Raw genomic sequence first — 57,464 nt, 5'->3', positions numbered from 1 at the left:
GTGAAGATCACTCCGCTTTGGCTTCAACAAACGCGGCTATCAGCCCATCGCGCTTTCGCGCAACCGGGATTTCAGCTTGTTATATTCGTCGATCACATACTGCTCGGCGGCGCGCTGATCGGCGATCGGCTCGATGCGCACGGCGCAGTATTTGTACTCCGGCGTTTTGGTTATCGGGCTTAGGTTCTCCGTCACCAGCTCGTTACAGGCGCCAATCCACCACTGGTAGGTCATATACACCGCACCTTTGTTCGGGCGTTCGCTGACCTGCGCGCGGGTGATGATTTTGCCTTTACGTGAGTTAACCCACACCAGCGCTTCATCCTCAATGCCCAGCCTTGCGGCGTCGGCAGCGTTGATTTGCGCATAGCCTGGTTCATCCGCCAGCGCGGCCAGCGCCGCACAGTTGCCGGTCATTGAACGGCAAGAGTAGTGGCCCACTTCACGCACGGTGGAGAGCACCATCGGATACTCGTCGGTGAGTTTATCCATCGGCGCGACCCAGTCGCAGGTGAAGAATTTCGCCAGCCCGTTCGGCGTGTCGAACTTCTCTTTAAAGAGATAAGAGGTGCCCTGATCGGCCTCCGACGTATCGCGACACGGCCACTGGATGTAGCCCAGCTCACCCATTTTTTCGTAGGTGGCGCCGTAGAAATCGGGGCATAAATGACGCAATTCGTCCCAGATCTCCTGCGTGTTGTTGTAATGCATCGGATAACCCATACGGGTGGCGATTTCACTGATGATTTGCCAGTCCGTTTTCAGATCCCACTTCGGTTCAACCGCTTTAAAGAAGCGCTGGAAACCGCGATCCGCTGCGGTATAAACACCTTCGTGCTCGCCCCAGGAGGTGGAAGGCAGGATGACATCCGCCGCGGCGGCGGTTTTGGTCATGAAAATATCCTGCACAATCACCAGTTCAAGCCCTTCAAATGCCTTACGAACTGCCGACAGTTCGGCATCCGTTTGCAGCGGATCTTCACCCATAATGTACGCGGCGCGCACTTCGCCATGCTCAACGCGATGCGGCAGTTCGCTGATGCGATAACCGGTATGCGCTGGCAGGCTTTCCACGCCCCACGCTTTGGCGAATTTCTCGCGGTGCGCCTCTTCTTTCACATACTGATAGCCGGGGTAGGTATCCGGCAGCGCGCCCATATCGCACGCGCCCTGCACGTTGTTCTGACCGCGTACCGGGTTGACCCCAACATGCGGTTTACCCAGGTTGCCGGTCAGCATGGCAAGGCTGGTGAGCGAACGTACCGTTTCCACGCCCTGATAGAACTGGGTCACGCCCATGCCCCACAGAATGGCTGCGGTTTTCGCCCCGGCGTACATACGGGCGGCCTGGCGGATCTCCTGCGCACTGACGCCGGTGATCTCCTCGACCGATTCCGGAGTGTAGCCTTCGACAATCTTCCGGTACTCTTCAAACCCTTCCGTCCGGTTGGCGACAAACGCCTGGTCGTAGAGGTTCTCTTCAATGATCACATGGCCCATGGCGTTAAGCAGGGCGATGTTGGATCCGTTTTTCAGTGCGACGTGCATGTCGGCAATGCGCGCGGTTTCAATTTTGCGCGGATCGCAGACGATGATTTTCGCCCCATTCTGTTTCGCCCGAATCACATGATTGGCGACGATAGGGTGAGAATCCGCCGGGTTGTAACCAAAGATAAACACTAAATCCGTGTTATCGATTTCATTAATGGCATTACTCATCGCGCCATTGCCGACCGATTGGTGCAGACCTGCAACCGAAGGGCCGTGTCAGACACGAGCGCAGCAGTCGACGTTATTGGTACCAATAACGGCGCGCGCGAATTTTTGCATTATGTAGTTGGTTTCATTACCCGTACCGCGGGAAGAACCGGTGGTCTGAATGGCATCCGGGCCGTACTTCTCTTTAATGGCGCGCAAACGGCTGGCGACATAATCGAGCGCTTCATCCCAGGAGACCGACTCCAGTTTGCCGCCGCGCTGGCGACGGATCATCGGGCTTTTGAGCCGGGGCGTCAGGATCTGGGTATCGTTGATAAAATCCCAGCCGTAATAACCTTTCAGGCAGAGAGTGCCCTGATTGGTTTTGCCCTGTGCGGCTTCCGCCCGAACGATTTTGCCGTTATCGACCACCAGATGGATTTTGCATCCCGAGGCGCAATACGGGCAAACCGTGACGACTTTTTTCATCACTTTCGCTCCAGTTAACAGTGTCGCCCCCACTATGCATCTTCTATGCCATAACAACATTGGGGGTATTTACCGATATTACGCGGTAAATTTGGTCAAAATACTGACGAAAAACAGGCCATCGTCAAAAGTGACGTGACGAAGAGCGAGGGGGATGTGACCACGGTTAAAAATTCGGCATTTAGTCGCTGCATTTATAAATGACCGCCAACAGAATGAATCAGACTTACCCAAACGAGCCTGGCGGAAGCGGACAATGAAACCTGCAATTCTGGTGGTGGATGACGATAGCGCGGTGTGCGAACTGTTAAAAGAGGTGCTGAGCGAGCACGTCTTTACGGTTTACGTCTGCCATAACGGGCAGGATGCGCTGACGCTCAGCGCGCAGCATGCGGATATCGCGCTGGTGCTGCTTGATATGATGCTGCCGGATATCAACGGCTTGCGGGTGCTGCAGCAGTTGCAAAAACAGCGCCCGTCGCTGCCGGTGGTGATGCTCACCGGGCTTGGCAGCGAGTCGGATGTGGTGGTCGGCCTGGAGATGGGCGCGGACGACTATATTGGCAAACCGTTTAACGCCCGCGTGCTGGTGGCGCGCGTCAACGCGGTACTGCGGCGCAGCGGCGTGCTGGCGGCAGAAATCTCAATGGAAAAGCAGCCCGGTTTTACCTTTAACGGCTGGCATCTCGATCCTGAACGCTGCGAGCTGTTTAACCCGCAGCGTCAGGTGGTTGGCCTGACGCAAGGCGAGTACAGCTTGTTGCTGGCGCTGGTGCAAAATGCGCGGCGGGTGCTGAACCGCGAACAGTTGCTGACCTTAACGCACAGCGAAAGCGTGGAAGTGTTTGATCGCACCATTGATGTGTTAATCATGCGCTTACGCCGCAAAATCGAAGCCAATCCCCACCAACCGGCGCTGATCAAAACCTTGCGCGGCCTCGGCTATGTCTTTGCCGCCGACGTTGCGCACAGCGATAAAGCGGCGTAGCCGTCATCCGGTAAAATGCCAGGTAATCAACAGGTTATCTGGCGCTGGCCGTATCGTCTCTTGTTCCTGCAAACTCCTACAGTGAATCGTCAATCTCCTGCTGCAACGCTTCCAGCGTTTTCGCGCCGTCGATTGCATTGGCGCACAGCAGGCTGGCGCGCGCGCAGGCATGCGCCAGTTGAATGCTCTTTTGCAGCGGCCACTCTTCGTGGCAGCCGTATAAAAAACCAGCACAAAAAGCATCGCCTGCGCCGACACTGCCGATAATCTCCGACTGGCTTAACATGCGCGATGGGATCCACGCCCCGGCCCGATCTGCCGCTTCGCCCCATGCGCCTTCCGGGCAGTGGATCACCACCCGCTGGCGTACCCCGGCGGCCAGCAGTTGCGCGGCGGCGGCAGCGATATGCTCAATATGCGGTTCATCGGTTTCGGTGCGCATCGGCAGCCCGCTAAATTCCCCGGCTTCCAGCTCGTTAATCACCAGAAAATCAAGATGCTTCAGACACGGCAGCACCAGCGGCTGGTAACGCGGATCGCCCTTGCGCGACACCAAATCCAGCGAGGTGAGAAAACCCTGCTCGCGCATTTGTGCCAGCAGCCGTGCGCTGCGTGTTCCGTACTCTTCATCCGGCAAATCAAGGCTATCAAGTAATAAGAGGTAGCCGAGATGGAAAATCTTCATGCTGCCGTCCAACTGCTCAAATGCCGGTAAATCCAGCAGACGGTTCGCGCCGGGCGAGTGGAAAAAGGTGCGCTGCCCGGAGGGATCGGTCATCACCTGCGACATTGAGGTAGGCGCAGAAGGCGTGCGCTGCACCGCCTGGCGATTGACGTGGTACTGATCGAGCATCGCCATAATGTAATCGCCGTCGCTGTCTTCGCCCACTAATCCCACCGCCTGCAACGGCATGCCCACGTGCAGCTTTGCCAGCGTCAGCAGCACATTCAGCGGCGCGCCGCCCGTTGAGCGCTCGCTCTGGGTGATTTCCGCCAGCCAGCCGCGCTCCGGCCACTGCACGATCTGGTGAACATGATCGACCAGCATATTGCCGGCGGCGATAACGCCGTTGCGCGCCATCAGAGTTGCCCCGCGCTGCCGAAAATGCGCATCTGTGTGGCGACAGTATCGGTGATGGCTTCTTCGACGCTCAGCAGTAACTGGGCGAACTCATCGTACAGCGGCTGGCGATCCGCCATGCGCTGCTCAATGGCGCCGAGCGCAGCCTGTGACATGCCGGTGTAGAAATTGATTTTATGGATACCCAGCGAAATGGCGCGGCGGAAATCCGCATCGCTGATGCCGGAACCGCCATGCAGCACCAGCGGCAGCCCGGTCTGCTGGCGAATGGCGTCCAGGCGCTCAAAATCCAGCTTCGGTTCGCCTTTGTATTTGCCGTGCGCATTGCCGATAGCCACCGCCAGCGTGTCGATGCCGGTACGGTCGACAAAATCCCGCGCCCGCGCCGGGTCGGTAAAACAGGCTTCGTCGGCATGGCCATACAGCGCGCCGCCTTCATCGCCGCCAACCGCGCCCAGCTCCGCTTCCACCGAAACGCCGACTGCATGGCACATCTTCACCACTTCCCGCGTCTGGCGAATATTTTCTTCATACTCCAGCACGGAACCGTCAAACATCACCGAGCTGAAACCGAGGCGCAGCGCGCGCACGACCGATTCAAAATGCAGCCCGTGATCGAGGTTCAGCACCACCGGAATGTCGTGACGCGCGGCTTCGAACTTCACCGCTTCGACCAGCGACTCCAGTGAGACATATTTAAAATGGACTTCGGCGATGTTGATGATAAAGGGCGAGCGCTCCTGCTTTGCGGCGGCAAACAGCGCGCGTAAAAAGTGCGAGTCGAGCACGTTAAACGCGCCCAGCGCATAGTGGTGTTCACGGGCGTGCGCCAGTCCTTCGGCAAGTGTAATCAAAGGCATAGCATCCTCCTTTAGCTGAGAAACAGACGATATTCGTTACACAGCGCCAGCAGTGCCGGTTCGTCTTCCTCAATAGCGTTAAAGCGATCGACGGGATGCAGGAAGTGGTTGTCGTGATCATCGTCATTCACCGACGACACTTCGCCAACCAGCACATCGCCAAAGCCCGGTTCGCCCCAGAAGCTGTGATACAGCCCCGGCGTCAGGCAAATACTTTCCCCTGGTGAGAGGCGCAACTGGCTGCCTGCCGCATGAGTCTGGATACAGCCATCAATGACCACGGTAACGTCGGAGGCAACCGTCTCTTCATGCGTACCGGCGTTCCACAGTTCAATAATCAGATTACCGCCGCCGCGATTAATGATGTCCTCGCGCTTGCGCCAGTGAAAATGCATCGGCGTAAGCTGGCCATCGCGCACGTGCATGATCTTTTCCGCATAACATTTTTCATATGGCGTGCCGTTGGGCGAGCCGTTACGCAGAGTGAACAGCGTCAATCCCTGGGCATAGAAATTGTCGCCGCCAAACGCGGTGACATCCCATCCCAGTTTCAGATCGAACACTTCACGCCACGCCGCGCGATCGAGCTGTTGCCATTTGGTTGGCGGAAAGCTGGCGAAAGGCGGCAAATGGACATCGTGCATTGAGAAAAACTGCCGCGTGTGGCCGAGAATTTCATTAATGGCGGAGCGTTTCATTTCACCTCCAGAGAAGATCCCCCGCCGAATAAAGCGGGGGAAAATGCTATTTCACCGTCCAGCCTTTGTAGCTGCCGACGTTCTGTTTATCGATCATCGTCACCGGGATCAGCACTGGCGCTTTTGGCGCAGGTTTGCCTTGCAGGATGTCGTAGCCAATCTCCACCGCGCGGGCGGCCATCACTTGCGGATCCTGCGCCGGAGTGGCGACAAACAGCGAGTTTTTACGTTTCAGCGCCTCTTCGCCATCGGGGCTGCCATCGACGCCTACAATAAAGAACTCGTGACGCTGTGCCTGTTTGGCGGCCAGATCGGCACCGATCGCTGTCGGATCGTTAATCGCAAAGACACCGTCGATTTTCGGGTTGGCGGCGAGCAGCGAGGTCATCACTTCCAGCCCACCTTCGCGGCTGCCTTTCGCGTTCTGGTTATCAGAAAGCACTTTGATATCCGGGTGGCGCTTAAACTCGGTCTGGCAGCCTTCGACACGGTTTTGCACCGCAGAGACCGGCGGCCCGTTGATGATCACCACATTGCCTTTACCTTTCAGACGGTCGGTAATGTACTTACAGGCCATTTCTCCTGCCTGGGTGTTATCGGAGGTGATGGTGGCGTCAGCGCCTTCTGCTGCCACGTCAACCGCCACCACCACAATCCCGGCCTCTTTTGCCCGTTTCACCGCCGGGCCGATGCCTTTGGAATCCGCGGCGTTGAGGATGATCATGTCCACTTTGGCGGCAATAAAGTTATCGATCTGCGCGACCTGCTGGCCCAGATCGTAACCGCTGGAGACCAGCGTCACTTTGACGTTATCGCCCGCCAGTTTGCGCGCTTCCAGCTCCGCGCCTTTTGTGATCTGCACGAAGAAGGGGTTCGCCAGATCGCCCACCGTAACGCCAATGGACTTCAGATCTTTGGCCTGCGCAAACGGCGCGCTGGTCAGCAGAGCAGCGGCGCAGAGCGCCGTGACAAGAGGTTTAAGACGCATGCTGTAATCCTCACTTATGTTGCTGTTTTGTAGGGTATTGTTATGCTGCCTGATGATGCCGGGTACGGTATTTGTCGATCAGCACCGCTATGATGATCACCGCCCCTTTGATCACCAATTGCCAGAAGTAGGAGACGCCCATCAGCGTCATGCCGTTGTTAAGGGTGGCGATAATCAGCGCACCAACCAGCGTGCCGGTAATGGTGCCGATTCCGCCGACAAAACTGGTGCCGCCAAGGATCACCGCGGCGATGGCGTCCAGCTCATAGCCGGTGCCGAGGTTGCCGTTGGCGCTGTACAGCCGCGAGGCGCTCATCACCCCGCCAAGGCCGGAGAGCAAGCCGCTCATGCCGTAGACGAACAGCAGCACCAGCCACACTTTGATACCGGTCAGGCGCGCCGCCTGCATATTGCCGCCCACCGCGTAGATATGAACGCCCAGCGTCGTGCGGCGCAGAATAAACCAGCACAGCACAATCACCGCCAGCGCAATCACCACCAGCCACGGCACCGGGCCAAGATAGTTATTGCCGACCCACTCAAAACTGATATCGGAGTTAATCACCGTGGTGCCATCCGCCAGCAGATACGCCACGCCGCGCAGCGCGGTATAGGTGCCGAGTGTGACAATAAACGGCGGCAAACCGGCAAACGCCACCAGCGCGCCATTAAACAGGCCGAGCACCAGGCCGAGCATCAGCGCCGCCGGGACGGAGAGCATGGCCAGTTCGGGCATTAGCGAAACCACCATCGCCGCGACCGCCGTGGTGCCGAGAATCGAACCCACAGAGAGATCGATACCGCCGGTCAGAATGATGAAGGTCATGCCCGCCGCCAGCACGATGTTGATTGACGCCTGGCGGGTGATATTCAGCAGGTTGCTTTCGGTAAAAAAGTTTGGCGCGATAAAGCCAAAAACCGCGACGATCAGGATGAGAATCGGCAAAATGCCGACAGTTTGCATCAGATCGCCCATCAACATCTTTTTGGCGGAAGGGCTTTTCGCTGCGTTCTCTTTGGCATCAGTCATGGTGTACCGCCTGGTGGTGGGATTCGTTAACGCCGGTGGCCAGCGTCATAATGTTTTCCTGAGTAATCTCATGCTGTTGCAACTCGCCGACAATGTTGCCTTCGCGCATTACATACACGCGATCGCTCATGCCGACCACTTCCGGCAGCTCGCTGGAGATCATCAGGATCGCCACGCCCTGGCGCGCCATCTGGTTCATGATCCGGTAGATCTCGCTTTTGGCACCGACATCCACGCCGCGTGTTGGCTCATCAAGGATCAGAATGCGCGGGCCGATCGCCACCCAGCGAGAGATCAAGAGCTTTTGCTGATTACCGCCGGATAAGCCGCCCGCCCGCACCTGCGCGTGCGGCACGCGAATATTCAATAATTTGATGGCGTCATCGGAGATTGACTGTGCTTTTTTGCGGTCGAGCATGCCCCAGGCCGCGTCGCGCTCCAGCGTTGCCATGGTGATGTTTTCCTGTGCCGCCAGTTCGAGAAACAGGCCTTGCTCTTTGCGGTTTTCGGTCAGAAAACCGATGCCCAAATCGATGGCGGCGCGCGGCGAGTGGATCACCACCGGTTCGCCGTCCACTTCGATCATGCCGCCAGTGGCTTTGCGGACACCGAAGATCAGCTGCGCCAGTTCGGAGCGCCCGGCACCAACCAGCCCGGCAAGGCCGACGATCTCCCCGGCACGCACCTGCAAGCTGACTGGCTGGATTTTCTCGCCGTCCGTCAGGTGATGAACGCTCAGACGCGGGTTGCCGAGCGGGATATCGCGCTCTTTGTTAAACAGGTCGCTCAATGGCCGCCCGACCATCATGCGCACCAGTTCAGAGGCATTGAGTTTGTCGCGCGTCAGGCTGCCGACATACTGGCCGTCGCGCAGGACGCTGACGCGATCGGAGAGTTCATACACTTCCGCCATGCGGTGGCTGATATAGATAATCGCCATCCCTTCATCGCGCAGGCGCAGGATCAATTCGAACAGACGATGTGTTTCGCGTGAGGAGAGGGCAGCGGTGGGTTCATCCATCACCAGAATGCGGCTGTTGCGGTGTAAAGCGCGGGCGATCTCCACCTGTTGCTGCTCGGCGATCGTCAGCTTCATCACCCGATCGGTGGCGGTGAAATTCGCGCCAAGGCGATCAATCACCGCCTGCGCCTGGGTCACCATCTCTTTGCGCTGCACCAGCCCGCCGCGCGCGATTTCGCTGCCAAGAAAGATGTTTTCCGCCACGGTCAGGTTCGGCGCTAACTGCATCTCCTGGTAAATCAGCGTGATACCGGCGGCGAGCGCATCTTTGGGGCTTTTGATGGCGTAAGGCTGGCCGTCAATCAGGATCTCGCCGCTGGTGGCGCTATACGCCCCGGCGAGGATCTTCATCAGCGTGCTTTTTCCCGCGCCGTTTTCCCCCATCAGCGCATGGATCTCGCCGGGCCAGACCGTCAGATCGACCCCTTTGAGGGCGTAAAATTTGCCAAAAGCTTTGGCAATGTTGCGCATCTCCAGTACGGGCGTGTTGCTCATCAGCGGGCTTCCTTGGAGGAACGATATCCGCACTTCATCACACGTTAGTAAATGCACAATGTCAGGTTCTGTTCATATTTGTCATATACCCGTCGCACTTCACGTTGCATATGCACCAGGTGAAGGGAACCAGAAATATTGCCACTAAATATAATCCTTAGTACTATAGTTCTCGTTATTGGTGGAAAGGATATCCACTCTTAAACAAGATGGAAATTAAGCATGGCTATTTATGTTTTAAAGGCGTTCGATAAGAACACCAAAGGCGATGGAATTGATGACGCAGCACTATGTAAAGCAGCACAGGAAGTCATTAGCGGAAAGTATGAGGCCAGCCTGGGTGGGGGTGTTTTTAAGAAGCGTATTCCACTTCCAGGCACTGGGAAAAGTGGTGGCGCGCGAGCTGTTATCGCGTTCAAAATGGGAAAGCATTTATTCTTTTTAAACGGCTATGCCAAGTCTGCCACTAGCAGTAATGGCAAAGAGATCCCGGATGATGTATTGAAGGCTTACCGTAAATTTGCTGCCGATTTATTCGGTATGACGCAAGCGCAGATAGATGCTCAAGTCCAGGCAGAAACGATGCGAGAGGTAAAATGCGATGGTTGACCATCTGAAAGATTTGCAGGAAATGGCGCACGATATGTTTCCCCATGGTGGTATTTCTGAAGACACCGTTAACTACATTGACGCTCGCGTAAAACTGCGTGAGTTGCGTGCACGTTTGCCTGCTATCGTTGAAATGGATGGCGAGGCAATCCGCGCCCTTCGTGGGCGCTATAACCTCAGCCAGGCTATGCTGGCTGAATATGTGAACATGTCAGTCGTGACCATTTCAAAATGGGAGAGAGGAGAAAAAAAACCGAACGGTGCAGCTCTCCGGGTGCTTAACACTCTTTCTGATAAAGGGCCGGAAATCTTTATCTGATAAAGATAAAAAGCCCTGTAAACGGGCTTTTTTATTGGAGTAAGCTCCTGGAATTCCGTGTATCGCCACACGATTCGGCCAGTTGTCCTATCCCTTTCGAGACTAGCGCAAGCGATGTTCAAAACGGTAAAGCGTTTTGTCCTGCACCGGATTATTTTGGGTATAGTGATGTTACGCATCTGCGTTGTACCTCATCCGGAGCCACTATGTCGTATCGCGCGAACCCGTTTTTCACCAGCGCTCGCGGGCGTCTGCTGTTCTTCAATTTACTGGTGGTGGCGGTCACTTTAATGGTCTGCGGCGTCGCGGTGCTGGGATTTCGCCACGCCAGCCAGATTCAGGAACTGGCGCAGCAGCAGACGCTGGACGACATGACCGGCAGCATGAATCTGGCGCGCGATACCGCCAGCGTCGCCACGGCGGCCGTGCGGTTGTCGCAAGTGGTGGGAGCGCTGGAGTATCAGGGCGAAGCCGAACGCCTGAAAGCAACGCAGAGTGCGCTGCAACGCTCGCTCAGCCAGCTTGCCCGCGCGCCGCTGGCGCAGCAGGAGCCACAACTGGTGGCGCAAATCACCCGCCGCAGCCACGAATTGCAGCAAAGCGTCACCGTGATGCTGCAACGCGGACAACAGCGGCATCTGGAGCGTAATGCGCTGCTCAGTTCGCTGTACCAGAACCAAAGTTATTTGCGCCATTTGCAGGCGATCACCGCCCGGGAAGCGAGCAACATCCCAGATAACCGCCTGCTCGCCGAGATGGACCGGCTGATCATCGCCGCCATTCAGACGCCGTCTCCCCGGCCGACAATCAAACAGATCTCCGACATCATGGGGCAATTGCCGCTGCGCGCCGCCAGCCCGACGGTGGATTTTATCCTGCCGGATTTCAGCGCCGAGCTGCGCAAGCTGGGGCCGCTGTCGCTCCGGCTGGAAGAGAGCGATCTGGCGATTAGCTGGTCGATGTTTCATATCAAAGCGCTGGTGGCGCTGCTTAATAGCGACATCAACCAGTACGTTGCGCAGGTGGCGCAGGCGTCGGAACTGCGCACGGCTCAAAGCCATGAGGAGATGCGCTCGATCATTCTGTTTATCAGCGTATTCGCTCTGCTGGCGCTGGTAATCACCGGTTTTGCCGGATGGTATATCTACCGCAATCTGGGCTCGAATCTGACGGCCATTTCGCGCGCCATGTCGCGGCTGGCGCGCGGCGAGCAGGAGGTGTCGGTTCCGGCGCTACAACGGCGCGATGAGCTGGGCGAACTGGCGCGCGCATTTAACGTGTTTGCCCGCAATACCGCTTCGCTGGAACACACCTCTAAATTGTTGAAAGAGAAAAGCACGCAGCTGGAAACTACCTTCCACGCGATGCGCGACGGCTTTGCGCTGTTCGATAATCGGGGTTGTCTGGTGGTGTGGAACCCGCAATATCCGTTGCTGCTGGGGCTGATGGCAGAAGCATTGCAGCGCGGCCAGCACTACCAGAGCCTGTTACAACAGGTGAGCGATCTCCCCGGTCACGTGCAGGAGAACCTGGCTCGTCCGTTGCCCAAACCGCAGGAGTTGCGGCTGGCGGATAATCGCACCATTGAGCTGCGTTTTAGCCCGGTGCCGGGGCGCGGCATGGTTAACGTGGTGCTGGATCGCACGGAGCGTAAAGGGCTGGAAGAGGCGCTGCTGCACAGCCAGAAGATGAAAGCCGTCGGCCAGCTGACCGGCGGGCTGGCGCACGATTTCAATAACCTGCTGGCGGTGATTATCGGCAGCCTTGAGCTGGTGACACCCGGCTCGCCGGATGCGCCGCGCATCTCGCGGGCGCTGAAAGCCGCCGAGCGCGGCGCGCTGCTGACCCAGCGGCTGCTGGCCTTTTCCCGCAAGCAGTCGCTGCATCCTCATGCCGTGGAGATGCAGCCGCTACTGGAGAATCTCGGCGAGCTTATGCGCCATTCGTTACCCGGCACACTGACGCTGGAGATCGAAGCGCAAAGCCCGGCATGGCCCGCGTGGATCGATGTTGGACAACTGGAAAATGCCATCATCAATCTGGTGATGAATGCCCGCGATGCGATGGAAGGCGAGAGCGGCACCATTAAAATCCGCACCTGGAACCAGCGCGTCACCCGCAGCGATGGACGCCGTCAGGATATGGTGGCGCTGGAGGTGATCGATCGCGGCTGCGGTATGTCGCAGGAGGTCAAAGCGCAGGTATTCGAACCCTTTTTCACCACCAAACAGACCGGCAGCGGCAGCGGGCTGGGCCTGTCGATGGTATATGGTTTTGTTCGCCAGTCCGGTGGGCGGGTAGAGATTGAGAGTGCGCCGGGGCAGGGCACTACTGTACGTCTGCAACTGCCGCGCGCGGCGGTGCAGGCGGTGGAAAGCCGCGAGCCGGTTGCCGCGCAGGCGCGCGATAGCAGCGACACGCTGATTCTGGTGCTGGAAGATGAGGCCGATGTGCGCCAGACATTGTGCGAACAGTTGCACGAGCTGGGCTATCTGACGCTGGAAGCGGAAACCGGTGAGCAGGCATTGCAGTTGCTGGCTGCTTCGACGGAGATTGGCGCACTGGTCAGCGATTTAATGCTACCCGGCGCGCTCAGCGGCGCAGAAGTGGTTCACCAGGCGCGCCAGCGTCATCCGCATCTGCCGATGCTGCTCATCAGCGGCCAGGATCTGCGCCCGGCGCACAACCCAGCGCTGCCGGACGTGGAACTGCTGCGTAAACCTTTTACCCGTGCAGAGCTTGCGCAGGCGCTGCGACGGATTGCGGCGTAAAACGGCTACGGGCCAGTGTTGCCGCGCCCTGTGCGCCGTTAAACGCCGATGATGAGGCAGCCAGAAAACGCACCGCTTCCCACGGCAACGGTTTGCGCAGCCAGCTGCGGATCGCTGCGATCAACGCGTCACGCGGAAATGCGGGCATATCCATGACGCCGCCGCCGAGGATCACCGCATCGGGATCGAACAGGTTAATGCTGGTGGCGATGGCGCGCGCGGCGTGATCCAGCAGATCGACGACAAAAGGCTCCTGTGCCGCATGGATAAACAGGTCGCCAAGCTCGTAATCCCGCGGCTGCTGTTCATACCAGCGGCGCAGCGCAAGGCCAGAACACACCGTTTCCAGACAACCCGCATTGCCGCAGCCGCAGCGCAGTTGCCTGTCGCCCTGCGGAATATGCCCCAGTTCGCCCGCCACGCCGTGCGCGCCTGTCCACGGCGCACCGTTCAGCCAGATGGCGAAACCCATGCCGGTGCCGAGATAGGCCGCCAACACCTGCTGCTGCGTGAGGTTATGCTCCTGCACGTCAAAAGAGAGTTGCAGATTCACATCACGGGAAAACTCCACCGGGCAGCCCAGCGCATTTTCCAGTTGCCCGGCCAGACCGCTCAGTTCACCAGGTGCCAGCGGTAAATTGGGCGTGGAGATAATGGTGCGCTTATCCTTGCCGACCAGCGCAGGGAAGCCCATTACCAGCCCGTAACAGTGGGCATTACGTGCGTCGAGCTGCGCCTGGATAAGCGCAGTAATGCCGTTTACCACGCCGTGCGCAATGACTTCCGCGGTACGCTGCTTTTCACAATGCAGCACCTCGCCTGCGGCGGTTTGCAGGCAGAAGCGAATATGAGTCGCACCCATATCAACGCCTGCCACCAGTTGATTATGCGGTTCGTGCATGAGGCAGTACCTCGTTTTTGGCCGCCAGAATCTGTTCGGTCATGACCGTCCAGGCGTCATCGATGTTTTCCGCATGGTTGAATAACCCGGAGGTGCCGACGATAAAGACATCCGCGCCTGCGGCCATCAAACGCTGATAAGTGGCCTGGTTGCAGGAGCCGTCGATTTCGATTTCATAACTCAGCCCTTCGCGCTCGCGCCAGGCTTTCAGCTCGGCGACCTTGTCGAGCATTTCCGGAATGAACGGCTGCCCGGCAAAGCCTGGATCGACCGTCATCACCGTCACTTTGTCCGCCTTATGAATATAGTATTTCATCGTTTCGACGGAGGTTTCCGGGTTGAGGATCAACCCGACTTTCATGCCGTGGCGGCGGATCTCATCGATCAGGCGAAACGCCTGGCCGTTGATCGTTTCCGGATGCAGGGTGATAAAGTCTGCGCCTGCGCGCGCCAGTTGGCCGATATAATCCTGCGGGCGCGTCACCATCAGATGGCAATCCAGCGGTTTGCTGGCCAGCTTCTTCACCTGGCTGACAAAGAATGGCGACAGCGTCAGGTTCGGCACAAAGTGGCCGTCCATAATGTCGATATGGAAATAGTCCGCGTGGCTGTCGATAAACTCGATCTGTTCTTTAAACTTGAGCAGATCCATACACATCAGGGAGGGGGAGATTTTCATCATTCATTCCTTACTTGCTGATAAGCCGGTCAAGCGCAACAGCGGCAATAATCAGCCCGCCCATTACCACCAGCTGGTAATACGTTTGAACTTGCAGGATATTCAGGCCGTTATTGATGGTGCCGATAATCAACCCGCCAATCACCACCGAGAAAATACGCCCCTTACCGCCGAAGAAGCTGGTGCCGCCGATAATGGCGCTGGCGATGGCGTAGGTTTCAAACCCCATTCCCGCCAGCGGCTCCGCCGCACCGAGACGCGCAGTGGAGACCACGCCCGCCAGCCCGGCGCAAACACCGGAGATAATGAACACCACCAGCACGTGAAACTTCACATCGATACCGGAGTAGAAGGCGGAGTTTTTATTGCCGCCCAGCGCGTAAATATTGCGCCCCAGCCGCATGCGTGTAGTGAGGAACCAGAGCAGCAGCGCCACCAGCAGCGAGAAGATCACCGGCACCGGAATGCCTGCCACGCTGGCGGCAAAGAAATTCACAAAGTCGAAGGAGAAGCCATACACCGAGTTGGCGTCGGAAATAACCAGCGTAATGCCGCGAAAAATCGCGTTGGTGCCAAGGGTAATAATGAACGGGTGCAGGCCGGTCCAGTTGACCAGGCAGCCGTTAATCGCCCCCAGCACGCCGCCCACCAATACGCCACCGATCAGTGCCGCCAGCACGGGATCGACGCCCGCCAGCATCAGTTTGGCGGTTACCATGCCGGAGAGCGCAAGGATCGCACCGACGGAGAGATCAATCCCGGCGATCAGAATGGCAAAGAACTCACCCATGCCGATCAACACCGTTACTGAACTCTGAACGAAAATCTGCGTGATGTTATTGGTGTTGAGAAAGTATTCCGGCGACATCGTGCCGAAGATGGCGACGATGATCGCGAGGATAAAAAAGGTGCCGTATTTATCCCAGAACAGCGCGAAGTTGAAGGGCTTTTTCTCGCTCATTTCGCTTTTTACTCGTGTGGTAATGCCCATGCCATAATCTCCTCTTCGCTCATGTCGTCGCGATTGGTCAGGATTTGCGTCAGCCGCCCTTCGCAGAACACGGCGATGCGGTCGCAGACGGCAATAATTTCGGGAAGCTCGGATGACACCATCAGGATGACTTTTCCGTCATCCGATAGCTGGCGCATCACTTTGTAGATCTCGGCCTTCGCGCCGACGTCGATGCCGCGGGTCGGTTCATCGAAAATGATCACCTCGGGCTCGCAGCACAGCCATTTGGAGATCAGTACTTTCTGTTGGTTACCACCGGAAAGCTCGGTGATGCTCTGCTCCAGCGAGTGGCACTTCAGCGCCAGCAGCTCGCGCTGCGCTTCAGCAATCCGTCGCTCTTCGTGTTCGTTAAACAGCCCCATTGCGCCTTTGTAACCGCCGTGCTTGAGGCTTTTGCTGAGCGCCATGTTTTGCGCAATCGAGAAGTTAGGGAAGAAGCCGTTGTCGCGGCGGCTTTCGGTGATATACGCCATACCTTTTTTCAGCGCATCCAGCGGTGAGCGGGGTGAAATAGCATGACCATTGAGGCGAATTTCACCGCTGCTGCGCTTATCGACGCCGAACAGGCAGTTCATCAGTTCGGTGCGGCCGGAGCCGACCAGCCCGGCGAAACCGAGGATCTCGCCGCGGTTCACGCTAAAAGAGATATCACGGACTTTTTTCTTGTCGCGGCTGGTGACGTTTTTCACCTCAAATACCGTATCGCGCTCGATATTGCCGGTGCTCTCTTTCATCGCATTAAAGCGGTTTTGCAGCTCGCGTCCGACCATCAGCCGCACGATGTCGTCATTGGTGACGTCGCTGACCATGCCGCTGCAGACGCTGCTGCCGTCTTTCATCACCGTATAGCGATCGCAGATCCGGCGAATTTCCGCCAGCTTATGCGAGATATAAACAATGGCGGTGCCTTCTTTACGTAGCTGATTCATGATCAGGAAAAGATAATCCACCTCTTTATTCGTCAGCGAAGAGGTGGGCTCGTCCATAATAATGACTTTGGCATCCAGCATTAATGTTTTGGCAATTTCCAGCATCTGCTTGTGGCTAATCGATAAATTCGCCACTTTAGTATCGAGATCGACTTTTAAACCGACGCGCAATAACATCATTGCCGCCCGTACACGCATTTCTCGCCAGTCGATAATATTGACGCCGCACACCTTTTTGGTGATATGGCGGCCAATATATAAATTCTCCAGCACGGTTAATTCATCAATAACGCTGAGTTCCTGATAAATAATGCCGATACCAAGTTTTGCCGCCAGTTTATGATCGAGTTTGTCGTAATTAACGTTATTAATGGTGATGGTGCCTTTGGTCGGGGCGTGAATCCCCGAGAGAACTTTCATTAACGTTGATTTACCGGCACCATTCTCTCCTAATAACGCATGAATTTCATAAGGATAAATAGTTAAATCAACGGACTTTAATGCGTGGACCGGGCCAAAGGATTTGCCGATACCCGCCATTGAGATATATGGCGTGACCATAAGTAACCTCTTTGCACACTTTTCAGGCCGGGTGCGCGCAAAGCGTCACCCGGCATTGATGGCTTACTTAGTGACCAGAATTGAATCGACCAGCTTGAATTCAGGAGCTTTATCCAGCGGAATAACTTTGCCGGTTTTTGCCGCATCAACCATCATTTTCAGACCCGAAGCGCCAATATCCGCCGGGTTTTGCGCAACGGTGGCGGTCATCTGCCCGGCTTCCACCATTTTGCGCGCTTCCGGAATGCCGTCGGTGCCGACGACCAGCACTTTGCCGGTTTTACCGGCGTTCGCCACCGCCTGGGCAACGCCCATCGCCATGGTGTCATTGGCGCAGTAGAAGGCTTTCAGGTTCGGGTTGCGTTGCAGCACGTTGGTGGCGACATCCAGCGCCTTAATGCGATCCCAGTCAGCGGGCTGGCTGGCAACGAGTTTGATCTGGCTGGCTTTCTTAAACGCTTCGCTGGCGCCGTTGCGGCGCGCTTCACCCGAGGCGTTGCCTGCTTTACCTTCGATAATCGCCACTTCGCCGCCCTGTGCGCCAAGCTGTTCAATGATAAAGTTTGCGCCTTTAGCGCCGACTGCAACGTTATCGGTGGTAATAAAACCTTCGACATTCCCGCCGGCTTTTTTCAGGTTATCCATATCGATTTTTTCATCGAGGTTCACCAGATAAATGCCTTTTTTCCAGGCGCGGGCGACCGGCATCACCAGGTTAACGGAAGAGAGTGGGGCAAAGGCGATGCCTTTATAATTTTTATTGCTCAGATCTTCGAATAATTGTAATTGCGACTGAAAATCACCTTCCGACGGCGAGGCAAAAATATCCACACTGACACCCAGTGTTTTTGCTTCGTCTTCGATACCTTTTTTCATATCCACCCAGAACGGGTTGGATAATGTTTTTAAGACGACGGCGTATTCGGCAGCGGCAAATACGCTGGTGCTCATCATCAGGCCGATAGCAGCTCCGCTGAATAATTTCAGATATTTATTCATAGTGGTCTTCTCATTGTAGGGTAATTTTACTCATCCCGTTGCGGCGGGATGAGTATTTGTTTTTACTTCAATGCGCCCGGTGAGAAAAAATCAACGATGGCACCGGTTTTTTGCATATTCTGTGTGGCCAGTTCAATGTTCTGTTGTGCAACCGAAACAAAAAAAGCATCAAGTAATGTTAATTGTAATATTCGTGCTGAGGCATTTCGCCCTAATAAAGGGGTCTCTGGTGCTGGCGAGCAAATAATAAAGTCGGCCATTTTGGCAATCGGCGAATGGTAGCTGTGAGTAATACAAATAATTTTTGCCCCATTTTTTTTCGCCAGCTCAACGGCCGCTTTTAAATCACTGGTGCGTCCGGAATGCGATACCACCAGTACGACATCGCCCTCTTTAAGCAGCGATGCGGACATCATCATAATGTGCGCGTCCTGGTAAGCGTGGCAGCGAACCCCGATGCGCAACAGCTTGTGTTCAATATCGGCGCAGATGGCGTTAGAGCCGCCAACGCCGTAGAGATCGCGCTGTTTGGCCTGATAGAAGAAGCGCGCCGCGCGGTGGATTTCATCCACGTTAACGATCGACTGGCCTTCCATAATGGTGCGCAGCGTAATATTGAACACTTTGTTCACCACATCCTGCGGCGCTTCGTCAAACGACAGCTCGGCGGGCAGCACCTGCTGCGAGTGAGAGAAGTACTCCACCAGTGCGCTGCGCAGATTGCGGAAACCGCTAAAACCCAGCAGTTTCGACACTTTCACGATCATGGCTTCCGACACCGTCAGCATCTCCGCGACATCTTTAATGGCGGAGGCATCGCTGATATTGCCCGGTGTTAATAGCCAATCCACGATGCGGCTTTCGTTCTCCGTCATCCCTTCCTGCTTCATGCGCAGGTAAGGGGCGAGGCCGATGCCGTTGGGAAGACCGTGGTCGAATTCTGTCTGACTCATCGCTTTCTCTTGTCCTTGAAATGAAGACGACACTATATCACCACATCCGGAACCATAAATATGCTGACAACTTCACAGAATTAATTAATTCATAAAGTTTTGTGTGTTGTGAAGTTATCTGTAATGTTTTGGTTGGTGTTTTCCTTATTTTTACTTTAAAAACAATAAATTATATTGATTTATGAAATGTGGAACGTCTGAGGTGTAGGGGTTTCCATGCACATAAGGCTATTGATTTGTGAATTCATGCCGTGTAGAACAGGCGCTGTTCCCGGTGATTTTGCGGTTTTATTCAGCAGTTAACCGGTCAAAAATCACAAAACTCACCGGGTCCGTAAAGTTTGCACACTAACCAGGCGGATATATGAAGAAGATTGCGTTCGGCTGCGATCATGTCGGGTTTATCCTGAAGGCGGATATCCTGGCGCATCTGTCAGCAAAAGGTATTGAAATCATTGATAAAGGCACATGGTCGACGACACGCACTGATTATCCCCGCTTCGCCAGCGAGGTAGCACAGGCGGTACTGAATGGCGAGGCAGACGGCGGTATTTTGATTTGCGGTACCGGTGTGGGCATTTCTATCGCCGCCAATAAATTCCCCGGTATCCGTGCGGTGGTATGTAGCGAACCTTACTCCGCACAGCTTTCGCGCCAGCATAACGACACCAATGTACTGGCGTTCGGTTCGCGCGTGGTCGGGCTTGAGCTGGCGAAAATGATTGTCGATAGCTGGCTGGGCGCAGAGTTTGAAGGCGGTCGCCATCAGCTACGCGTGGATGCGATTGCGCAAATTGAGAAGCAGCCACCTTCCGCCCGCAATTGAGATTCCTCCGCTACCCGCTAAGGCAGGCTCTGCTCTAACGTACAGCCAGTCCCCCCTTTGAGACTGGCTTTATGAAACGTTACGCGACCGCGCTGTTATTCGGCGCTCTTTCACTCAGTAGTCAGATGGCGCACGCCGATATTATCGACGACGCTATTGGCAATATTCAGCGGGCAATCGGCGACGCGTACAGCTCTGACGGCAGTCGCGACGATGAAAGCAGCCGCCGCAGCGACGAGCAGTACCGGAATTATGACAACCGCTACCGGCAGCTTGAAGACAGGCGACGCCAGCTTGATGAACGCCAGCGTCAGCTCGATCGGGAGCGACGCCAGCTGGATGACGAAGAACGCAGGCTGGAAGAGGACGACGACCGCTAACGCGCCAGCGCCGGGACGCGCAAACCCAGGCGTTCCGGAACGATATCCTCAAGCAGCGTGATTAATTGCGGGTCCATAAAATGGTATTGATCCGGAATATCAAGCACATAAACAGGTTTATGCTGCACCAGGCGGCTAAAGTCGGCAAGGATGCTGTTTTTGTGTTTTTCTTCCATCACGCAGATGACGTCTGCCCAGGAGAGAATGGCGGGCGAGACGGTTTTTCTCGCATGGCGTTGTGTGCCAGCAGAGCGAGCATTTACCCCGGGGTAGCGACGAAACACTTGCTCAGCGGTTGGGCTGCGCCATTGGTTGCGGCTACAAATAAAAAGCACATTCATGGCAAGTCATACTCTGTAAGCCGCGATGTGCTAATTATTTATTGGTCACACGCGGGTATTTAAGACCCGGTTGCGTTATCCACAACCCTATCGGTGCGAGTCTGTACGCTTTGTCCCTCAAACGACCTCTTTACAGGCTGCGTCTGCTTAACCCATGCAGGTAAGCAACGGGACGAATATATCCATATTGTGCGGTCTAATCCAGTACAATCCGCATGCCATCAAAACCCGCCTCAAACCCCGCCGGCAGCGTGTTATTCATCAACCAGACATCAAAGCGGTGCCCGATATGGGTTAGCACAACGCGCGGGCAGCCAATCACCTCATTCAGGGCAATAACGGTACGTAGATCGTTATGATTTTTCGGTGTCTCTGCGCAGGGCGGTTCACTGCAATCGATGATCACCACCTGCGGGCGATTATTAAGTAAAAACTTAAGCGTTTTATCCGGCAGACCGGCAGTATCCGAAAGCCAGGCAACCCGGCTGTGCGCCGATTCCAGCAGATAACCAAAAGTGAGTTTCGAGTGGTTCAGCGGCAGCGGCGTGACCTGCAATCCTTGCAGATCGAACACCACAAACGGCTCAACGGTATGGCTAAAATCAAGCAGGCCGGGATGTTTAAACAGATCGTCGCAGCCCTGTTCATCCGGCGGGCCGTAAACCGGGATTTTCGCGCCTAAGCCCCAGCGCAGCGGAAACAGCCCTTGCACATGATCCATATGGTAATGCGTCAACAGAATCTGCTGAAACTGACCCGCCGGGAAACGCTCTATTAAATCGGCAAGCCCGGCATCCAGCAGCGTCACCGTGTCGTTAAACTGCACCATGCCGCTGCAAGGCTGGCGGCGATATTGCGACTGCTGGCGCGCGCGTAAGCAGGCTGCGCAATCGCAACCGAATACCGGAACCAGTTGTGCACCGCCGGTGCCGGTCAGAGTGAGAGTCAGGCTCATAGCGCCTCGCTTTAACGGTTGAGTTAACGTAAACGGCGCACGCTGCATGCGCCGGCAGCATTACGCACTTTTCCCTTGTTGTGCACGTATCAACGAGATCAATCCTTCCACTGACTGTAGCAGACTCCCGTCGTTGTTCAGCGTCAGGCAGTCTCCCGGCGAGTAACGGGCCGCGCGTTCCAGCCGGGCGGTAATTTCCGCGCTGCTTTCGCGGCCGCGTTTTTCCAGGCGCAGGCGCAAAATCTCTGGCGATACCTGTACATACACCGGCATCAGCACCTCGCCGTATTGCGTCTGCGCCTGCGGCAGATGGCCGCGCGAGCCGTTGACCACCACATCAAACCCCGCCTGCAACCAGAGATCGACCTCGACGCCGATACCGTAGTAGAGATCGTTGGCGTGCCAGCTCAGGGTAAACAGATGCTGCTCGGCGCGGGTAAAAAACTCCTTTTCGCTCAGCTCGATATGGTTCTCGCTGCCGGAACCTGCCGGGCGCGTGATATAGCGGTGCGCCACCAGCAACTGGGGATGCTCGCGGCTGCGCAGCGCGGCCAGCAGCGTATCTTTTCCGGCGCCGGATGGCCCCATCAACCAGATCAGTCTGCCCATCAGAACACCCGTTTCCCCTCGCGCCAGACGTGATCGACGCGGACATGGTCGCCTTTATTGTGCACCAGCACCAGATCGGCCCGTTTTCCTTCGCCGAGCGTTCCGCGATCGTCAAGCTTGAGCGCCTGCGCCGGGTTTTTCGTTACCAGGTGAATAGCGCGCGGCAGGGTGAAATCATTCTGCTCATCCGCCGCAACGCGGAAGGCGGCGTCCAGCAGGCTGGCGGGATAATAATCCGATGAGAGAATATCCAGCATGCCGAGCTGCGCCAGTTTATGCGCCGCCACATTGCCGGAGTGCGAGCCGCCGCGCACGATGTTTGGCGCGCCCATCAGTACGCTCAGGCCGTGCTCGCGCGAGGCTTCCGCAGCGGCAAAGGTGGTGGGGAATTCTGCGATCACGCTGCCTAACTGGTGGGATTCCACCACATGTTCGCGCGTGGCGTCATCGTGGCTGGCCAGCGGCAGGTTACGCGCCCGGCAGAGCGCGGCAATTGCCATCCGGTTAGGCTGCGACCACTCGGCGGCCAGCGCCAGTTGCTCCTGTTCAAACGCATCCATTTGTTCGTTGGTCAGGTGATATTTGCCCTGATAGTAATCGCGATACTTTTCGTAGCTGGCGTACTGGCGCTGGCCTGGCGAGTGATCCATCAGCGATACCAGCGTCACCGGCTCGCGGCCGACCAGCTTTTCAAACAGCGGCAGCGTGGTGTGGTGCGGCAATTCGCAGCGTAAATGCAGGCGATGTTCCGCGCGGTTCAGCCCGCGTTTTTGCGAATCTTCCACCGCGTTGATCATCTTCTCCAGATTTTCCAGCCGATCGCCGCCGTCGCGCACATCGCCAATGGCGACCGCATCCAGCACCGTAGTGATGCCGTTGGCGACCATCAGCGCGTCGTGGCTGCTCATTGCGGAGTGGGCGGGCCAGTCCACTTTGGGGCGCGGGGTGAAGAATTTGTCGAGGTTGTCCGTATGCAGTTCGATAAGCCCCGGCAGCAACCAGCCGCCGTCGCCATCATGAGCGCCTGGCTGGCGGCTTTGGGTTTCGGCGAAGGCGCGGATCACGCCGTCGCGCACTTCCAGTGAACCGTCGACCACTTCGTCTTCAAGGATCAGTTTGACATTATTGATAATCATGCGGAGATTCCCATCGGAAACAGACAGTCGGCGACGCTTTCGCGCACGGCCTCGTCATGGAAGATGCCGACAATCGCTGCGCCGCGCGCTTTGGCCTGCGCGATCAGTTCAACGACGGCGGCGCTGTTTTTCGCATCCAGCGAGGCGGTCGGTTCATCAAGCAGTAGAATCGGGTAGTCAACAATAAAGCCGCGGGCTATGTTGACGCGCTGCTGCTCGCCGCCGGAGAACGTTGCCGGTGCAAGGTGCCACAAGCGTTCCGGCACATTTAACCGCGTCAGCAACTGGCTGGCTTTACCGATGCAGACATCGCGGGGAAGCCCCAGCTCCAGCAGCGGCTGCATCACCACGTCGAGTGCGCTGACGCGTGGAATGACGCGTAAAAACTGGCTGACCCAGCCGATAGTATGACGACGCACGTCCAGTACTTTTCGCGCCGGAGCCTGTACCAAATCGACCCATTCATCGCCATGTTTGACATGAATATGCCCGGCGTCCGGCAAATAGTTGGCATACAGCGATCGCAGCAGCGTCGATTTTCCACTGCCGGAGTGGCCGTGCAGCACCACGCATTCCCCGGCGTTCACCTCCAGCGAGGTGTCGCGCAGCACCGGCAGTCGCACGCCGTTCTGATGGTGCAGGACAAAGGTTTTGCTGACATTTTCCACACGCAAAACAGACATCGCAGACTCCTTAATTTTGCAATACCGAGGAAACCAGCAACTGGGTATAGGGGTGATGCGGATCGTCGAGCACGCGATCGGTTAACCCACTTTCCACCACCTGACCCTGTTTCATGACCAGCAGACGATTTGCCAGCAGGCGCGCGACGCCCAAATCATGGGTCACCATCACCACGGCAAGGTTCATCTCCACCACCAGGCTGCGCAGCAGATCCAGCAAACGTGCCTGTACCGACACATCCAGCCCGCCGGTGGGTTCATCCATAAACACCAGTTTTGGCTGCGTCACGAGATTGCGGGCGATTTGCAGTCGCTGCTGCATCCCGCCGGAAAAGGTGGTGGGCAAATCGTCAATGCGTGACGGTGGGATCTCGACATCCGTCAGCCACTGTTGCGCACAGGCGCGGATATCACCGTAATGCCGCGCGCCAGTCGCCATCAGCCGTTCGCCGATATTGCCCCCGGCGGAGACCTGGCGGCGCAGGCCATCCAGCGGATGCTGGTGTACCACGCCCCATTCGGTTCGCAGCAGACGGCGGCGCTCGGCTTCGCTGATGGCGTACAGATCGCGGTCGTTATAGATAACCTGCCCCTGCTGTGGCGCCAGCCGTGCTGAAATGGCATTCAGCAGGGTGGTTTTACCGGAGCCGGATTCGCCGACAATGCCCAGCACTTCACCCGGCCACAGATCGAACGAGACGTCCTGAAACCCTTTGCCTGGCGCGTAGAGATGGGAGAGTTGATTCACCGAAAGCAGCGGTTGGGTCATTTGCGTAAAGCCTCGCTCTGTTGGCGGCAGTAGTCGGTATCGGAGCAGACGAACATGCGCGTGCCGGTATCATCCAGCACCACTTCATCCAGATAACTGTGGGTGGAACCGCAAATGGCGCATGGCTGATCCCACTTTTGCGGCGCAAAGGGGTAATCCTCAAAGTCGAGACTCTCGACCTGGGTATACGGCGGAACGGCGTAAATGCGTTTTTCACGCCCGGCGCCGAACAGTTGCAGCGCGGGCATGAAGTGCATTTTCGGGTTATCAAACGCCGGGATTGGCGACGGGTCCATCACGTAGCGGCCATTCACTTTCACCGGCCAGGCGTAGCGGGTGGTGAAGTTGCCGAAGCGCGCAATGTCTTCATACAGCTTCACCTGCATCACGCCGTACTCTTCCAGCGCGTGCATGGTACGGGTTTCGGTTTCGCGCGGTTCGATAAAGCGCAGCGGCTCCGGGATCGGCACCTGGTAGATCAGGATCTGATCTTCAACCAGCGGCGTTTCAGGAATGCGGTGGCGAGTCTGAATCAGCGTCGCGTCGGCAGTGCGTTCGGTGGTTTCCACGCCGGTCACGCGGGTGAAGAACTGGCGGATCGAGACGGCGTTGGTGGTGTCATCCGCGCCCTGATCGATCACTTTCAGCACATCGTCTTCGCCAATGACGCTGGCGGTTAACTGAATACCGCCGGTACCCCAGCCGTAGGGCATCGGCATTTCGCGCCCGCCAAACGGCACCTGGTAACCGGGAATGGCAACCGCTTTCAGCAGCGCCCGGCGGATCATGCGTTTGGTTTGCTCATCAAGAAAGGCAAAGTTGTAACCGGTCAGCGCGTTAGCCACGGGAGCTCTCCTGTTGTAGCTGTCTGAGCAAGTCCAGTTCGGCCTGGAAATCGACGTAGTGGGGAAGTTTGAGGTGCGAGACAAAACCCGCCGCCTCGACGTTATCAGCATGCGCCAGCACAAACTCTTCATCCTGCGCCGGGCTTTTAACCATTTCGCCGTAGTCGGCGGCTTGCAGGGCGCGATCCATCAGCGCCATCGCCATCGCTTTGCGTTCGCCCATGCCGAACACCAGCCCGTAGCCACGGGTAAAGTGCGGCGCCTCCTCTTGCGGGGCGATAAAGCCGTTGACCATTTCACATTCGGTGATCAGCAATTCGCCGACGTTCACTGCAAAACCCAGCTCTTCGGGCACAATTTCCACGTCGATATAACCGCTGCGGATCTCCCCGGCGAAGGGATGATTGCGTCCGTAACCGCGCTGGGTGGAGTAGGCCAACGCCAGCAGATAACCTTCGTCGCCGCGCGCCAGTTGTTGCAGACGCGCAGAGCGGGAGCAGGGGTAAACCGGCGGCTGGCGGGTGATATCGTCCGGCACGGCGCCGCTCTCCTGTTCGGCTTTCGCCAGCCCCTCTTGTTCCAGAAGAGAAAAGACGTGCGGCGTGGTTTCCGGCTGTACTTCGCGTTTCGGCAATGAGGCCGTTTCGCCCTCAGCCAGCAGCGCAAAATCGAGTAAACGGTGGGTGTAATCGTAAGTCGGGCCAAGCAACTGGCCGCCGGGAATGTCTTTGTACACCGCCGAAATGCGGCGCTCTAAACGCATCTTCGCGCTGTCAATGGGTTCGCTGACGGCCAGGCGCGGCAGCGTTGTGCGGTAGGCGCGCAGCAGAAAGATGGCTTCGACGTTATCGCCGCTTGCCTGTTTCAGCGCCAGCGCCGCCAGTTCCCGATCGGCAATACCGCCTTCGGTCATCACGCGATCGACGGCCAGATGCATCTGTTCAGCAATTTGTGCAACGCTCAGCTCCGCAAGCTCGCTGTCGCCGCGACGCTTATGTTCTTGTAGCGCGTGGGCTGCGGCTATTGCCTTTTCGCCCCCCTTGACAGCAACGTACATCAGAACACCTCCACCTGTGTGGTTCGTGGTATCGCCAGCGCGCGTTCGCCGCAGGTCAGGATCACATCGATGCCTGTGGGGAACGAATGCGGACGGTCAGTAAATTCGTCGGTGATGCACTCCGGCAGCAGCGGCGCAATCATGCGCTCCTCCAGAATGCCGGGGCCGGTCAGGCGCAGCATGCGACCACCGCTCAGTGACGGCAGTTGTAAAATCAAGGTGGCGCTGGTTTCCGGGCTGATATCCGTGCCGCAGGGCAGGGCGCTGAGCTGTTCGGCGCTCAGGGTGTGATCGGCGACGGCAAACAGCGACTGCTGCGGCTGGTCAACCAGCGGCGCATTAGTGTGAAAACGCAGGTTCTGGCGTACCAGGTCGTTGTCAACGACAGCAGAGAGCCAGATCGGCGTGTCGTTATCGGCCAGCGTCAGTAATACGCTGGTGGATGCCGGGTTAAGGGGCGGCCAGCCGTGTTTCAGATGCGGCAACGAGACGATGACGCCCGGCTCGCTCATGGCTTTTAACAGACGGCGAAAACAGTGTTGAGCATCGTGAACCGCCGATGCGAAAGCGGGTTGTAAGGTCATGCGTTATCTCCGCGAACCAGGGTGAAAAAGTCGACCCGGCTGGCGTTGACTTCGGCCAGACGCGCTGCAATGCGCGCGGCGCGGTCCGCTTCCAGCGGGGTAATGAGGGTTTCCATCAACGTCTGGAAATGGGTTGGCTCCTGCAATAACGCGTCGCACACAGCGCAGCGTTCGGCATGGCCTTTGTCGCGTCCGAGCACCCAGCTAAAGCCGATCTGGCCGCTGCTCAGACGCACAACGGCGCGGGTCAGCGTGGTGTCGCCGGGGAAGAAGCGATCGCCGGTACCGCCCATGCGCGCCTGCACCTGTACCAGCCCGGTTTGTGGCTCGCGGACATGCTCATAGTCGGGCGCCAGGCCCAGCGTACGCATCCGCGCCCGCAGCATCTCCGGGGTGGACTGGGCAAGCGCTGCCATCCAGCGTTGACGAGTAGGGGTATCAAAGTGCATCTCAGTGCTCCATGGTGAATTCGATCATGTCGGCGCGGGTCAGGCTGACGGAGTACTCCGTCGCGTTGACGTCGCCTTCGCGATGGTTAAGGGTGCGCACGCAGAGCAGAGGTGCCATATTGGGAATCTCCAGCCAGCGGCTCTCTTTCACCTGCGCACGACGTGCGCTGATGCGCGTCTGGGTGCGTTTCAGGCTGATCCCCGCGCGTTCACGCAAAAAGTCATGCAGCGAACCGTGGTCGAACTGTTGCAGCAGCGGCCACAGCGTGAGATCGGCGAAGTAGTGATCAATAAGACAGAGGGCGACGCCATTCACCCGGCGGCGGGTACGTAAATGCACCACGTTGTCGCCTTCGCTGATGCCTAACGCATCGGCGATATGCTCGGAGGCCGGGCGCAGTACCGCCAGCAGGCGTTCGCTGGTGGGATGGCTGCCCTGATCGAGCAGGTTCTGGCTAAAGCGCGCCTGGGCATTGAGTGGGTAATCAAACGGTCGCATCAGCACCAGCACGCCGATGCCCTGGCGGCGCTGCACCCAGCCTTTCTCCACCAGTTGATCGATAGCGCGGCGTAAAGTGTGGCGATTCACCTCAAAGCGTGCGGCCAGTTGCTGTTCCGCTGGCAGCCAGTCGCCGCAGCGATAGTTATTTCGCAACTCCTGCTCCAGCCTTGCGGCAATCTCCTGATAGCGTGTGGGATAGCTGGTCGGATGTCTGGACAAGTGCATGGTCATCTGAACCTCACGGGTAAAAAACGGCTACCTTATGGCAGTCATCACAGCGTGAGTCCATGCTGGCGGACTAATGTTTCATTTGGGTTATGCAATCGTTGCTGGGAGATGAATAGTGATCCGCAATGGGCAAAAAAAAGGAGCCGCTGACGGCTCCCGTTGGGGAATGTGCTGCGAATCAGGCTTGCTGCGGTTTGGCGACGTTGACCATCCACGGGATGCCGAATTTATCCGTCACCATGCCAAAACCCTGCGCCCAGAAGGTTTCCTGCCAGGGCATCGTGATATGGCCTTCGGCGGCAAGAGCGTCAAACCAGGCTTTGCCCTGTGCGATATCCTGGGTGGCGAGGCTTAAGGTAAAACCGGCGTACGCTGCAGCGCCTTGTTTGCCGTCGCTCATCATGATCTCACTACCGGCGATGTGCAGGCTGGCGTGAGCAATATCGCTTTCGGCAAACGCGTACCCGGCGGCACAGCCATCATCATTCGTTTCCGGGGGATTGGGCATTTCGCCGAAGGTGATTTTATAGAGTAATTCGGCCTGCAAAGCCTGCTGGTAGAACTGAATGGCGTCGTTGCACTGGCCTGAAAAAGAGATGTAGGGACTGAGCGGCATAATCATTACCTCTGGTAACGAAATCTGCCATTGAGTGTAGCGGGGGAAAGTGAAAGAAAGCCAGGCGGGAAGAATGAACTTCCCGCCGAATCATCAGTTCTTTTTAACGAATTCTGATTTCAGTTTCATCGGACCGAAGCCGTCGATTTTACAATCGATATTATGATCGCCTTCGACCAGACGAATATTTTTAACTTTGGTGCCAATCTTCAACATTGAAGAACTGCCTTTTACTTTCAAATCTTTAATTACCGTTACGCTATCGCCGTCGGCCAGCAGATTGCCATTGGCATCCTTGACGATTAATTCATCGGCGTCGTGTGCCGGTTCAGCATTGTTCCACTCGTGAGCGCATTCCGGGCAAATGAACATGCCATTATCTTCATAGGTGTATTCGGAATTACATTTTGGACAGTGGGGGAGTTGCATAGGGATTTCCTCAAAAGAACATACAACGCTGGCGGTGGCCAGCACAAAAGGCACAATGCCTGAAAGACTGCAATTATACAGCAAAACCGCACAATTGCCGTTGTTATTATTTTCCAGGCGTGAGGATAAAAAAAGTGTAGCTGGTGACATAACCTGTCATTCGCTTAAGCGATGCTTATCGCAGAAAGGCCGGAAGCAAACTTCCTGAGATAATATTTAGAATATTTTATGGCGGAAATTGCCACCATTTAGTAATTCAGATATGGTGGCGTGTAGTATACGGTGCCATTAGATAACTAAACTGTCATGCCTACTATGTCTGTCTCAACGACAGATAATTTCCTATCAAATCGGGTGGGTAAATAATGACGATATATCCTGTTTGTTCCTGAAAATGAGCTACGCTCTAACTCTCTGGTCTTTAAAAGCCGGAGGTGTGACGCTGCCATTTTTTGAGAGAAAAAATTATATTTTCCTGATTATCATCAGGTGTTTATCTTTTCGAAGATATTTTCCACACGTAATTATAAAAGCCGAAACTTCACTAATAAAACATTCCGGCTAAATAAAAGTAAGAAAATTTGCGTTAAGGAAAGACTTTTGTCATGCACACACAAACAATTTTTGAATTAAGCCAGGAAGCAGAAAGGTTGTTACAACTTTCACTGCATAATCTCCAGGCACTGAAAAAAATGCCGACAGCGACGTTTGATGAGACGAACGCGGTCGGTAAGGCAGAAAATGCCAATGTGCTGCCTTTGCATTTCAGCGCCCGCGGCGTAGAGGCGCAACAGGCGACGCTGCATAACGAATTACGGAAAATCACCCGGTTGGAGATGGTGCTGGCGATCGTCGGTACTATGAAGGCCGGCAAATCCACCACGATTAATGCGATCGTGGGTACGGAAGTATTGCCCAACCGCAACCGGCCGATGACCGCGTTGCCGACGCTTATTCGCCATACGCCGGGTCAGAAAGAGCCGATCCTGCATTTCTCCCATGTCGGCCCGATTGACGCGCTTGCGCAACAACTGCAAACCCGGCTGTTCAACTATGACCGGGAAAAGCTGGCGCAGCAGCTCGAGATCGATAAAGACATGGCTGCGCTGCTGGATCGTATTGCGCAAGGCGATGCATTTGATAAGCACTATCTCGGTGCACAACCTATTTTCCACTGCTTAAAAAGCCTCAACGACCTGGTGCGCCTGTCGAAAGCGCTGGATGTGGATTTTCCCTTCTCTGCTTACGCGGCGATTGAACATATTCCGGTGATTGAAGTGGAGTTCGTGCATCTGGCCGGGCTGGAGAACCAACTCGGCCAGCTCACGTTGCTGGATACTCCCGGGCCGAATGAAGCCGGTCAGCCGCATCTGCAAAAAATGCTCAACGAACAGTTGGCGCGCGCCTCCGCCGTGCTGGCGGTAATGGATTACACCCAGCTTAAATCTATCTCCGATGAAGAGGTACGCCGCGCGATTTCTGCGGTGGGGCGTTCGGTGCCGCTGTACGCGTTAGTGAATAAATTCGATCAGAAAGATCGTAACAGCGATGACGAAGAGCAGGTGCGGGCGCTGATTTCCGGAACGTTAATGAAAGGCAATATCAACCCGACGCAGATCTTTCCGGTCTCTTCCATGTGGGGATATCTGGCTAACCGCGCGCGCCATGAGTTAAAACATCGCGGTCAGTTGCCGGATCCGCAAGAGCAGCGCTGGGTGCAGGATTTTGCCGAAGCGGCGCTGGGCCGCCGCTGGCGCACCGCCGATCTGGACGATATTGAGCATATTCATCACGCAGCAGAGCTGCTGTGGGAAGATTCGCTGTTTGAGAAGCCGATCCGTAAGTTACTGCACGCCGCGCATGCCAATGCCTCGCTGTACGCGCTGCGTTCTGCATCGCATAAGCTGCTCAATTACACCCAGAGTGCGCGCGAATATCTCGATTTTCGCTATCAGGGGCTGACGGTGGCTTACGAGCAACTGGAGCAAAATATTACCCGGCTGGAAGAGGATATGACGCTGCTGCGCACCAGCCAGGCGTCCGTTAGCGACGAGATAGAACATGAAGTCGAAGAGGCGCTGGCGGCCGCGGAGATCTTTATCCACGGCCAGCAGTTCGAAATTGTTGAAGCCATTGATGCCTGGTTTCACGATGGGCAGATGATGGAGGCGTTGGGCGACGGTAAGGCTGATTTGCGTCTTGATGAAGGGTATAACCCCGATCAACTGGTGCTGGAAAACGAAGGCCAGGCGCAAATTGCCCTCAGCAAGATCCGTTCGGCCTGTGAAACCATTCTGCTGGCGGCGCAGGAGCGCATCAGCCGTGAACTGGCGCTGCGTTTTGATGAGCTGGAAAATACGCTGACGCGTTCGCTGAACGATGCCATGCGCCCGATTGAAACGCGTATTAAAGAAGAGCTTAACCATGCCGGTTTCCGCGCGCGTATCAGTTTCCCGGCGTTCCAGCCCAGCGCGCTTAACTTTAATACCCGTTCCCTGTTTACCAATGTGATCGCCCCGGAAGATACGCCTGCCGGGCAGGCGCCGCGTTCCGGCAGTATGCGGGAAACGGTGTCGCGCTGGTTAAATAACCCCGGTTGGGGTTGGGATGATTATGTCGCTACCCGCACCCGTTACGTGATTGATATTGCCGCGCTGCATAAAAAGCTGATCGGCCATGTGGCTCATTTTTGTGAACAAATTCGTAAAGCTTTGGCAGCGCAGGTCGATGTTTCTGTTACGGCAGGGATGGCGACATTTTTCGCCGAATTCTCGTTAAGTCTTGCGGGACTACAGGAAAGTTTGCGTGACAGCCTGGCGATACGTCAGCAAAACGAATCATCAGTGCTAATGTTGCGTCAGCAACTGCAACAGAGCATCAGGACGGCTAACTGGATCCATGAAGATGCCCGGCTGTTACGCGACGATATACAAACCTTATTCGCAGCAGAGCAGCCATGAAAAATCAACTTCTGGATGGCCCCGGACGGGTGCTTGAGTGTATTCATCCAAAATTTATCGTTGATCTGGTACAGGGCGCAGACGCTGCGCGCCAGTCGCCAATTGTGCCTCAGCAGCAGTTATTTCGTGAACGCCTGACGCAAGAGATCATGGCGCAAACTCAACTGCGGCCGTGGGCGATGTCCGGCGTATTAAATGAAAACGATACCTTACGTTTAGGGCTGGCGGAGAAGCTGGCGAGCATGCTCGACCCCGGTCATCTGGCACTTACGCGCATTACCCAGCGGCTTAGCGCCTTGCAGCAGGCGGAACGGCGCCCGGCAAACCCCGGCAGCGCACAACAGTATGAAGAGTTGTTGAACCACTTCAGCCAGCGCGCCGCCTGGAAAGAGAAAGCGCTGACGCAACGTGGGCTGGCGGTACAGGCCGGACATCACAGCGAACAGGTTTTTGCCCACTGGCGCGCCGGAAACTACAACGGCTGGTCGATGGCCGGGCGCTGTTATGTGGCGCTGGAGGAGCTGCGTTGGGGCGCTTTCGGCGATGCCTGTCGTCTGGGCAATGAAGATGTGGCGCAAATGCTGAAAGACAATTTATGCGCCATGGCCGCCGATTTTCTGGCGCAGGGGATCAATGCCTCACCGGCGACCCGCCATTTTTATCATCAATGGCTGGCAACACCTTCCACGCCGGGGCTGATGGATTATAAGGATTTACTCGGCTGGCTTGGCGACTGGTGCGATGCCGAACGTCATCCTATTTGCTGGTCGGTCACGCAGAGCTGGCAGACCGTAGCCCTCGGCATGCCGCGTCTCTGTTCGGCGTCTCGTATCGCTACGGCGATGGTGGAAGAGATCTTCGGCGAGTAAACGGTGTGCCCTGCAATTGTCTGGCCGGTCGGGCTGGTAATCGCAGGACATAGCGAACAGCAAAAAGCCCCGCAAGGGGCTTTTTTTATGCACTATTAATGCCCGGTGGATTCGACCGGTTTCTCTGCGCGGTCTGCGGCTTGCGCTGGATTGCCAAAGCGTTTGGCATACAGGGCGGTGATAATCGGCACCAGAATCGCCGTCACAATCACACTCGCGGCAACTAACGCCGTTGCGGAGGCGGCAACCGGTTCAAACGCCGGGTTGATCTGCGCAATAATCACCGGGTTCGCCACTGCCGCACCGGCGGCTGAAGAGGCGGCAACGCCGGCCGTACCGTTACCGCCGCCGATCACGCGGTCGGCAATAATCAGCGGAATACCGGTAATGATGATGACTGCAACGCCGAGGAAAATGCCCAGCAGACCGGTCTGCATAATCACGCTCAGGTTGATGGTGTTACCCAGCGCGAAGCCGAAGAACGGGATCAGTACCGGCGTTGCTTTGCTGAAGAAAGCCCGCAGATCGTGATCGAGGTTACCCAGCGCAAAACCAATCAGGAACGGCAGAACCGCGCCAACAAAGTGGTGGGGTTCAAAAGAAGCGAGGCCAGCGGAACCGAGGATCACCATGGTCATCAGCGGGCCGGACTCCAGCGACATCAGAACGAAAGCGCCCGATTCTTCTTTGCTGCCGTACTGGTTCATCAGGCTGGCATACAGACCGCCGTTGGTCATATCCATGGCGGAAACCAGCGCCAGCACCGAAAGTCCGGCAAAGAAACCAGTCTGAATTCCGCTGTCCGGAATAAATGACGCGGCGATCATCGCCACGAGCCAGGCCACGGCGATTTTGGTCAGTACCAGCGTGCCTGATTTACGTAATACGGTGCCGGTTGCACGCAAATCAATGGAGGCGCCAATACAGAAGAACCAGACTGCAAGAATCGGCACCGTACCGCTAATCATGCCCTTGGTGAATGAGCCGAAATAAGCCCCGGTATCCGGTGCCAGTGTATTCAGAATTGCCCCCAGCAACAGCGGAACCAGCATCATCCCGCCAGGGATACGTTCAATCGTGGCCTTAATTTTCATAAAGAGTCCTCACTGCTCGTCATTATCATGAACGAGGAAAACTGGAAGTTAATAGCTTTCAATTCAGCTGGTTAAATAGCGTTGCTCGTTAAATGTTCACTACCGACTTGCGCGGAACGCGCTAAAATTGGCGGACAATCCTTGCAAGACATTTCTTAGCTCCGCTTTTTATGGGCGTATCATGCTTTCTATGGAATATTGATTCAATAAGAATAAAACAATGTTTTAGTTATATTGATCACATATTCCGTATAAAAGCTTGTTGGTGTTATTTCTGTTATTGGAGATGTAATTAGGTTGTGACGAAAATAGAGCAGAAAGGACACTAGCAAAGTAATAATTACGACCGTGATAAATCCTGGGGTTTGCGTGGATATAAGCCGCGTTGTGCTGTGGAAAAAGGCACGCAGGGGATGAAAAGGAGAGGCTGAATATCAGTGGGTAAAACTGTGTGAATTTGATCACACTTTTAAACCCTGTTAGGGTAAATAAGTCATTCATTGCCCAACAGGCGTCAACAGGTTCGGTTGTACGGCGGAAAAAGCCAGTGTAAGTAAACCTGCTACGCTTGAACAGGAAGGCTGAAAAGCTGTAAAAACGCCCGGCAGGGATACGCGTCGGGTGGTTCAGGGCGCAAGCTAAAGAGGAAAATATGCATGTTAAAAAGGAAAAAAGTTAAACCCATTACATTGCGCGATGTGACCATCATTGACGATGCGAAATTGCGCAAAGCGATTACCGCCGCTTCACTCGGTAATGCGATGGAGTGGTTTGATTTCGGCGTCTATGGCTTTGTCGCCTACGCCCTTGGTAAGGTGTTCTTCCCCGATGCAAACCCCAGCGTACAGATGATTGCTGCGCTCGGGACATTCTCCGTTCCCTTCTTGATTCGCCCGCTGGGCGGTCTGTTCTTCGGTATGTTGGGTGATAAGTACGGGCGACAGAAAATCCTCGCCATCACCATTGTCATCATGTCGATCAGTACCTTCTGTATCGGGCTGATTCCCTCTTACGCCACGATAGGCATCTGGGCGCCGATTCTGCTGCTGCTGTGTAAGATGGCGCAGGGTTTCTCCGTCGGCGGCGAGTATACCGGCGCGTCGATCTTTGTTGCGGAGTACTCCCCGGATCGCAAACGCGGTTTTATGGGAAGCTGGCTGGACTTTGGTTCGATTGCCGGTTTTGTGCTTGGCGCGGGCGTGGTCGTGCTGCTCTCCACCGTGGTGGGCGAAGAGAACTTCCTGGACTGGGGCTGGCGTATTCCGTTCTTCCTGGCGCTGCCGCTCGGCATTATCGGCCTCTATCTGCGCCACGCGCTGGAAGAGACCCCGGCGTTCCAGCAGCATGTCGATAAGCTGGAGCAGGGCGATCGTCAGGGGCTGCAAGAGGGGCCGAAAGTTTCGTTTAAAGAGATTGCCACCAAACACTGGCGCTCGCTGTTGACCTGTATTGGCCTGGTGATTTCCACCAACGTCACTTACTACATGCTGCTGACCTATATGCCGAGCTACCTGTCGCATAACCTGCACTACTCGGAAGATCACGGCGTGTTGATCATCATCGCTATCATGATTGGTATGCTGTTTGTCCAGCCGGTGATGGGGCTGCTGAGTGACCGCTTTGGCCGCCGCCCGTTCGTGCTGCTGGGCAGCGTGGCGCTGTTTGCCCTCGCCGTTCCGTGCTTTATTCTGATTAACAGCAATGTGATTGGCTTGATTTTCGCGGGCCTGCTGCTGCTGGCGGTGATCCTCAACTGCTTTACCGGCGTGATGGCTTCTACGCTGCCCGCCATGTTCCCGACGCATATTCGCTACAGTGCGCTGGCGAGCGCTTTTAACATTTCGATTCTGATTGCCGGTCTGACGCCGACCCTGACGGCCTGGCTGGTAGAAAGCTCAGAGAATCTGTTAATGCCCGCTTACTACCTGATGATTGTGGCGGTGATTGGCCTGATTACCGGCCTGACGATGAAAGAGACCGCGAACCGCCCGCTGAAAGGCGCGACGCCCGCTGCATCGGATATTCAGGAAGCGAAAGAGATCCTGCGCGAGCACCACGACAATATCGAACAGAAAATCGAAGATATCGACGCGGAGATCGCCGAGTTGCAGGCGAAGCGTGCGCGTCTGGTGGATCAACATCCGCGCATCAACGAGTAAGCATTATTGCCAGACAAAAAAGACCCGTCAGGGTCTTTTTTTTGGCGCAGCATAAAGGTGCTGCTTAACAACCTGCGGCAATAAAATCGCCGTTCGCGCTGACCGGGATCACCGTCAGGAACAGCACCACGGCAAACAGTATCAGCGCCACGCCACCGGCCATTTTGAGCACGGGTACCAGCCAGCGCATCTGGCTTGTGTCGTCGCCAAAAAAGGTGGCTGTCCGGTTGCGCGCATAGCGCACGGCCAGCGACAGGCCGAGAATTGACAGCGCGGTGCCAATCGCCATGGTCATCACCGCCGCAATCCCCCAGCTCACAATGCCGAGCGCGTTCGAGAACAGTAAAATCATGATTGCCCCGCTGCACGGCCGCGCGCCAATGGCGAGGATCACGCCGAGGCGGGTTTTCCAGTCGCCCTGCGTGCTGGCACCGACGCCATGATGGCCGCAGCCGCAATCGGCGTCATGTTGATGTAGCGGGGTAAACGCGTTGAATTTCAGGGTGCGTGGCCGCAGGCTTTTCGCGGCATTCCACGCCACATACGCACCGAAGCCGCCAATCATTACGGCGCTGACTTTCTCCACGTACCAGCGGCTTTCACTGAGATCGCCGGAGGCGAGGTTAAAGCCGACCGCCAGCACGAAGACAAACAGAATGGCGCTGACGCCCTGCATCAGGCTACCCAGTACCGGGATGACGCGCGCGGCGGTCTGGCTTTCGTTATTCGTGCTGAGATAGGTTGTCACGATAAATTTGCCGTGGCCTGGCCCGACAGCATGCAGTACGCCATAAAAAAACGCGCCGACCAGCAGCCATACTCCGCCGCTATATTGGTGGTTATTGAGCTGAAGCAGATACATGACCAGGTAACGGTGCAGGGTGATTTGCGTTGCCAGGCACCATTGCAGAAATGCCGCCCAGTGGGTGTGCAGCGTGAACAAAGCCGCTACCGCTACCGCCAGCACAGCGAAGGCGACCGGCCATCGCCAGTCGCGGGTCAGAATTTGCGTGGTCATAGAATTCAGGGGATTGGGAATGATTTCCGCAGTATAGGCGGCGAAGATATCCGCCTCCACCCTCATCGCACGTTTTACTTTTTAAGCAAGTGTGTATGCCAGCGCCCCAGCAGCAATACGGTGGTCAGCGAACCGAGCAGGGCGCAGAACATATCCGACTGCGTATCCCAGGGATCGCCCTGCGTACCGAGAAACTCATCGGCGCCCTGGCCCATCGCCAGCGCCGCCCACCACTCGATCAGTTCATAGGTGGCGCTGATGGCCAGCGCGATGCAGCAGACAATAAAGTCGAGCATCTTGCCGCCGCGCACGTACTGCCCACGCAGCAGGATCTCCCGCGCCGCAAGCGCAGGCACCAGCCCCTGAAAGAAGTGGCCGAGCTTATCGTAGGGGTTGCGGCTCAGGCCGAATAAGTGCTGCACATCAAAACCAATGGGCACTTTAGCGTAGGTGTACATACCGCCAACCATCAGGATGATGGCATGGAAGAAAATCAGCACATAGAGCAGCGAAGTGAGCGGATAGCGCCGCCAGGTGGCGAGCAGCAGCGGCACCACGATCAGCACGGGAACCACTTCCATCAGCCAGGTGGTACGATCTTTGGCACAGAGACCGGTATAGAGAAGGATCAACAGCAGCAGAAACGCTGCCGTGTTCAGCGCAGTGCGATTCACAGGCTTCATCAGCGAAATGTCCGTTTCGGCAAAAAGGTCACTATCGTCGCAAAAGCGTTAGAAAACAATAAGGCTCATCCTTCGCGCGGCGTTTCTATCCAGGCCTGCAAGGCGCTGGCGGTGTTCTCCAGCGTGGTTGCCCAGTCGTCAATGGCGGGCTGGCGGAACAGTCGCATGCCGGGATACCACGGTGAGTCGTCCCGCTGCATCAACCAGCGCCAGTCCGGAATAAATGGCAGCAGCGTCCAGCAGGGGCGCTGCAACGCACCGGCCAGATGTACCGGCGAGGAGTCCACGGAGATCAGAAGGTCCGCCAGCGACAGAATGGCCGCCGTGTCATCGAAATCCTCAATTTCCGCGCTGAGCGCTTCAGCCCGCATCCCTTCCGGCGGTGTTTGCTGGCTGGCGTCGCCTTTCTGGATCAACAGAAAAGTGGCATCCGTACGGACGAACGGCGCAAATTGCGCCAGGGACAGCGAGCGGCGGCGGTCATTGACGTGCGTCGGGCGACCGGCCCATACCAGCGCCACCCACGGGCGCGGCAACCCGGCAAGACGCGCCTGCCAGTGCGCCAGCCGCTGCGGATCGGCATGCAGATAACCGGTCGCGGCCGGTAAATCCGCCAGTTGAATATTTAACAAGCCGGGCAGATCCATCAGTTCGCAATAGGCGTCAAATGCCGGGGGCAATTCGCCGCGGCCGAGCACCTGTTCATCGGGAAAGGCGCGGCGTATCAGCGCCAGCAACTGCGGATGCACATCCAGCACGATGCGCGCCAGGCTCTGGCGCTTTGCCTGCTGTACAAAGCGGATGAATTGCAGCGTATCGCCGAACCCTTGTTCATCGAAAATCAGCAGCGTTTTGCCGGGCAGCGGCTGGCCTTGCCAGCGCGGTGCCTGCTGTACCCGCCGCGACATGTCACGGGTATGCGGCATCTGATAGCGGTGGCGGTATTCACGCCAGCCGTTTGGCAGATCGCCGGTCAGCAGCAGGGTTTCGGCCAGATCAAAACGCGCTACCGCATCGCCGGGCAGATGATCAACCAGCATTTTCTGGATCGCCAGCGTCTCTTCCAGCTTGCCTTGCGCCCGCAGCGCCAGCGCCAGCCGTTGCCAGATGGCCAGCGGCCCATTACCGCTGCTGACAAACGGGCGCAGCAGCGTTTCGGCGGCAAGATAGCGGCCTTCATCAAGTAACGGCTGAACCTGTTGCAACACGCCGCTGAAGTCGGCCGGGGCGGCCTGGCGATTACGCCCCTGCAACTGCCGTAACTGCGCCTGTTTTTGCTGGGTTGCCGGGTGCTGCGGCGCCAGCCCCTGCAAACGCACCAGCGCCTGCTCTGCGGCCGTAAGATCGCCGCGCGCAAGGTAAATGTTGACCAGAGTCATCCAGCCGCCGACCAGCCTAGGCTCCTGTTGTAACGCACGCTGGCAGTGGGCCAACGCCTGTTCCGTATTTCCGCTATCAAGCAGCAGCCCGGCAACATTGTTATGGATTGACGGCTCATCCGGCGCGAGCGCCAGCGCGCGTTGATAATGGGCCAGCGCATCATCAACGCGGCCGAGACGACGCAAAGTGTTGGCCAGGTTCCCGTGCGCCTGCGCAGCACCCGGCGTCAGCGCCACGACTTTTTCCAGGCACAGCACGCTCTCAACCAGCTTTTCCTGCTCCTGCAACAAAATACCAAGGTTGTTCCAGCCGTTGACCAGCGTGGGATCGAGGCTGATGGCTTTTCGTGCCCAATGTTCACCTTCGGCGCGCTCGCCCTTTTGCCGGTACATTTCCGCCAGATTGCTGGCGTAGAGCGCGGAGAATTGCGGGGCTGAACAGGCTTCGCGCAGATGGGCGATGGCGCGATCAAGATGACCGCAGGCGTGGGCGATAAGCCCGAGCAGATGCAGCGCATCCGGCTGGCCAGCGTGTTGTGCGAGGATCTGGCGGCAGTAGTGTTCGGCCTGCGGCGCTTGTCCTGCATTCCAGTGTTGCCACGCAAGGCGGAGCGCTTCCTGCAATGTCATCTGTGTTGTCATAGAGAAACCATCAAAGCAAAAACGGGAGCCGCTGCGGCAGGTTAGGGTTGTGCAGAATATATTTATCAGCACGGGCTGTAAGTCTGCGCTGATAGCGCTCGCCCGACCAATCGCATCTTACACATACTTTATCAGGGCTGACGATGCTGACATAACGGACGCAGAAGTGAAGCTCTGTTCTGATGGTGCCGATAGTATTACGAGAATCAACGGCGCCAGGCCTGCTGGTCGCACTCGTTTCATTGCCGCCTGATTGCACATGGTATAACCGACGTACGCTGATTAAGTGAAAAACGCATGATCAATATCTGTAAAAATTTGCGCCCCGGAATGCTGATAATGCTGGTTTTTCTGGCCTGCGGATGCGCCGATCGGGATGCGCGAATTTCTGCCAGCGCGTTAGCGCAACGAGCAGGTATGAGCAGCGAAAATGTGCAAACAAGCCGCTTTCTGCTGCGGACTTTCAGTAAAACGACACCGTCAGCAAAGGTGTTGCGTGTCTATATCGAAGGAGATGGTTTTGCCTGGGTAAGCCGGACGCAGCCGTCAAGCGATCCCACGCCACGCAACCCGGTCGGATTAGAACTGGCTGCGGCGGATAATTCGCCTGATGTGCTCTATCTGGCGCGCCCGTGCCAGTATATTGGCCCACCGTTACCCGCAGAATGCACCGTGGAGTGGTGGACGGACAAACGCTTCGCGCCGCAAGTGATTGCCGCCATGGATGAAGCGCTGAGCCGCTTTGTCAGCCGCATGCCGGGTGTGCAACTGGAACTGATTGGCTACTCCGGCGGCGCAACCATTGCGGCGCAGCTGGCGGCACGTCGGCACGACGTACGATCGTTACGAACAGTGGCCGGGAACCTCGATGTGGCGATGGTGAACCAGATCCATCATGTTTCGGCCATGCCGGATGCCGCCAGCGCGATAGATGTCGCGCCGCAGCTTTCCGCGTTGCCGCAGATCCATTTCAGCGGCACGGAAGATAGCACGGTGCCGCTGTCGGTGACGCAGCGTTTCCAGCAGGCGACAGGGACGCGCTGTGCGCAGGTGATACCGGTTCCAGGCATGCGCCACGGCAGTGACTGGGCGGCTCAGTGGCCGGATTTGCTGACCAGGCTGCCAACGTGCCGCGATTGAGGCAGAACGTGAAAATCGGCTGCCGGTTATTTTTGTATTATGTCCCAGCGTGAAGGTTAACTTCCTTCAGGCCACCATTGATGCGGAAAGCGACGCGTTGCGGATGATTAACCGAGACCAGATACTCAATCGGCTGATGCTGGCTATCGTATATCACACCACGGTAGACCAGCGCCGGGCTCTCTGGCTTTGCCTGCAACAGTTGATGCTCCTCTTCACTCATCGCCGCTGCCCGGATGGTCCCTTCATCGTAAACATCATGAATAGCGTAACGCTCAGCCAACAGGCGATAAAGAGAGCCTTCTTTTTCTAACATATCAGCGCTCAAACCCGCGACGCGGGCTTGAGGTAAGTAACTGGTTTCAATGCAGAAAGGGTGTCCGTCAGCCAGGCGCAGGCGTTTGAGCATCACTAATGGATCGCCCTCTTCAATGTGCAGCAGCCGTGCAATGCGGGCGCTGGCTGCGGAAATATGAAAGTAGATCAACTGGCTGCTGGGCACTGCGCCATTCAATTCAAGGATTTTACTGATACCCAGCGCAGGCTGCAGTGGGCGTTCAATCGCCGTATCGACCAGCCAGGTTCCCTGATTCCCCCGTCTTTCCAGCACGCCTTCGTCAATCAATTCGGTGATGATTTTTCGCACTGTCACACGGCTGATACCCAACAGTTCGCTTAACTCGCGCTCTGCGGGGATCTGATCGCCGCTGTTGAAATCGGGTGAATTGAGTATTCCGAGTAATTTTTTGCGCGCGTCGAGATAGCTCCTGCGCGGCCTTCTGGTCTGTTTTACTGGGCTATTCATGGTCTGTTTTGTTTCGGTTATGGAAAGCAAAAAATAGGAAATCAATCAGTTGATTATACAAAGCAAATATCATTGATATTGGTATGGCGTGACACTAAGCATAACATACCACGGCAATTTTTTTGGTTATTATTCGCGAATTATTGTTGCTATATCCGCCAGATCGAGCGTATATCAATCTTCATGGTATGTTTTTTGGTATGTTTAAACATTGGGGGAACAGCTATGAAAATTAAAAAAGCCATCGCCGGGATTGCTTCAGCGATAGCAATGTTAGGCTGCATACACACGGCGGTGGCTGCGGACCAACTGCGTTTTGGTATCGACCCGACCTTCCCACCGTTTGAATCGAAAAATGCCAATGGTCAGCTCATCGGTTTCGATATCGACCTTGGTAATGCGATTTGCGCGGAGATGAAGGTGCAATGCACCTGGGTACAGAACAGCTTCGACGGGCTTATTCCGGCACTCCAGGCAAAGAAATTTGATGCCATTCTTTCTTCTCTGTCGATCACTGATGAGCGTAAAAAAGCCATCTCTTTCAGTGACAAACTCTTCAATACTCCCGCATTCCTGGTTACCGCTAAAGGCAGTTCACTCACCCCCACGGCGGAATCGCTGAAAGGTAAACGTATTGGCGTCCAGCAGGGTTCGGTATTTGAAAGTTATGCCAACAAATACTGGCGCAACGCGGGCGTTGAGGTGGTTGCTTATCCGGATGCTGAATCAGTCTATGCCGATCTGATTAATGGCCGCCTTGATGGCACGCTCGATGATGCGGTGGTGATCACTGAAGCGCTGTTGAGCAAACCACAGGGCCAAAAATTCACGCTAATCCAGCCGCAGGTCAAAGATGATGAGATTTTTGGGCCCGGCACCGGGATCGGGTTACGGCAGGATGATAAAGATTTGCAGGCCCGTTTTAACAAGGCGATCGCTGCGATTCGCGCCAACGGAACCTATGATCGTTTAGCGAAAAAATACTTCAATTTCAATATTTACGGTGATTAACGCCATGCAGACCCAATCCATCATTACCTCCCTGATGAGCCGCCATTTTCAGGATAAGCCGCTGCGTCAGGTTTTCCTGGTCGCTTGCGGTGGCTCGCTGGTAGATATGTATCCTGCTCATTATTTCCTCAATGAGCAGAGTGAAAATCTGCGCTCATGGATGATGACTGCCAATGAATTTGTGCATGCCGCTCCGCGCGCGTTAGGTGCCTCGTCACTTGTTATTGTCTGTTCGCATGGCGGCAACACGCCGGAGTCTGTGGCTGCGGCTCAACTGGCAAAAAACCGTGGTGCCGCCACTATCACGCTTACGCACAATGCGAAAGCGGAACTGCTGCAATGGGCCGACCATAACCTGTTATATAAATGGGGTGATGATACGCTTGTCACCGAAAACCCGATGGCGCTGATCCTCAGCCTGTGCGTGGATACGCTGTATCAGGTGGAAGGCTTTGCCGAATGGCAGGCTTTCCAGCATGGCTTTGCGCAAATCGATACGGTGATCCGTCAGGCCCGCGCTAAGGTAGCCACCCGTTGCGCCGCGTTCGCAGAACGCTATCAGCATGAGTCCCTGTTCTATGTGCTTTCGAGTGGCGCCTCCTACGGACATGCCTATGGATTCGCCATCTGCTCACTGATGGAAATGCAGCGTCTCGATGCCGCCTCTATTCATAGCGGGGAGTTCTTTCATGGTCCATTTGAAGTCACTGATAATCATGTACCCTTTATCCTCCTGATGAATGAAGGCCGCACACGTGCTCTGGATCAGCGTGCGCAGACGTTCCTGAATCGTTACAACGACAAAACCGAGGTTGTGGATGCCCGAGAGTTGGGCCTGAATGCGCTGCCTGCATCCGTGGTGGACTACTTTAACCCGGTGCTGTTTTACAGCATCATGTGCGACTACCGTGCGGCACTGGCTGATATCCGCCAGCATCCGCTCTCAACCCGCCGCTATATGGGCGTGGTGGATTACTAAGGGCGGCGATCAATGAAAGTCATTGGCATAGGCGACAACGTTGTCGATAAATATGAGCACCGGCGTGTACGGTATCCAGGAGGTAACGCGCTCAACTTCAGCGTGTATGCGGCAATGCTGGATGCATCGGCTGCTTATCTGGGTATTTTTGGTAACGATGCAGCGGCTGACCATGTGATGCGTACGCTGGCAAAGTTCGGCATCGATATAGGTCATTGCCGGCAGGTTGCGGGTGAAAATGGCTATGCGCGGCTGACGATTGAGCAAGGGGAACGGGTGTTTCTCGGTTCGAACCTCGGCGGTGTACGTCAGACGGAATCGATGGACTTCATTTTGCAACAGATGGACTGGCTTCGTGATTTCTCGCTGATCCACACCAGCAGCTACAGCTATATTGATGCGCAGCTACCTGAGCTGGCAACGTTACCCGGATGGCTTTCATATGATTTCTCAGATGACTTCGTCATTGCGCAGGCGCTGCCGTTATGCCGCTGGCTCGACGCTGCCTTTTTCTCCTGTGCGGAATGGTCGCTGGTAGAAACACGTGAACTTCTGGTTCAGGCGGTGCGGGCAGGCAGTAGCTTGGCTGTTGCGACGCGTGGCGAGCAAGGCGCACTCCTGTTTGACGGTAAAAACTGGTATCAGCAGGAGCCGGAAACGGTAACACCGGTGGATACATTAGGGGCGGGGGATGCGTTTATCACTGCGTTTCTGCTCCATTTACGTCAGCACGGTAATATCGCCGCAGCATTGCAGGCTGCTGCGCATTTTGCAGCGAGAATTTGCCTGGTGGATGGCGCCTTCGGCGAAGGCGAAGCTTATTAACCCCGCAGGAGTGTCTCCGCTTTTGAGTGGATTCCCCTTCGTTAATGGGAACCGCTCATTCTGCTGTTTTTGCAGCAAAAATGATGGTCTTGCTCAACGAGCAGTCTTGATGCCGGCTTCGGTAAGGCTGGCGTTTCGTTAATATTATTTCTGATTGCCGGTCTGATGATAAAAGGCGCTGCCACGTATTATTGAAATGTGTAAGTAACTGATTACTTGTGTGTGCTGGTTAATTAAAGGACAATACCCTTAGTAAAGTGGTGGGTTTATCACCGGGAGTTTACTTCATTAAGGATAAAGCATGCTGATGGATCAGTCTGCATTCACCGGGAAAGGTTCCTTATCCCGTTACACGCTGGATATTAATGACAGCGCCGTCAGACCGGATGTCTTACGGTTCAGGGGAACAGAAGCGCTGAGTCAACCCTTTTCATGGCGTATTGAATTCACCACGCCACGGGTTGTTCAGGGAGAGGACGTATTGCTGAAATACGCCAGTTTCCATATGCAAGGCTGCAAAGTGGTGCATGGCATCATTACCGGTCTTGAATGGCTCTCCACCAGTGCTGACCAGTCTCATTACGCCGTTACTCTGGAATCACGCCTTGCTCTGCTTTCCCGCTCCCGTCGCTGCGCTATTTACCAGAACCTTTCTGTACCTGAAGTGGTGGCGCAGGTGTTGCGTTCTCACGGGCTGGAGGGGGCGGATTTTGCGTTTACGCTTTCCCGGCATTATCCGGTTCGTGAACTGATAACCCAGTGGCGTGAAACCGACCTGCAGTTTATTCAGCGCATTCTGTCTGACGTGGGTATCTGGTTCCGTCAGGAGATAAACAACGCCACAGATCTGGATGTTACGGTCTTCGGCGACAGCCAGCTCCACTATATCTTTAACGGTGCCCTGCCATACCATGAACCTTCCGGCTTGTATGATGGTGCGGAGCTCTGCTGCTGGGGTGTGCGCACATGGCATCACGTGGTGACGGAGAAAGTTTCGGCCCGTGATTACAATCCTCGTACAGCACTGGATCCAATGGATGCTGCTGTCTCAGTGCATTCTCCAGCCGTAATGACAGGCGAGCATTACCGTTATACAGAACCTTATCTCAACGCCGGAGATGATTCCGACCCAGAGCCTGCAACTGAAAGTGGAGCCTTTTATGCACGCATTCGCCACGAGCGCGAGCTGAATCAATCCGCTTACCTTCACCTGTTCAGCAACGCTTACTGGTTGAGCCCGGGGAGAGTGTTTGACCCCGTTGGTGCAAAGCTGCACGACCTTAAAGACGGGGTGCTTGTCGCCTTTACATCGTATCGCGGTTCGCGAGACACCCGCCTGTATGTGTCGGTATGGGGAATGCCGTATCGGGAAGAATATTGTTTCCGCCCTGCTGAAATTCCTCGTCCCGGGATTCACGGTACGATTCCGGGCCGGGTGGAAAGTCGTGACAGAAACAATCCTTACGCGTATCTGGATGAAACCGGGCGTTACCGGGTACGGATGGACTTCAATCTGGAAGAGTGTGAACCGGGATTTGCTTATCCATGGTTACGTATGATGAAGCCGTTTGCCGGAGATAAGTATGGCTGGCATATGCCCCTGACAGACGGGACGGAAGTGGGAGTGGCGTTCCACGATGGCAACCCGGACCGCCCATATATTGCGTTGGCCTTCCATGATTCGGAACACGCTGACATCGTTACCCGTGATAACCGCACCCAGAACATTCTGCGCACCGCTGGCGGAAATGAACTGCGGATGGAAGACCTGCGCGGTGAGGAACATATTGCGCTGACCACCCCGTATGGCGCTTCACAGCTTAATCAGGGACATATCACTGACGGACAGGGCAAACCGCGAGGCTCCGGCTTTGAATTGCGCACCGATGAATACGGTGTAATTCGGGTGGCAAAAGGGCTGTTCGTCACCGCCGAGGGTCAGGCTAAAGCTGCTGGCGATGTGCTGGATATGGAAACCGCCCTGCGGGAAATTGAAATCTGCCGGCATCAGTTACAGGCCCTGGCTGCTGCTGCGGAACAGGTGCAGGCGCTGGAAGCGGATATTGCCAGCCAGATTGCGATGTTTAATGAACGACTGAAGCCGCTTAACGGGATGATTCACTTTCATGGTCCGGAGGGCATGGCGTTTACCAGCGGTGAGCATATGCAGTTGGCAGCGGCAGACAACATTGTCATGAATGCGGGCGGCGATATCAGTATCGGCGCGATGGGTAATGTGGCTGCGCTGGCTGGCGATAAAATCGGTCTGTTTGCCCGTACAGGAACACTCAGCATTATTGCCAGTGAAGGTCTGGTCCAGTTCCAGGCACAGGGCGGCAACATGCACCTGAGCGCAGAGCAAACAGTGAGAATAACCAGTCTGAGTGAAATCCTCTTTCAGGGTAAGAAGCGCATCACGCTGAATGGCGGCGGCAGTTACCTGAAGTTAGAGGAAGGAAAAATTGAATGCGGTACAACGGGGACGTATATCCGCAAGGTTAAACACTCCGGGCTTAGCGCCCCTGTAGCCATGCCGCTTGACTTGCCCGCGATGGGGAACGCCCCCAAACAGTTTATTGCTGTTACCAGCGGCAAGGACTGCGAGGCAGAGAGTGCGCCTGTATTTAAATTTATGCCGGAGGAGCAAGAATAATGGCCAGGGAAGACAATTACGTAACGATATTTCCGGAAGCGGATGTGACGCCCCGTAAATTTGATGGCCTGCTGGGCTGGTCAGCAGCCTGGCGCTGCGTGGTTGACCCGCAGGAAAAACCCCTGACGCTGGACAGCACCGTATCGCTCAACCCGTCTGCAACCGAGGTGACGGTACAGCCTGGGGATTCGCTCAGTGAAATAGCGCAGGAGCATGACTGCACCGTAAAAGAGCTGGCGAAGCTGAACCATCTTCGCAATCCGTCGCTGATTTTTCCGGGGCAGGTGCTGAAACTCCCCGTTCGTCAGTACCGCATGAATCAGACGGAGATCGACAGTCTGGCAGCACAAGCTGATACCTCCTGCACACTCTCCTTTGCCTTTGAGGACCTGATAGAAAAACCGCTGCAAAAGTTTAAGGTCAGAATCGAGTCGGCGGCGGGCGATGTGCTTGAATCGGTGACGGATGAACTGGGCCGGATTCAGGATTACGTCATGGCAAAAGCGGAAGAGATCCGCGTATTTGTCAACGGCGTCCACGGTATTAAGGAGGTGGCAAGATTTGTACCGTCAGAAGGGAAAAGCGATATCAGACTGACCAGCCCGAAAGTACGGGTAAAGGGCGTGACTCAACCCATTAAAGACCGCGCAGGCCGTATTGATCTTGATAAACATCCTGTCAACACGGTTGTCAGTGGACGGGACAGCAAGGGCAATCCCGTTATTCAGATCAATCATACTTGTCCAAACCGGTATGATCTCCAGTTAGGGGCAAATCTGTGTTATTGGGATCAGATAATAGCCGCATCAGAACGCAGCGGGATTATTCCGCAGAGTATTGCGGCGGTAATTAATGCTGAGTCTGCTCAGATTAAAGGTGTCTGGAATAAAGATTCAGTGGCAATAAGCCGGGAGAAAACAAAAGCCGCGAAGGCATTAAAAGAGCAACAGGGAGAATCAGCCGAAGGCGTTGTGGTTTACGCCAGTTCAGCCGCAGGGATGACGCAGTTTTTAAATGCCACATGGCTTGATGAAACCTTTCGCGAAGGGACTTATTTGAATGAGCAGGCAAGAGTTCGTGGCGTACTGGCAGATAAGCCAAAGCGGGATGCGCTGAACAATATTGAATATCACCCGAAAACCCACCAGCAAATTATTCTGCCGATGTTTGAGATAGCGCCGGATACGTGGTGGACAAAGCAGCAGATTATCGATAACCGATTACTCAGAGGGGTAACGCCTTATCCTCCTCATGCAACAAAAGCGCTTCAGGAATGGCTTAATTTACGTTTTGAACCTGAGTTTATCATTATGGCGGCGGTGGATTACGGGCTGTATAACCTCGCTAAGTTACAGGCAGCAGGCTACAACGTGGAAAGCCTGAACGATGCAGAAAAGGCGAAGATCTTTTATCTGACCCACCATCTGGGGCTGGGCGATGCAAAACGGTTTATCAGAAAAACCATTACAGAGGAAAGTGCACATAAATTACTGGTGGCGCAGGTTGGAGGGAAAAAGGCTGCTTGGTATGCAAACATCCCAGATAATGGCGGTAGTTATATAAAAGGGCATCGTATGTGGTTATCTGATTACATTGATAAGAGCATCAATCTTAAAAGCTTTTATTGTCCGAAAATAGAGTTCACAGTAAAACAAGAGTCAAGTGGTTTAGAAAATGTGATAGAGAAAATAAAGGAAGGTGAAAAATGATGATTTCACGTGCTGTAGCTGTACTCCTTATGTTGGTAACTACAGCGTCATATGCATTTGGGAAATGCCCAGCTAGCGCAACAAAATGTGATTACACACGGCTAGGAACATTAGAATATATTTGGGGGCAAGAAATAAAAGATAAACAATCACGTATTTTATTGAATGGAATAGAAATATTTAAAAATGACAGCAGTCAGATTGGATGGGATCAAGATGGATGGTTTTATTCTGACGATAAGGGAATGGGAGATATGAGTAAATTTGTTGTTTATTATGATCTCAATGAACCGAGACAGATAACCAAAGACCTTTATTTATATAGAGCTTATCGAATTTTTGATTTTTCGGGTGAAGAAGTTGTTATTTCAAATGAGTTTTATCCACATGAAGTTTGGAATATTGATATTGACTGGGCATCATGGGGTAAAAAAAATGCTGTAATTGCCTTTAAAGATGGTTCCCGTTTCAAATATGAAAGTGGTCACGTGACGATGATTGATGATGGTTCCGAGACTGGGGAAAGTGAATGATTTATTGTCGGAATTCTTATTTGAATATCATCAATTTTTATTGTCCGAAATAGAGGCTACAAAAAAAGAGTCTGACGGTTTAGAGACTGTAATAGGAAAAGTAAAAGGAGACACCAAGTAATGGCTTTACGATCTATAATTGCAGGGATGATATTGATATCCTCCTCATCATATGCCTTTGAAAAATGTCCGGCAGATTCAACAAAGTGCTCTACTACAACTTTAGGCAAACTAGAATATATTTGGGGTAAAGGGGTAAAAGACAAGCAATCTCGCATTTTACTTAATGGGAGCGAGATTTTTAAAAATGATAGTAACCAAATTGGCGAGGATGTCGTCGGCGAAGGACGGGTTCTGGATAATAAGAATAATATTAGCAAACTGATTATTTATTACGTTTTAAACACCCCGCAATATATAACAACCGACCCCAGGTATGGAGATTTGTATCGATACAGAGCCTATAGACTTTTTGATTTTTCTGGTAAAGAAGTTGTGATTTCAAACGAGTTTTACCCACCTGCGAATTATGATGCCCCTTTAAGATGGGTGTCGTGGGGGCAAAAAAACTCTGTGATTTCTTTTGATGATGGTTCCCGATTCAAATATGAAAATGGTCGCGTGACGATGATTGATGATGGTTTCGAGACTGAGGGAAACGAATGATTTATTGTCGGAATTCTTATTTGGTGTTAGATGTCCGATGTCGCCAGGGGATAGCTCATTATCCCCCAGGGTTTGGGGGTATATATGGTGTGACGATGAATTGAAAATAAAATATTATCGCAATGTAATAAAGGGAGTCAGGCTTTATGTCAGGAGCATGAATTGATGGTGGGAAAAACTGCAGAGTGATTCTGTATCTGAATAGCGCAGGATTTCGGGTCAGAGTTAAAAAAGCGACGATCTCTGATTTAGCATTATGCTGATTTTAGGGCTGGGGCAAATTATGGTCGGGGTCTTAAAAGTGCGTGGAAATAAAATGGGTGTACTTACAACAGAACCCAATAAAGCTGGTTCGCGCCCGTACCAATTCTAATGATCGTAAAATTACGATAAAAAAATATATGATTTCTTTGTCACAAAGAGGGATATACCATTGCGATATTTATACAGTCTCAAAAATCAAAAGGAATTTTTTATGAGATTGTTAGATGTTTCAGAAGCAAGTTCTCTCTCTGGGGCCGGAGCGGAGTCTTACAGATTAGCTGTTAACCTTGAGATTGCACAGGTTATGACTGCAAAATTTGCTCAATGTAATGTAAAAGATCTGACTACGGATATGTTCAAATCTGCAATAGCAGCCGGTGTGCTCGGTTCGATGACCGGAGCCGTAGTAGTGCCGGGAATCGGAATGGTGCCAGGATGGATTGCCGGGGCAGCGTCAGGCGCAGCAGGAGCGGCTTTCACTTACGGATTGACCTGCTGGTGGTAATTAAATTGGTAAAGAAAGCCGTTTTAAACACGTTGCTAATAACTTTAGCATTATTTTTAATTGACTATTTTACTGTCGAGGATTTCTTGACGGTAAAAAACTCAATTAAAGTACTTTTGACTGGGATTCTGATAGGTCTAATAAACTATAAATTACACGTAAAATAAAATAGCAATAGCTCAGGCTTTCAGCAAAATACCGGCTGAAAGCCTCGCTTTATGACAGCGACGGACCGTTAGACTGTGAGCGCCCCAGCTTCCGGTTCGCCTCAATGTCGTTCGGCCTCACGACAACCAGCGCGATTGCTCGCTTAAACTTTGCACCTGCCTGCTCAAACCCGTGACGCGCTCGCTCAGCGCCGTGTTCTCCCGTTGCATACGGGGGTGAGTTTGGATATGGGGAATTTTTGCACATTCAACGCATTATTTAACCGATCCGAATGTGTAAGGGATTGATTTGTAAGTATCCCTCATAAACGAACCATTCACTTTTAGAGATCTTCCGACATACTCATTATGTCCCCTGAGGAGATCACCATGCGTAAAGCCCGATTCACCGAACACCAGATCATTGCCGTTCTGAAGTCCGTCGAAGCCGGACGTACCGTCAAGGATGTCTGCCGCGAAGCCGGTATCTCGGAAGCCAGCTATTACAACTGGAAAGCGAACTTTGGCGGGATGGAAGCCTCTGATATCAAAAAGATGAAAGATCTGGAGGATGAAAACCGGCGCCTCAAACAGATGTTTGCTGATCTCAGCCATGAATGCCGGGCACTGAAAGACGTCATCGAAAAAAAAGCTTTAAAACCAGCGATAAAGCGTGAACTGGTCAGCTATCTGATCGTGCAGTTTGCCATGAGCTTACGCCAGGCCTGCAGGACATTGCCGCTGAGCAGGACGGTATTTCGTTATCAGCCGGATACGCGACGTGATGAGCCGGTTGGCGCTGACCGTGGCGGCTGAACGCTATCCGCGATCCGGATTTAAAAAGCTTTTTCAGGTACTTCGCAGGCAGGGCAATAGCTGGAACCATAAAATAGTTCACCGTATTTACTGCCTGCTGAAACTGAATTTTCTCCGTAAGGGAAAACAGCGCCTGCCGGTACGTAATCCGGCGCCGCTGGCTACGCCGGAGGGGATGAACCAGAGCTGGTCCATCGATTTTATGCACGATGCGCTGGTCTGCGGCAGACACTTCCGGACCTTCAATGTGGTGGATGACTTTAACCGCGAGGCCCTCGCACCAGAAATCGATCTGAATATCCCGGCACAGCGGGTGGTCAGGGGGCTGGACAGGATCGTGGCAAACCGGGGTTATCCGCTGAAATTGCGGATGGATAACGGCCCGGAACTGGTCTCGCTGACGCTGGCTGGCTGAATATAACAGCGAACGGCCCCATGAATCCCTGAATAACCTGACGCCGGAAGAGTACCGGCTGATGACTGAAACTCCGGACATCTCAAAAAGTACGTGGAACTAAAACGGGTGCGCTTACACGATGGCACTAGGGGATAGCTCATTATCCCCTAAGGTGAGGGAATATGTGGCGAGGTGATAAATTGAAAATGAAGTATCATCGCAATGTAATAAAGGAAATCAGGCTTTATGTCAGGAATATGAAGCGATGTTGGAAAAATCTGCAAAATGGTTCTGTACCTGAATGGGGCTGGATTTCGGGTCAGGGTCAAAAAGGCGAAGATCTCTGGGACGACAAAGTTACGGGATATTACGGTAAATATACCGGGAGTTCTGACAGTTACTGGCAATACAAAGCATGCTGAGAAAACTCGCTCGTAACAATAGGCGATGGTATTTATGAATATGTTCTTCATTAAACTACCACTTTAAATAAAAACAAAAGAAAAAGCACGATGAAGTTTATTATGTTAATGATGCCTAATGTAATCTTCTTTCTTATCATTGCTATGCAACAACACAAAGTAAAAAACACTACAGAAACAATGGGTAAGGTTAATGCGTAAATTAAGTACAGATAGTTTTGCATTGGATCTTTAAGTACATATCCTGTTATGAAAAAAAACGAAGCCAAGGAAATATATAACTGAGATAGAAAAAATAGTATTTTCGAAAAAGTTAGCATGGTTATAAATTATTCCTTTTATTGTCGAGTAAATTTATGTCTGGTGATGACAGACGGGTTAGTTTCTCTGGTCAATGAATCGAATGTAGATTGGTTTGCCGTTAACTTCTCCTATGATATCACTACCTAAAACAGATTCCCTTAGCCCAATATAAAATAAACGGTCTCCCCATGAAATACATCCTCCAATTGAGCCGTTTAAGCAAATTGCATCATCGGCTATCCAAAATTTAACATCTCCACTACGCTTTATATGTCCAATGTTGTTTTTAACGAAAAGAATATCATCACACTCATCTGTAAAAGGATTCCATTTCTCGATAATTTTCTTGCTGTTTTTTTGCCAGAGTTTTTCTTGAGCATAATGGGAAATAGGCGCATCATCGACTAAGATAACAGTAGACTTGCAATACTTACCCCAAATTTCACTGTGTTCTGTGTGCTGATAGACTTTATTTATTTTTCCTTGCCGTAGATAGAGTGCATATAATATATAAAGCGCACTAAAAATAAATATAATGACAATTGCGTTTAACGTTTTCATTCTATTATCCTTCTATCCAAATACTGAAGTTTGATTCATTAATAAAGGGTTTGAAGCCATAATTCCTGTAGCGCTGAAGAATGAACCAAGAGCAAAACCAGGGGAGGAGCTCAAAAGCTTTCCCATTCACATCAGCAATATCTAGTCCGAAATGATCCTGAATCTGAAACGTTAACCGTGCTTTGAAACTCTTACGGTGAAATACACCAGTATCAGTTTCTATAATCTCGAAATCATCAAGATATATCTTCGTTGAATATGTATCATGGATAGTTATACCCAGTCCATTGAACCAATCCAAATCAGTAAATTTTGGCAGAATAACTTGCTCTGCAATGTCTAATGTTATTTTATTAATATCATTACCTTTTAAGATGTTATATTCATTCTTATGGAATATTTTTTGTATGATTTTTTTTATTGTACCCACACATTCTTTTGTGGTTCCATGCTCCAGAAATGCCTTATTCAACAGCTCATGGCGTAACACGCCGCCTTCATTCTTTCTGAATTTATCAATCATGATCCTGATGAGCGGTGCATATTCTCCCCATGCAGTCCAGTAGGCCATACTGTCCATGCTGGCAAAGTGTTCATCCACCGTTTTGGTGAAGTCAAAAAAATTAACCTTTAACTCCTCACCAAACACGTTAATCCGGTTCAGCTTCCCCTGCGCCAGTATCTGCTCTTTGGATAAGTCGCCATAACGCATATCGTCAGTTGTAAAATCATTCATCTTATTTTTCGTACTATAGATGAGCCGACGTTCTGCTTTCTGGAGCTGGATCATCAGGCCGCGCGGGTCGAAATGCCAGACCAGACCGGTTAACTCCTGCTGGGTATCCACGGGGAGTTTATCGAAGAATGACAGCGCCTTCGCGTGCTCCTTCAGCGCCGTGTAACTCTCCTCGCTCATGGGCTCAGGCAGCGAGTCGTTGGGCGCTTTCAGCCAGGAAAAGCGGGTATCAAATGTTGCGAAGTCCCACTCCAGCGGGAATTTACAGATAAATGGCGTAAAATCGGTATTCTGTTTTTTCAGCGCTTTTTTTATTGTTGCTGAATTGCACTGACCGTCTGGCGTGATGTCGTCGTTAACAAGAGTCCAGCCCGCCCAGTCGGGGAAATCGGCATCCGTCCAGGTCTTCACCGCCGGGGATGAAACATCCACCCATCCTTCGCCGCCAGGGTATACCACACGTACCCACTCGCTGTAGGTTTTATGTCCGCTGACTGCCGGTGTGGGTTCGCAGATGTAATCAACGGCAAGAACTGTTTCGCCAACAGGCTGGTAATCATCACCGACCTTATGCAGCGTCCGGGTTTTAGCGCCTTCATGGATGATATAGAGTGATTCGGTGGTAACGCAGCATGGAGATGCTGACAGCCCGTAAGGCGTGCTTCCCTCATAAATGGCGGTCCCGTCCGGAAGAAGGAAATAACGACGGCCATAAACAGGTTTCGTTCTGCCCGGCGCGCTGACATCCAGATTGCCATGGTCGCGACCACCCAGCATCTTCAGCATGTCGGAAGAGCAGCACAGCTGAAAATGGTACGCGTTTTGCCCGCTGACCATCCCGGTGGTGCCAATGACCTGGCCCCGTCTGACGGCGACCCCCACTTTATCCTGAATTTCGGAGCGTACCTGCTTCATGTGCATGGTCAGCGAATAAAACACGTATGACACCGGCTCTTCACCAATGAGCATTTCATGACGGATAAGTACACACCCGTTATCCGTTGCGCCGTCGTAATTCAGCGGTTTTGTATCACGTTTATCCGTGGGCGCAGGATAGCTGGCATAAACCACCACACCATCAGCAACGGCCCTCAGCGGATTGGCTAACGCGCCGGTATCGGTGTGGGGAATATGAATGCCACCGTGCCAGGATCCAACACCATTTACCGGAAAACCACGACGCGGGTCGACAGGCATCGTTCGCATGACCCAGGCGGCATACTCTTCATTATTCTGGCGGGGAAACAGAATGGGCGGTGAAATGTGCATCAGGGCATTCCTTGCTTATGAAAATGAAAACGTGTTCAGAGCCGGAGGCTGATCTGCCACTTTGTTGTGAGAGGGTAAATCCACGGACATCGTTGTGGTTCCTGTTACAACCGACCGCTTAATCTTTCGCGTACAGGTCGAACTCGTGCCGTACTCTGTCTTCCCGTCCTGGAGGATGAGGTAGCTCCCGCCACCAATCAGCGTCACTTTTTTCTTTCCCGCGAACAGCATGTCGCCCATCGCTATCAGGCTCAGCTTCTGCCCGGCGCTCAGGTGCATTTCCCCGTTCTGCGCCTGTATCTGCACCGGGCCTTCGCTGGCGTTCAGGCTCAGCGAACCTGTTCTGGCAAACACCCCGACGCTTTCCCCAGCCAGTATCGAGGTGTTGCCCATCGCGCCGATACTGATATCGCCGCCTGCATTGAAGGCCACGTTCTGCGCGGCGGTCATCTGCATGTGCTCACCGCTGGTAAACGCCACACCCTCCGGACCATGAAAGTGAATCATCCCGTTAAGCGGCTTCAGTCGTTCATTAAACATCGCAATCTGGCTGGCAATATCCGCTTCCAGCGACTGCGCCTGTTCCGCGGCTGCAGCCAGAGCCTGTAACTGATGCCGGCAGATTTCAATTTCCCGCAGGGCGGTTTCCATATCCAGCACATCGCCAGCAGCTTTAGCCTGACCCTCGGCGGTGACGAACAGCCCTTTTGCCACCCGAATTACACCGTATTCATCGGTGCGCAATTCAAAGCCGGAGCCTCGCGGTTTGCCCTGTCCGTCAGTGATATGTCCCTGATTAAGCTGTGAAGCGCCATACGGGGTGGTCAGCGCAATATGCTCCTCACCGCGCAGGTCTTCCATCCGCAGTTCATTCCCGCCAGCGGTGCGCAGAATGTTCTGGCTGCGGTTATCACGGGTTACAATATCGGCATGTTCAGAGTCATGCATGGCATGAGAAATATAGGGCAGGTCAATATCGCCGTTGCTGAATGCAATGACGACTTCAGTTCCGTCAGTTAGTGGTGTGTGCCAGCCGTACATATCACCGGCATACGGTTTTGCCATCCGTAGCCACAAATAACCGTGGCCCTGTTTACTGTCCCTGCGGTCAAAATCCAGCTTTACACGATAACGTCCATGCTCATCAGAATGGGCAAAGATGTCGCCTTTTTCCCGGCTCTCAATGCGGGCGGGAAGCGTGCCGTGAATTTGAGGGCGTTCAGGGCAGTCCGGGCGAAAGCACCAGCGCTCAGTATAGGGCTGTCCCCAAACTGAGACATGCAGACGGGAGTCACGCGAGCCAATAAACGTCACCAGCGTCATAATGACACCCTCTTTCAGCTCAGTAATGATATTACCCTGTGGTTCCAGTACCCGCCCGGGCGTCAGGTGGGGGGCGTTGCTGAAGAGATGAATCCGGGCTGACCTAT

Annotated in this window: 52 protein-coding genes and 2 pseudogenes (1 of these 54 running past the window's edge); 19 read left to right on the top strand and 35 right to left on the bottom strand. The window is 54.3% G+C overall.

Annotated elements, in window-relative coordinates; translation table 11 throughout:
- Positions 1–39: 39 nt before the first annotated feature.
- Positions 40–2,187 (bottom strand): formate dehydrogenase subunit alpha, encoded by a 2,148-nt coding sequence (fdhF, locus tag AWR26_RS23695; RefSeq protein ID WP_082934132.1) that lies wholly within the window; start codon positions 2,185–2,187, stop codon positions 40–42.
- 256 nt (positions 2,188–2,443) lie between these two features.
- Between fdhF and AWR26_RS23690 the strand changes: the two genes are divergently transcribed.
- Entirely contained in the window at positions 2,444–3,175 is a 732-nt protein-coding gene (locus AWR26_RS23690) for a response regulator (protein WP_064568764.1), read from the top strand.
- A 76-nt stretch (positions 3,176–3,251) separates the two neighbouring features.
- On the opposite strand, the gene AWR26_RS23685 is transcribed toward AWR26_RS23690, so the two are convergent.
- The 6 genes from AWR26_RS23685 to AWR26_RS23660 are packed head-to-tail and all read right to left on the bottom strand — an operon-like array spanning position 3,252 to position 9,348.
- Positions 3,252–4,256 (bottom strand): carbohydrate kinase family protein, encoded by a 1,005-nt coding sequence (locus tag AWR26_RS23685; RefSeq protein WP_064568763.1) that lies wholly within the window; start codon positions 4,254–4,256, stop codon positions 3,252–3,254.
- Positions 4,256–5,116: a ketose 1,6-bisphosphate aldolase gene (locus tag AWR26_RS23680; RefSeq protein WP_064568762.1), complete on the bottom strand. Its 861-nt coding sequence runs from the start codon at positions 5,114–5,116 to the stop codon at positions 4,256–4,258. The genes AWR26_RS23685 and AWR26_RS23680 overlap by 1 nt, the downstream gene beginning before the upstream one ends.
- Positions 5,117–5,127: 11 nt before the next feature.
- Positions 5,128–5,814, bottom strand: a complete 687-nt coding sequence (locus AWR26_RS23675) for a D-lyxose/D-mannose isomerase (protein ID WP_064568761.1) — start codon at positions 5,812–5,814, stop codon at positions 5,128–5,130.
- A 46-nt stretch (positions 5,815–5,860) separates the two neighbouring features.
- Entirely contained in the window at positions 5,861–6,802 is a 942-nt protein-coding gene (locus tag AWR26_RS23670; protein ID WP_043955595.1) for an ABC transporter substrate-binding protein, read from the bottom strand.
- Positions 6,803–6,842: 40 nt separating this feature from the next.
- Positions 6,843–7,832 (bottom strand): ABC transporter permease subunit, encoded by a 990-nt coding sequence (locus tag AWR26_RS23665; RefSeq protein WP_064568760.1) that lies wholly within the window; start codon positions 7,830–7,832, stop codon positions 6,843–6,845.
- Positions 7,825–9,348, bottom strand: a complete 1,524-nt coding sequence (locus tag AWR26_RS23660; RefSeq protein ID WP_064568759.1) for a sugar ABC transporter ATP-binding protein — start codon at positions 9,346–9,348, stop codon at positions 7,825–7,827. The genes AWR26_RS23665 and AWR26_RS23660 overlap by 8 nt, the downstream gene beginning before the upstream one ends.
- 222 nt (positions 9,349–9,570) lie before the next feature.
- Between AWR26_RS23660 and AWR26_RS23655 the strand changes: the two genes are divergently transcribed.
- From AWR26_RS23655 to AWR26_RS23645, 3 genes are all read left to right on the top strand, one after another.
- Positions 9,571–9,957 (top strand): type II toxin-antitoxin system RelE/ParE family toxin, encoded by a 387-nt coding sequence (locus AWR26_RS23655; protein WP_064568758.1) that lies wholly within the window; start codon positions 9,571–9,573, stop codon positions 9,955–9,957.
- Positions 9,950–10,276: a helix-turn-helix domain-containing protein gene (locus tag AWR26_RS23650; RefSeq protein WP_064568757.1), complete on the top strand. Its 327-nt coding sequence runs from the start codon at positions 9,950–9,952 to the stop codon at positions 10,274–10,276. Before AWR26_RS23655 ends, AWR26_RS23650 begins: the two co-directional genes overlap by 8 nt.
- A gap of 206 nt (positions 10,277–10,482) precedes the next feature.
- Complete coding sequence (locus AWR26_RS23645) at positions 10,483–13,047, top strand: ATP-binding protein (protein WP_064568756.1); 2,565 nt, start codon at positions 10,483–10,485, stop codon at positions 13,045–13,047.
- Here the strand turns inward: AWR26_RS23645 and alsK are convergent.
- From alsK to AWR26_RS23615, 6 genes are all read right to left on the bottom strand, one after another.
- Positions 13,001–13,948 carry an allose kinase gene (gene alsK, locus AWR26_RS23640; protein WP_064568755.1) on the bottom strand — a complete coding sequence of 316 codons (948 nt, stop codon included), beginning with the start codon at positions 13,946–13,948 and terminating at the stop codon, positions 13,001–13,003. The genes AWR26_RS23645 and alsK overlap by 47 nt on opposite strands.
- The gene (gene alsE / locus AWR26_RS23635; protein ID WP_007372511.1) at positions 13,932–14,627 is read right to left on the bottom strand and encodes a D-allulose 6-phosphate 3-epimerase; all 696 of its coding nucleotides are present in this window, start codon (positions 14,625–14,627) and stop codon (positions 13,932–13,934) included. The genes alsK and alsE overlap by 17 nt, the downstream gene beginning before the upstream one ends.
- A 10-nt stretch (positions 14,628–14,637) precedes the next feature.
- Complete coding sequence (gene alsC / locus AWR26_RS23630; RefSeq protein WP_007372512.1) at positions 14,638–15,618, bottom strand: D-allose ABC transporter permease; 981 nt, start codon at positions 15,616–15,618, stop codon at positions 14,638–14,640.
- Positions 15,597–17,129, bottom strand: coding sequence for a D-allose ABC transporter ATP-binding protein AlsA (alsA, locus tag AWR26_RS23625; protein ID WP_064568754.1), 1,533 nt, complete (start codon positions 17,127–17,129; stop codon positions 15,597–15,599). The genes alsC and alsA overlap by 22 nt, the downstream gene beginning before the upstream one ends.
- 63 nt (positions 17,130–17,192) lie before the next feature.
- Positions 17,193–18,128, bottom strand: coding sequence for a D-allose transporter substrate-binding protein (gene alsB, locus AWR26_RS23620; protein WP_064568753.1), 936 nt, complete (start codon positions 18,126–18,128; stop codon positions 17,193–17,195).
- Between the two features lie 62 nt (positions 18,129–18,190).
- Entirely contained in the window at positions 18,191–19,081 is an 891-nt protein-coding gene (locus tag AWR26_RS23615; RefSeq protein WP_064568752.1) for a MurR/RpiR family transcriptional regulator, read from the bottom strand.
- Positions 19,082–19,445: 364 nt separating this feature from the next.
- Here AWR26_RS23615 and rpiB point away from each other — a divergent pair, with 364 nt between their 5' ends.
- Both rpiB and yjdP read left to right on the top strand, forming a co-directional pair.
- The gene (gene rpiB, locus AWR26_RS23610; protein WP_064568751.1) at positions 19,446–19,907 is read left to right on the top strand and encodes a bifunctional allose-6-phosphate isomerase/ribose-5-phosphate isomerase RpiB; all 462 of its coding nucleotides are present in this window, start codon (positions 19,446–19,448) and stop codon (positions 19,905–19,907) included.
- 71 nt (positions 19,908–19,978) lie between these two features.
- Positions 19,979–20,287: a DDRRRQL repeat protein YjdP gene (yjdP, locus tag AWR26_RS23605; RefSeq protein WP_007372517.1), complete on the top strand. Its 309-nt coding sequence runs from the start codon at positions 19,979–19,981 to the stop codon at positions 20,285–20,287.
- Here yjdP and AWR26_RS23600 read toward each other — a convergent pair.
- The 13 genes from AWR26_RS23600 to AWR26_RS23540 form a co-directional block, all read right to left on the bottom strand.
- Positions 20,284–20,628, bottom strand: coding sequence for a low molecular weight protein tyrosine phosphatase family protein (locus tag AWR26_RS23600; RefSeq protein ID WP_043955578.1), 345 nt, complete (start codon positions 20,626–20,628; stop codon positions 20,284–20,286). The genes yjdP and AWR26_RS23600 overlap by 4 nt on opposite strands.
- Before the next feature lie 196 nt (positions 20,629–20,824).
- On the bottom strand, positions 20,825–21,583 hold the full coding sequence (gene phnP / locus AWR26_RS23595; RefSeq protein ID WP_064568750.1) for a phosphonate metabolism protein PhnP: 759 nt from the start codon (positions 21,581–21,583) through the stop codon (positions 20,825–20,827).
- 60 nt (positions 21,584–21,643) lie between these two features.
- Positions 21,644–22,195, bottom strand: a complete 552-nt coding sequence (gene phnN, locus AWR26_RS23590) for a ribose 1,5-bisphosphokinase (protein ID WP_244256257.1) — start codon at positions 22,193–22,195, stop codon at positions 21,644–21,646.
- On the bottom strand, positions 22,192–23,328 hold the full coding sequence (gene phnM, locus AWR26_RS23585) for an alpha-D-ribose 1-methylphosphonate 5-triphosphate diphosphatase (RefSeq protein WP_064568748.1): 1,137 nt from the start codon (positions 23,326–23,328) through the stop codon (positions 22,192–22,194). Before phnM ends, phnN begins: the two co-directional genes overlap by 4 nt.
- A complete protein-coding gene (gene phnL / locus AWR26_RS23580) occupies positions 23,325–24,011 on the bottom strand; it encodes a phosphonate C-P lyase system protein PhnL (protein ID WP_064568747.1) in 687 nt (228 codons plus the stop codon). The genes phnM and phnL overlap by 4 nt, the downstream gene beginning before the upstream one ends.
- A 10-nt stretch (positions 24,012–24,021) precedes the next feature.
- Entirely contained in the window at positions 24,022–24,780 is a 759-nt protein-coding gene (gene phnK, locus AWR26_RS23575) for a phosphonate C-P lyase system protein PhnK (RefSeq protein WP_007372523.1), read from the bottom strand.
- Positions 24,777–25,625, bottom strand: coding sequence for an alpha-D-ribose 1-methylphosphonate 5-phosphate C-P-lyase PhnJ (locus AWR26_RS23570; RefSeq protein ID WP_007372524.1), 849 nt, complete (start codon positions 25,623–25,625; stop codon positions 24,777–24,779). The genes phnK and AWR26_RS23570 overlap by 4 nt, the downstream gene beginning before the upstream one ends.
- Entirely contained in the window at positions 25,618–26,682 is a 1,065-nt protein-coding gene (locus AWR26_RS23565; protein WP_064568746.1) for a carbon-phosphorus lyase complex subunit PhnI, read from the bottom strand. Before AWR26_RS23565 ends, AWR26_RS23570 begins: the two co-directional genes overlap by 8 nt.
- On the bottom strand, positions 26,682–27,266 hold the full coding sequence (gene phnH / locus AWR26_RS23560; protein ID WP_064568745.1) for a phosphonate C-P lyase system protein PhnH: 585 nt from the start codon (positions 27,264–27,266) through the stop codon (positions 26,682–26,684). The genes AWR26_RS23565 and phnH overlap by 1 nt, the downstream gene beginning before the upstream one ends.
- On the bottom strand, positions 27,263–27,715 hold the full coding sequence (phnG, locus tag AWR26_RS23555) for a phosphonate C-P lyase system protein PhnG (protein ID WP_007372527.1): 453 nt from the start codon (positions 27,713–27,715) through the stop codon (positions 27,263–27,265). Before phnG ends, phnH begins: the two co-directional genes overlap by 4 nt.
- Before the next feature lies 1 nt (position 27,716).
- On the bottom strand, positions 27,717–28,442 hold the full coding sequence (gene phnF, locus AWR26_RS23550) for a phosphonate metabolism transcriptional regulator PhnF (RefSeq protein ID WP_007372528.1): 726 nt from the start codon (positions 28,440–28,442) through the stop codon (positions 27,717–27,719).
- 181 nt (positions 28,443–28,623) lie between these two features.
- Positions 28,624–29,061 (bottom strand): VOC family metalloprotein YjdN, encoded by a 438-nt coding sequence (gene yjdN / locus AWR26_RS23545; RefSeq protein ID WP_064568744.1) that lies wholly within the window; start codon positions 29,059–29,061, stop codon positions 28,624–28,626.
- Between the two features lie 93 nt (positions 29,062–29,154).
- The gene (locus AWR26_RS23540; RefSeq protein ID WP_007372530.1) at positions 29,155–29,490 is read right to left on the bottom strand and encodes a zinc ribbon domain-containing protein YjdM; all 336 of its coding nucleotides are present in this window, start codon (positions 29,488–29,490) and stop codon (positions 29,155–29,157) included.
- 605 nt (positions 29,491–30,095) lie between these two features.
- Between AWR26_RS23540 and crfC the strand changes: the two genes are divergently transcribed.
- Together crfC and AWR26_RS23530 are read left to right on the top strand one after the other, a co-directional pair.
- Entirely contained in the window at positions 30,096–32,450 is a 2,355-nt protein-coding gene (gene crfC / locus AWR26_RS23535; protein ID WP_064568743.1) for a clamp-binding protein CrfC, read from the top strand.
- Positions 32,447–33,319, top strand: coding sequence for a diguanylate cyclase regulator RdcB family protein (locus AWR26_RS23530; protein WP_064568742.1), 873 nt, complete (start codon positions 32,447–32,449; stop codon positions 33,317–33,319). The genes crfC and AWR26_RS23530 overlap by 4 nt, the downstream gene beginning before the upstream one ends.
- Before the next feature lie 95 nt (positions 33,320–33,414).
- Here AWR26_RS23530 and kdgT read toward each other — a convergent pair whose 3' ends face one another.
- Positions 33,415–34,413, bottom strand: coding sequence for a 2-keto-3-deoxygluconate transporter (kdgT, locus tag AWR26_RS23525; RefSeq protein ID WP_007372533.1), 999 nt, complete (start codon positions 34,411–34,413; stop codon positions 33,415–33,417).
- A 656-nt stretch (positions 34,414–35,069) separates the two neighbouring features.
- On the opposite strand from kdgT, the gene proP reads away from it, so the two are divergent.
- Entirely contained in the window at positions 35,070–36,572 is a 1,503-nt protein-coding gene (gene proP / locus AWR26_RS23520) for a glycine betaine/L-proline transporter ProP (protein WP_064568741.1), read from the top strand.
- Between the two features lie 64 nt (positions 36,573–36,636).
- On the opposite strand, the gene AWR26_RS23515 is transcribed toward proP, so the two are convergent.
- The 3 genes from AWR26_RS23515 to AWR26_RS23505 all read right to left on the bottom strand — a co-directional run bounded on the left by AWR26_RS23515 (position 36,637) and on the right by AWR26_RS23505 (position 40,294).
- Positions 36,637–37,590, bottom strand: coding sequence for a nickel/cobalt transporter (locus AWR26_RS23515; RefSeq protein WP_064569098.1), 954 nt, complete (start codon positions 37,588–37,590; stop codon positions 36,637–36,639).
- Between the two features lie 74 nt (positions 37,591–37,664).
- Complete coding sequence (locus AWR26_RS23510) at positions 37,665–38,273, bottom strand: DUF2238 domain-containing protein (RefSeq protein ID WP_064568740.1); 609 nt, start codon at positions 38,271–38,273, stop codon at positions 37,665–37,667.
- A 65-nt stretch (positions 38,274–38,338) separates the two neighbouring features.
- Positions 38,339–40,294, bottom strand: coding sequence for a tetratricopeptide repeat protein (locus tag AWR26_RS23505; RefSeq protein WP_206062521.1), 1,956 nt, complete (start codon positions 40,292–40,294; stop codon positions 38,339–38,341).
- A gap of 339 nt (positions 40,295–40,633) precedes the next feature.
- Here AWR26_RS23505 and AWR26_RS23500 point away from each other — a divergent pair, with 339 nt between their 5' ends.
- On the top strand, positions 40,634–41,434 hold the full coding sequence (locus AWR26_RS23500) for an alpha/beta fold hydrolase (RefSeq protein ID WP_244256216.1): 801 nt from the start codon (positions 40,634–40,636) through the stop codon (positions 41,432–41,434).
- 37 nt (positions 41,435–41,471) lie between these two features.
- On the opposite strand, the gene AWR26_RS23495 is transcribed toward AWR26_RS23500, so the two are convergent.
- A complete protein-coding gene (locus tag AWR26_RS23495; protein ID WP_082934159.1) occupies positions 41,472–42,167 on the bottom strand; it encodes a GntR family transcriptional regulator in 696 nt (231 codons plus the stop codon).
- A 297-nt stretch (positions 42,168–42,464) separates the two neighbouring features.
- On the opposite strand from AWR26_RS23495, the gene AWR26_RS23490 reads away from it, so the two are divergent.
- The 8 genes from AWR26_RS23490 to AWR26_RS23455 all read left to right on the top strand — a co-directional run bounded on the left by AWR26_RS23490 (position 42,465) and on the right by AWR26_RS23455 (position 51,384).
- Complete coding sequence (locus AWR26_RS23490) at positions 42,465–43,250, top strand: ABC transporter substrate-binding protein (RefSeq protein WP_064568737.1); 786 nt, start codon at positions 42,465–42,467, stop codon at positions 43,248–43,250.
- Positions 43,251–43,254: 4 nt separating this feature from the next.
- Positions 43,255–44,229 carry an SIS domain-containing protein gene (locus tag AWR26_RS23485; RefSeq protein ID WP_064568736.1) on the top strand — a complete coding sequence of 325 codons (975 nt, stop codon included), beginning with the start codon at positions 43,255–43,257 and terminating at the stop codon, positions 44,227–44,229.
- Between the two features lie 12 nt (positions 44,230–44,241).
- Positions 44,242–45,054, top strand: a complete 813-nt coding sequence (locus AWR26_RS23480) for a PfkB family carbohydrate kinase (RefSeq protein WP_064568735.1) — start codon at positions 44,242–44,244, stop codon at positions 45,052–45,054.
- 307 nt (positions 45,055–45,361) lie between these two features.
- Complete coding sequence (locus tag AWR26_RS23475) at positions 45,362–47,707, top strand: type VI secretion system Vgr family protein (RefSeq protein ID WP_244256256.1); 2,346 nt, start codon at positions 45,362–45,364, stop codon at positions 47,705–47,707.
- A complete protein-coding gene (locus AWR26_RS23470; RefSeq protein WP_064568733.1) occupies positions 47,707–49,416 on the top strand; it encodes a LysM peptidoglycan-binding domain-containing protein in 1,710 nt (569 codons plus the stop codon). The genes AWR26_RS23475 and AWR26_RS23470 overlap by 1 nt, the downstream gene beginning before the upstream one ends.
- Positions 49,413–49,949: a hypothetical protein gene (locus tag AWR26_RS23465; protein WP_244256214.1), complete on the top strand. Its 537-nt coding sequence runs from the start codon at positions 49,413–49,415 to the stop codon at positions 49,947–49,949. The genes AWR26_RS23470 and AWR26_RS23465 overlap by 4 nt, the downstream gene beginning before the upstream one ends.
- A gap of 120 nt (positions 49,950–50,069) precedes the next feature.
- Complete coding sequence (locus AWR26_RS23460) at positions 50,070–50,615, top strand: hypothetical protein (protein WP_064568732.1); 546 nt, start codon at positions 50,070–50,072, stop codon at positions 50,613–50,615.
- Positions 50,616–51,090: 475 nt separating this feature from the next.
- A complete protein-coding gene (locus AWR26_RS23455) occupies positions 51,091–51,384 on the top strand; it encodes a hypothetical protein (protein WP_064568731.1) in 294 nt (97 codons plus the stop codon).
- 284 nt (positions 51,385–51,668) lie between these two features.
- Here the strand turns inward: AWR26_RS23455 and AWR26_RS23450 are convergent.
- A pseudogene (locus tag AWR26_RS23450) lies at positions 51,669–51,761 on the bottom strand (MbeD/MobD family mobilization/exclusion protein); the annotation flags it as partial.
- A 159-nt stretch (positions 51,762–51,920) separates the two neighbouring features.
- Between AWR26_RS23450 and AWR26_RS23445 the strand changes: the two are divergent.
- Positions 51,921–52,864, top strand: a pseudogene (locus AWR26_RS23445) (IS3 family transposase).
- 679 nt (positions 52,865–53,543) lie between these two features.
- On the opposite strand, the gene AWR26_RS23440 reads toward AWR26_RS23445, so the two are convergent.
- The 3 genes in view from AWR26_RS23440 to AWR26_RS23430 are tightly spaced (at most 15 nt apart) and all read right to left on the bottom strand, a layout consistent with a single transcriptional unit that may run on beyond the window.
- Positions 53,544–54,029 (bottom strand): hypothetical protein, encoded by a 486-nt coding sequence (locus AWR26_RS23440; protein ID WP_064568729.1) that lies wholly within the window; start codon positions 54,027–54,029, stop codon positions 53,544–53,546.
- Positions 54,030–54,033: 4 nt separating this feature from the next.
- On the bottom strand, positions 54,034–56,034 hold the full coding sequence (locus tag AWR26_RS23435; RefSeq protein WP_064568728.1) for a DUF3289 family protein: 2,001 nt from the start codon (positions 56,032–56,034) through the stop codon (positions 54,034–54,036).
- 15 nt (positions 56,035–56,049) lie between these two features.
- Positions 56,050–57,464 carry the 3' portion of a type VI secretion system Vgr family protein gene (locus tag AWR26_RS23430; protein WP_064568727.1) on the bottom strand. 868 nt of this gene lie beyond the right edge of the window, so the window shows 1,415 of its 2,283 coding nt (coding positions 869–2,283); the start codon falls outside the window, past its right edge — the gene reads right to left on this strand; it ends in the stop codon at positions 56,050–56,052.

Source organism: Kosakonia oryzae (genome assembly GCF_001658025.2).
GTDB lineage: Bacteria > Pseudomonadota > Gammaproteobacteria > Enterobacterales > Enterobacteriaceae > Kosakonia > Kosakonia oryzae.
This window is presented reverse-complemented; position numbering and strand designations above follow the sequence as displayed.

Excerpts from the sequence above, each read along its gene's own strand:
- AWR26_RS23690 (WP_064568764.1), top strand. The coding sequence starts at position 2,444 with ATGAAACCTGCAATTCTGGTGGTGGATGACGATAGCGCGGTGTGCGAA.
- AWR26_RS23685 (WP_064568763.1), bottom strand. The coding sequence starts at position 4,256 with ATGGCGCGCAACGGCGTTATCGCCGCCGGCAATATGCTGGTCGATCAT.
- AWR26_RS23680 (WP_064568762.1), bottom strand. The coding sequence starts at position 5,116 with ATGCCTTTGATTACACTTGCCGAAGGACTGGCGCACGCCCGTGAACAC.
- AWR26_RS23675 (WP_064568761.1), bottom strand. The coding sequence starts at position 5,814 with ATGAAACGCTCCGCCATTAATGAAATTCTCGGCCACACGCGGCAGTTT.
- AWR26_RS23670 (WP_043955595.1), bottom strand. The coding sequence starts at position 6,802 with ATGCGTCTTAAACCTCTTGTCACGGCGCTCTGCGCCGCTGCTCTGCTG.
- AWR26_RS23665 (WP_064568760.1), bottom strand. The coding sequence starts at position 7,832 with ATGACTGATGCCAAAGAGAACGCAGCGAAAAGCCCTTCCGCCAAAAAG.
- AWR26_RS23660 (WP_064568759.1), bottom strand. The coding sequence starts at position 9,348 with ATGAGCAACACGCCCGTACTGGAGATGCGCAACATTGCCAAAGCTTTT.
- AWR26_RS23655 (WP_064568758.1), top strand. The coding sequence starts at position 9,571 with ATGGCTATTTATGTTTTAAAGGCGTTCGATAAGAACACCAAAGGCGAT.
- AWR26_RS23650 (WP_064568757.1), top strand. The coding sequence starts at position 9,950 with ATGGTTGACCATCTGAAAGATTTGCAGGAAATGGCGCACGATATGTTT.
- AWR26_RS23645 (WP_064568756.1), top strand. The coding sequence starts at position 10,483 with ATGTCGTATCGCGCGAACCCGTTTTTCACCAGCGCTCGCGGGCGTCTG.
- alsK (WP_064568755.1), bottom strand. The coding sequence starts at position 13,948 with ATGCACGAACCGCATAATCAACTGGTGGCAGGCGTTGATATGGGTGCG.
- alsE (WP_007372511.1), bottom strand. The coding sequence starts at position 14,627 with ATGAAAATCTCCCCCTCCCTGATGTGTATGGATCTGCTCAAGTTTAAA.
- alsC (WP_007372512.1), bottom strand. The coding sequence starts at position 15,618 with ATGGGCATTACCACACGAGTAAAAAGCGAAATGAGCGAGAAAAAGCCC.
- alsA (WP_064568754.1), bottom strand. The coding sequence starts at position 17,129 with ATGGTCACGCCATATATCTCAATGGCGGGTATCGGCAAATCCTTTGGC.
- alsB (WP_064568753.1), bottom strand. The coding sequence starts at position 18,128 with ATGAATAAATATCTGAAATTATTCAGCGGAGCTGCTATCGGCCTGATG.
- AWR26_RS23615 (WP_064568752.1), bottom strand. The coding sequence starts at position 19,081 with ATGAGTCAGACAGAATTCGACCACGGTCTTCCCAACGGCATCGGCCTC.
- rpiB (WP_064568751.1), top strand. The coding sequence starts at position 19,446 with ATGAAGAAGATTGCGTTCGGCTGCGATCATGTCGGGTTTATCCTGAAG.
- yjdP (WP_007372517.1), top strand. The coding sequence starts at position 19,979 with ATGAAACGTTACGCGACCGCGCTGTTATTCGGCGCTCTTTCACTCAGT.
- AWR26_RS23600 (WP_043955578.1), bottom strand. The coding sequence starts at position 20,628 with ATGAATGTGCTTTTTATTTGTAGCCGCAACCAATGGCGCAGCCCAACC.
- phnP (WP_064568750.1), bottom strand. The coding sequence starts at position 21,583 with ATGAGCCTGACTCTCACTCTGACCGGCACCGGCGGTGCACAACTGGTT.
- phnM (WP_064568748.1), bottom strand. The coding sequence starts at position 23,328 with ATGATTATCAATAATGTCAAACTGATCCTTGAAGACGAAGTGGTCGAC.
- phnL (WP_064568747.1), bottom strand. The coding sequence starts at position 24,011 with ATGTCTGTTTTGCGTGTGGAAAATGTCAGCAAAACCTTTGTCCTGCAC.
- phnK (WP_007372523.1), bottom strand. The coding sequence starts at position 24,780 with ATGACCCAACCGCTGCTTTCGGTGAATCAACTCTCCCATCTCTACGCG.
- AWR26_RS23565 (WP_064568746.1), bottom strand. The coding sequence starts at position 26,682 with ATGTACGTTGCTGTCAAGGGGGGCGAAAAGGCAATAGCCGCAGCCCAC.
- phnH (WP_064568745.1), bottom strand. The coding sequence starts at position 27,266 with ATGACCTTACAACCCGCTTTCGCATCGGCGGTTCACGATGCTCAACAC.
- phnG (WP_007372527.1), bottom strand. The coding sequence starts at position 27,715 with ATGCACTTTGATACCCCTACTCGTCAACGCTGGATGGCAGCGCTTGCC.
- phnF (WP_007372528.1), bottom strand. The coding sequence starts at position 28,442 with ATGCACTTGTCCAGACATCCGACCAGCTATCCCACACGCTATCAGGAG.
- yjdN (WP_064568744.1), bottom strand. The coding sequence starts at position 29,061 with ATGCCGCTCAGTCCCTACATCTCTTTTTCAGGCCAGTGCAACGACGCC.
- AWR26_RS23540 (WP_007372530.1), bottom strand. The coding sequence starts at position 29,490 with ATGCAACTCCCCCACTGTCCAAAATGTAATTCCGAATACACCTATGAA.
- crfC (WP_064568743.1), top strand. The coding sequence starts at position 30,096 with ATGCACACACAAACAATTTTTGAATTAAGCCAGGAAGCAGAAAGGTTG.
- AWR26_RS23530 (WP_064568742.1), top strand. The coding sequence starts at position 32,447 with ATGAAAAATCAACTTCTGGATGGCCCCGGACGGGTGCTTGAGTGTATT.
- kdgT (WP_007372533.1), bottom strand. The coding sequence starts at position 34,413 with ATGAAAATTAAGGCCACGATTGAACGTATCCCTGGCGGGATGATGCTG.
- proP (WP_064568741.1), top strand. The coding sequence starts at position 35,070 with ATGTTAAAAAGGAAAAAAGTTAAACCCATTACATTGCGCGATGTGACC.
- AWR26_RS23515 (WP_064569098.1), bottom strand. The coding sequence starts at position 37,590 with ATGACCACGCAAATTCTGACCCGCGACTGGCGATGGCCGGTCGCCTTC.
- AWR26_RS23510 (WP_064568740.1), bottom strand. The coding sequence starts at position 38,273 with ATGAAGCCTGTGAATCGCACTGCGCTGAACACGGCAGCGTTTCTGCTG.
- AWR26_RS23505 (WP_206062521.1), bottom strand. The coding sequence starts at position 40,294 with ATGACAACACAGATGACATTGCAGGAAGCGCTCCGCCTTGCGTGGCAA.
- AWR26_RS23500 (WP_244256216.1), top strand. The coding sequence starts at position 40,634 with ATGCTGGTTTTTCTGGCCTGCGGATGCGCCGATCGGGATGCGCGAATT.
- AWR26_RS23490 (WP_064568737.1), top strand. The coding sequence starts at position 42,465 with ATGAAAATTAAAAAAGCCATCGCCGGGATTGCTTCAGCGATAGCAATG.
- AWR26_RS23485 (WP_064568736.1), top strand. The coding sequence starts at position 43,255 with ATGCAGACCCAATCCATCATTACCTCCCTGATGAGCCGCCATTTTCAG.
- AWR26_RS23480 (WP_064568735.1), top strand. The coding sequence starts at position 44,242 with ATGAAAGTCATTGGCATAGGCGACAACGTTGTCGATAAATATGAGCAC.
- AWR26_RS23475 (WP_244256256.1), top strand. The coding sequence starts at position 45,362 with ATGGATCAGTCTGCATTCACCGGGAAAGGTTCCTTATCCCGTTACACG.
- AWR26_RS23470 (WP_064568733.1), top strand. The coding sequence starts at position 47,707 with ATGGCCAGGGAAGACAATTACGTAACGATATTTCCGGAAGCGGATGTG.
- AWR26_RS23465 (WP_244256214.1), top strand. The coding sequence starts at position 49,413 with ATGATGATTTCACGTGCTGTAGCTGTACTCCTTATGTTGGTAACTACA.
- AWR26_RS23460 (WP_064568732.1), top strand. The coding sequence starts at position 50,070 with ATGGCTTTACGATCTATAATTGCAGGGATGATATTGATATCCTCCTCA.
- AWR26_RS23455 (WP_064568731.1), top strand. The coding sequence starts at position 51,091 with ATGAGATTGTTAGATGTTTCAGAAGCAAGTTCTCTCTCTGGGGCCGGA.
- AWR26_RS23440 (WP_064568729.1), bottom strand. The coding sequence starts at position 54,029 with ATGAAAACGTTAAACGCAATTGTCATTATATTTATTTTTAGTGCGCTT.
- AWR26_RS23435 (WP_064568728.1), bottom strand. The coding sequence starts at position 56,034 with ATGCACATTTCACCGCCCATTCTGTTTCCCCGCCAGAATAATGAAGAG.